Genomic DNA, 55,779 nt, shown 5'->3' with positions numbered 1-55,779 from the left:
CCCGGGGGTGAGGGGAGGGGTCGGTCGCCTCCTATCTGTCTTCATCCGGACGCGCAAGGCGCCGTCCCCTCTCGGATGGGTGCCTCGCGGACACATGTCGCCTCGCTCCGTGTAGCGCGCTTGACGCAGCGCATTGGTTTCCGCTGCTCTCGCCGGCCAACGCCGCTACACTTGTGCCGTGCGTTCTGAATCCGTCGCGCTCAGCCGTGTTGTCTCCGAAGCAGACGTGCCCCCGCCTCCGTCCCGCGCAGCACGTCTGCGGGCCCTGGCCACGGAGACTTTCGACGTCCTCATCATCGGGGGCGGTGTCACCGGCGCGGGCTCGGCGCGGGATGCCGCGCTCCGGGGGCTCAAGGTGGCGCTCGTCGAGCGTGACGACTTCGCCAGTGGCACTTCCAGCCGCTCGTCCCGGCTCATCCACGGCGGCCTTCGCTACCTGGAGCACGGCCACCTGGGCCTCGTCTTCGAATCCAGCATCGAGCGCCAACGCCTCCTGCGGCTCGCCCCGCACCTGGTGCGTCCGCTCGCCTTCATCTGGCCCGTGTACGCGGGCGCCCGCGTGCCTCGCTGGAAGCTCAACGCGGGCCTCATGCTCTACGACGCCCTCTCCCTCTTCCGGAACGTGAAGGGCTACCGGCGGCTCAACGCCCGGCAGGTCCACGCGGCCGAGCCCGGCCTGCGCACCGACCACCTCAAGGGCGGTGCCCGCTACTACGACGCGGCTACGGACGACGCGCGCCTCACCCTGGCCAATGCCGTGGGCGCGTCCGAGGCGGGAGCCGTCGTCCTCAACCACGCGTCCGTGAAGGCGCTCGTCCTCGAACAGGGACACGCGCACGGCGCGACGGTGGTGGACCACCTCACCGGCGAGGAGGTCACCGTGCGCGCACGGGTTCTCGTCAACGCCACGGGCCCGTGGAGTGATGAAATCCGCCGGCTGGATGCGCCGAATGGGACGAGCCCGGCCGTGCGCGGCAGCAAGGGTGTCCACCTCGCCGTACCGCGCGAGCGCATCAACCATCGCGACGCCTTCACGCTGCTGTCCCCCAAGGACGGCCGGGTGATGTTCGTGCTGCCCGCCGACAACTTCACCATCATCGGCACCACGGAGACCTCCACGCGTGCGCACCCCGCGGAGGTCCGCGCCAGCGAGTCCGATGTGGCCTACCTGCTGGAGTCCGCCAACGCCTTCTTCCCCGAGGCGCGCCTCACTCGCGCGGACGTGGTGAGCGCGTGGGCCGGCATCCGTCCGCTGGTGGCCAGCGGCTACCACGGCTCGCAGGACGACGCGGGCAGTGCCAGCCGCGAGCACGCCATCGACGTGAGCCCCTCCGGCGTGCTCGCCATCAGCGGTGGCAAGCTCACCACCTATCGCGTCATGGCGCGCGACGTGGTGGACGCCGTGGAGCGCCGCCTGGGCCAGCCGCGTCGCCGCTCGCCCACGGATGTGTTGCCCCTGCCGGGTGGAGACATCCGCGCGCTGGACGCCGAGTTCGCCGCGGCGCGCGCCGAGGTGGGAGACGACGCCACAGCCGTCCACCTGGTGCGCGCCTATGGCAGCCGCTGGCGCCGCGTGTGGGCCCTGACGCGAGAGGACGCCGCGTTGTCCCGGCCGCTCGCCGAGGGGCTTCCCTACCGGGCCGCCGAGGCCGCCTGGGGTGTCACCCACGAACTGGTGCACACCCTGTCGGACCTGCTCATCCGCCGCCTCAAGGTGGCGTTCGAGACGCGCGACCAGGGGCAGGCGGCCGCGCGTGTGGCGGCCGAGGTCATGGCGCCCCGGTTGGGCTGGGACGCCGCGGAGACACAGCGGCAGTTGGGCGTCTATGCCGCCGATGCGCTCCGCCTCTTCGGCGTGGATCCGGCCGAGGCGTGAGAGGGCGAACGCTCTCCTGTCGGCTGCTCGCCGGGCACGTCCTGCCACGGACAGGGGCGCGAGCGGCCGATTCGCGGGCGTGGTTAACTTGCGCTCCGGGAACGGAATCAGGTGTCCTCCCGTTCATGCGCGTCCCTGGAAATCCATCAGCCGCGCCGTGACGTACGACGCCTGCTGGACGGGCAATCGAGGAGCGTGAAATGAAGCGTTGCGTCTGGCTGGGTCTGGTCGGGGGGCTGATGGCATGTGGCTCGGAGCAGGAGCCCAAGGCGTGCCCCGGTACCGAGGGGGCATCCCAGCTGCCGGCGGTGGTGTCCGCGGCGCGAAGCGAGGCGGCCCTGACGGACGATGGCGGGGAGGACGTCATCATCGCCTTCCGGCAGCGCGTCTTCGCCTCCGCGCAGGCCAACACGGATGCTTTCGCCAACGAGGTGACGCGCGCTGGAGGCCAGGTGAAGCAGCGCGTTCCGTCGCTGAACATGCTGTCCGCCCGGGTGTCTCCCGAGGTGCGCGCGGCGCTCGCCCGGAATCCGGACGTGGTGTCGGTGTCGCCCAACCGTCCGGTGTACGCGCTCGGCATGTCGCGGCCACCGCTGCCCGCGCAGGCGTGGCTGGGCGCGGAGCCGCGGCCGCCTCCCAACACCGTGGGCTCCGTGGGGGAGTACACCGACGGCCTGAAGATGGTGCGGGCCAACAAGGTCTGGGATTTCAACGACGACGGTGTCCTCGATGAGGGCCGGCCTTCGGGCACGGGCATCAAGGTGTGCGTCATCGACAGCGGTTGGGACAACCGCCACCCGGAGCTGCAGGCCGCCTTCATCGGAGGCAAGGACTTCATCAGCGGGTCCGCCAACTCGCTGGCCCTGGACGCGCAGGTGGACTCGAAGGGCAACGTGCTGCTGTGGGGCGGCGGACACGGCACGCACACCGCGGCCACCATCGCCGCGCAGCTGGGCGGGGGCGGCCGGGTGCGGTTGGGCGAGGACCCCAACGGCACGGTGGGCGTGGCCCCCACCGCGTCGCTGCTGATCGCTCGGGTGCTGAACGAGCGTGGCACGGGCGACACCCTGAATGTCATCGCCGCGCTCCAGTGGTGCCAGGAGCAGGGGGCGAACATCGTGTCGCTGTCGCTGGGCGCCGTGTCGAAGAACGATGCCGAGGAGCTGGCCTTCAACCAGGCCAGGGCGAATGGCGTGCTGGCCATCGCGGCGACGGGCAACTCCGGCGCGGGCGAGGTGTCCTTCCCGGCCGGGTATGACTCCGTGGTGGGCGTGGGCGCGGTGACCTTCTCGGGGGAGTGGGCCAGCTTCTCCCAGTACGGCCAGGGCATCAACCTGGTGGCCCCCGGCGTGGGCGTGTTGAGCGCCACCATCATCGGCGGGGCGCCGTATGGCGAGGTGGCCGCGAGCGGCCAGCAGTTCGCGTCCAACCCCCTGGAGTTCTCGGCCGTGGGCGCCTATTCGGGGCGGATGGTGGACTGTGGCCTGGGCGGCAGCATCTCCGACTGTGGAGAGGCCGCCACCTGTGATGGCTTCGTCGCCTATGTCGACCGCGGCGGCGGCATCCTCTTCGAGGAGAAGGTGCGCAACGCCATCCGCGCCGGAGCGAAGGCCGTCATCATCGGCAACCACAACCCCGACGAGGGCACGGGCAACTTCACGCTCAACGGGCCGTCCAAGCTGTGGGTGCCCACCGTCTCCGTGTCCTTGGAGTCGGCCAACGTGCTCCGCGAGCTCATGGGGCAGGAGGTGACGTTGGACGTCGCCGGTCTGGACTACACGCTGCAGACGGGCACCTCCATGTCGACGCCGCACGTGGCCGGGGTGGCGGCCCTGGTGTGGAGCCTGAATCCCCAGCAGCTCGATGCGGAGAAGGTCCGCAGAGCCCTGCTCGAGACGGCCCGGGATTTGGGGCCGGCTGAGTGGGATCCGAACTACGGCAACGGCCTGGTGGATGCGGTGGAGGCCGTCCAGCACGCAGAGCGCCAGCTGACCCCGGTGCCGTAGGTCACCGCGGCCGGCGTCAGCGCAGGGTTATCAAGGGGGAGGCCACCAGGCACGCCCCCACGCGGGCTTCCAGCGCCGCCACGGCTTCCCGTGAAGGGTCGTCACACCAGTCGACGGCCCAGGTGGCGGTGGTGAGCGCGTCGTTCCGGGGCCAGGGCTCGTCGGCGCTTGGGAGGCGCGTTACCTGGAGCGTGGTGATGCCCACGAAGGCCACCGACGCCAGGGCCGCGGTCAGCATCTTCCCCCAGTGCATCCAGCTGACCTTCGGGGCGGCGGGCACCACGGGCTTTCGCAGCCGGGACTCCAACGCGGCGAAGTCCAGGGCGGGCCGCGCCGGTATGCGCCGCGCTCGCTGCGCCATCCACCCACGCTCCGCGCGCAGCCAGCTCAGCGCGTGCTGACAGGCGGGGCAGGCCTGGGTGTGAGCGCGGACCCGCGCGGCGTCCTCGGGGGAGAGTTCGTCGGCCAGCAGCGCGTCCAGTTCGGTTTCGCGACAAGCGCTCATGAGTGGCCTCCAACGTGTGCGGCCAGGTGCTCGCGCAGTTGGAGCCGTGCGCGGTGGATTTCGTTCTTCACCTTCTGGAGGGACCAGCCCATCACCGCTGAAATCTCCTCGTAGGGCAGGCCGTGGTCGATGCGCAGCAGCAACGCCGCGCGCCGGTCCTCGCGCAGCGTCCCCAGCGCGCCCGCCAGCAATCCTTCCAGTTCCCGGTCCAGGAGCAGGTCCTCTGGCGTGGGCGTGGGCAGCACCGCCTCCACCTGGCTGCCATGGACTTCATCGTCCATGTCCACGTGGACGCCCCGGTGCCGCAGCGACTCCAGGTACACGTGCCGGGCGATGCCCAGCAGCCACGCCCCCAGCCGGTCCTCGTCGCGAAGCGCGCCCAGCCGCGCATGGGCGCGGACGAAGGTCTCCTGCGTGGCTTCGTCCGCCGCGGCCTCGTCGCGCAGCAAGTCCTTCAAGAAGCGCCACACCCCCGCGGCGTGCCGTTCAAACAGCCAGCGGAAGGCCGCGGGGTCACCCGTGCGCGCCCGGCGCAGCAGCGTCCGCTCCCGGTCCGTGTCGGACGGGGGCGCACCTGCCAGCACCATTTTCATCGCGGAAAGGAGGGCCACGGCACCAAGGTGTCACGGGCGGCCCGGGAGTTTCACGCGCGCGTGCGTTTTTCCCGCGCCCGACTGCCTGGTGGCAGGACTGACACCCCGAACCGCAATCCCACGCACGCCGGGTGGTGGTCTTGTTGAATGACAGTCGTTGTTGGTAAGAGAACTTTCATGTCCTTGAACTCTGGCCGTGTGGATGCACCCACGGCGCACGCTCCGCGCCTGCAGGGTCACCTGCCCGTGCTGGACGGTGTGCGGGGCCTCGCCGTCCTGCTGGTGGTGTTCTTCCACACGACCCACCTGAGCGACCAGAGCGTGGCGGGACGCGTGACGTGGTGGCTGGCCGGCGCCGGATGGACGGGCGTGGACCTGTTCTTCGTCCTCTCCGGCTTCCTCATCACCGGCATCCTCTGGGAGGCGAAGGGACAGCCGTACTTCTTCCGCAACTTCTACATGCGCCGCTTCCTGCGCATCTTCCCGCTCTACTACCTGGCGTTGGCGGTGTCGTTCCTGGTGCTGCCATCACTGGCGGGCCGACTGGGCCTGGACGAGCGCATCACCACCGACGGCGCCGTCTGGTACCTGCTGTACTTCTCCAACTTCTACCAGCTGTGGGTGGACACCACGCACCCCATCCTCGGCGTGGTGTGGTCGCTGGCCATCGAAGAGCAGTTCTACATCGTCTGGCCCTTCCTCATCGCCGCGGTGTCGTACCGGGGCGCCATCCGGTTGTGCCTGGGCACCATCGCCCTGGCCATCCTGGTGCGCGTGGGGCTCACGCTGTACGGGGCCAGCATCGAAAGCACCTACGTGGTGACGTTCTGCCGCGTGGACTCGCTGGCGATGGGCGGCCTGCTCGCGATGGCGCTGCGCCACCCGGAAGGGCTGGGCCTGAAGGCGTTCCCGTGGATGCGCTGGGCGGTCTGGGCCTCGGTGCCGGTGGTGCTCGCGCTGGTGGTGCTGCCGGTGGGCCCCACCTTCGAGCTGGTGAAGCGCACGGGCGGCTACACCGCCATCGCCGTGCTCTACGCCGTGTGCGTGTACAAGGCGGTGGCCGTCTCCAAGGGCCATGTCCTGTACCGCTTCCTCACGACGCGGCTGCTGCTCACCTTTGGCAAGTACAGCTACGCCATCTACCTCATCCACTCGCCGCTGGACGCCATCCTGCGCCGCACGGTGCTGAAGACGCCGCTGAAGACGGTGGCGGGCTCGGACATGCCCATGCAGCTGGTGTTCTACGTGGTGGCCGCGGGGCTCTCGCTGGGGCTCGCGCTGGTGAGCTGGAACCTCTTCGAGAAGCACATGCTGAAGCTCAAGGACTACTTCCCCTACGGCCAGCGCCCCGCTCCGGTGCCGCTGCCGGTATCGCTGCCGGAGGACGCCCGGGCCGAACGGACCGAGGCTTCCGCCCGGGTGGCGTGACGTCCGCTGGGGTGCTCGGCGCCGTCGTCCAGCGCCGGGGCCCCCGGCGCGTCGTCAATCACGGCGCATGGAGAAGGCTTCCGCGACGCGCAGGGCCCACGTCTCCGCCGAGTCGAGCTCCGCGCGGGCGCTGGCATAACGGTCCAGTCCGGCCTCCGAGCCGTCCCGCGCGAAGATGGCGTCGTGCAGCTCCTTCTGTGCGCGACTGAGCCAATGGCTCGCCTTCTGGCGAAGCTGGGCTGCCTTCTGGGGCGTGGGGGCGGCGAGCGCCGGATCCAACAGCTCTTGCTCCTCGGGGTACGGGGACGTCACCTTCACGAAACCGGCCTGCGCAATCGTCGTAGTCATGCTCTGAGAATTCGCACCAAACGGCGAGCAGGCACCTGACCAGTGGGGCAGGACGGTGTGCAATGGCGTGCACTGTCCTGCCCTCCAGGGCCGGTGGGCGGGGCGCGACTTCGAGCCGGGGCAGTCGTTGCCTATCGGCTGTTGTCCCGCGAGGTGGGAGCCGGAGCTCCCGGGCGGCTACTTCCGCAGACTCGCGAGGTCGATGACGAACCGGTACTTCACGTCTCCCTTCAGCAGCCGCTCGTAGGCGTCATTCACCTGCTGGATGGAAATCAGCTCGATGTCGGAGACGATGTTGTGCTTGCCGCAGAAGTCTAGCATTTCCTGCGTTTCCTGGATACCCCCAATCATCGAGCCCGAGAAGCTCCGCCGCGTGGGGATGAGGGAGAAGGGTCGGACGTCGAGCGGCTTCTCCGGGGCGCCGACGAGGACCAGGTGGCCGTCCCGTCGCAGCAGCCGCAGGTACGCGTTGATGTCGTGCTGCGCGGAGACGGTGTCGAGGATGAAGTCGAACCTGCCCGTCTGCGCGGCCATCTCCTCCTTGTTCGAGGAGACCACGACGGCGTCGGCGCCCAGGCGCGCGGCGTCCTGCTTCTTGCGGTCGGTGTGGCTGAAGACGGTGACGTGGGCGCCCATGGCCTTGGCCAGCTTCACGCCCATGTGGCCCAGTCCGCCCAGGCCCACCACGCCCACGCGCTGACCCGGCTGCACCTTCCAGTGCCGCAGCGGCGAGTACGTGGTGATGCCGGCGCACAGCAGCGGCGCGGCGGCGGCCGGGTCCAGGTTCTCCGGAATCTTCAGCGTGAAGGCCTCGTCCACGACGATGGCCTCGCTGTAGCCGCCCTGGTTGAGCGTCTTCCCGTCCTTCGCCTTGGCGTTGTACGTCTGGACGTTGCCCTTCTCGCAGTACTGCTCCAGGCCTTCCTGGCAGCTGGGGCAGGTGCGGCAGGAGTCGACCATGCAGCCGACGCCGGCCATGTCACCGACCTTGACCTTCGTCACCTGGTCCCCGACGCGGACCACGCGGCCGATGATTTCGTGGCCTGGAACCATGGGGTACAGGGAGCCGCCCCATTCGTCGCGCGCCTGGTGCAGGTCGGAGTGGCAGACGCCGCAGTAGAGGATTTCAATCTGCACGTCGCTGGGGCCGGGCTCGCGGCGCTCGAACTGGAACGGGGCGAGGGGGGACTTGGCGTCCTGGGCGGCATAGCCGCGAACGGGAATCATGAGAGGTGCTCTCCTGGCCTTGGGGTGTTGTTGTCGCTGCTCGACGGAACGGAATATGCGTCTGCTCTCGCTCGCGCGTCACAGGTGAAATCGGGACGCGCTGATTAGAAAGTCTTCACAATGGCCTTGGCGCCGCTCAACGCCCTGAATGCCTTCCTGGGTGTGGCGCGCGAGGTGACGGCGGCACCTCGCCGAGCCGAGCAGGCTACGCGGAGGGGATGTTGCGCACGCGGCCTCGCACGAGCGCCGCTTCGTCGGCGTTGCCCGTCTCGTCCAGCAGCGCGGCGGCTCGGTGGTAGAGCAGGGCGGCCTCCAGGTGGCGCAGGGCGGCGGCCTCCGCGTTGGCGGCGGAGACGAGGAAGGGGGCCGCGCGGCGAGGCTCGTGGCCGTCCAGCCAGTGCTGGGCCACGACGACGGGCGCGGCGCCGCGCTGCTCCAGGGCCACGGCGAGCCGGCGGTGGAGCAGCGTGCCCAGCGCGCCGGGGACGCCCTGGCGCACCACCTCGAAGAGCAAGTCATTGGTGAAGCGCTCGCCCCTCAGAATCTGCGCGCCTTCCAGCTCCGCCACGTGCGTGACGAGCGCCAGCGGGTTCATCTCCAGCACCTCGCTGGCCAGCTCCAGCGTGAAGTCCGTCTTGGCCAGTGCCGCCAGCCGGGCCACCAGCAGCGCGGAGGGGGACAGCCGCTCCAGCCGCTGCTGGATGAGCTGCTGGCCCCGGCCGGAGGCGGGGACGTGTTCGGGCCAGCCGCGTTCCAGGCCGCCGGTCTCCAGCAGGTACTTCAGCGTCTCGGTGATGAAGAGCGGGTTGCCGCCGGTGTGCCGCGTCACGTCCTGCACCAGTTTCTCCGCGCCGGGAAGCTCCAGGCTCTGGAGCAGCGCGCCCACCGCCGAGGAGCCCAGTGGCTGCAACTCCACCAGGATGGCCAGCCCCGCGGTCACCAACTGCTGGACGAAGACGGTGGCCTGGGGCGACAGCTCATCCGTCCGGTAGGTGTCGATGAAGCGCGGGAACCGGCCGCCGGGCTCGGGCGCGTGGCGGCGCGACAGCATCAGCACCGCGAACTCCGCGGTGGCGCTGTCCATGAACTGGAGGTCGTCGGCCACCATGGCGTCCACGCTGGCCGCGAGCTGGTAGACGAGCTGGCACTGCGCTTCCAGGAAGCGGCTGCGGTCGGCCTCGTCCGCCATGGGCGGGGGCAGGCCTTCCTGCCCGGCCTGGTCCGGCAGCAGGCGCGCCAGCTCGCGCCGCACCCAGCGTGGCAGGTCCGGGTCGGGGACCCGGGCCAGCATCTGCCGCACCAGCCGCACGTGCGAGGCGTAGGGCACGCTCTGTTCGCCGGGCCGCGCCTCCAGCAGCAGGTAGTTACCCCGCGACGCCGCGAAGTCATGGGCCAGGCGCGTCTTGCCCACGCCCGGCTCGCCAGCGATGAAGATGGTCTGCCCCGCCTCCCAGGCAGCCTCCATCCGCGCCCACTCGCGCTCGCGGCCCACCAGGACCGGTGGCCGGAGCACGGAGAGGGGCAGCCGGCTCGTGGGTGGGGGCACCTGCCTGGGGGCGGGCGGGCCCCGCTCGATTTCGCGCGCCAGGGCCACCGTCTGCGGCAGCGGCGTGGTGTCCAACTCCTCGCGCAGCAGGCGGCGGCACCGCTCGAAGGCGTTGAGCGCGGCCATGCGGTCGCCCGCCACGTAGTGCAGCCGCATCAGCCGGCGCCACGCTTCTTCTGAATACGGGTCCATGGAGAGGAGCTGCTCCGCGAGCGCCAGTGCACCCGTCAGGTCCCCTCGCTTCTCCCGCGACTCCGACTCCGCCACGGCGGCCCGGCGGCGAAGCTTGTCCAACCGCTCACGCGCGCCTTCCAACCATGTTTGGAATTCTGAGCAATCTTCGTATTCCAGGACACCCAGGAGAACGCCTTCCAGCGCGAGGGCTTCCGCGTATCGCCCCTCGAGCACGTGGGCCTGGAGTTCGGCGGCGTCCGAGACAACCCCCTCACACAGCGAGAGGACATCGGTGCCCTGGACCAGCTCCGCGCCGCAGGCGAGCCGCAGCCGGCGCAGCAGCTGGCGCATGTTGTTGCGCGCGGTCGCCTCCCCGGACTCCGCCCACAGGAGTCCGGCCAGACGGTACTTCGGGTGAGGGCCTTCCAATGCCAACCATGCGAGCACCGCCGCGGTCCGCCGCTCCAGCGGGATGCGTGTGTCGCCGACCCGGAGCCGGGCTTCGCCCAAGAGTTCCAGGCGAAAGCGTTGTGTATTTACCAGGCCGTCGGCTGCCATGTCCTCCGGGATTCCTCGCATGGGCGGGGCTCTAAGGTAACACGTCCGCCGAAAACCTCCGTAACGGGTAGGGATTGCCCCAGCAGTGACAATTTTTGCGTGTGGTTTTTCCGTCACACGGCAGCTCGCCGCTCTGAGCGGATGCTGATCCAGGCTTCCGGACCCGTCACACCGTGGTCACACCTGATTCGTTATTAAAAATGCCAGACATTGCCCCGGGAGGCATCCATGGGTTGTGACAGTCAGCAGACGGACACGCAGGTGGACGTCATCATCAGCGGGTGTGGTCCGGTGGGCGCGTTGACGGGCAACCTGCTGGGTCTCATGGGTGTGCGCACCTTGCTGCTGGAGCGGGACGTGGCGCCGCACGGCGAGCCCCGGGCCTTCTCGTGCGACGACGAGGGCCTGCGCATCTACCAGTCCACCGGACTGTTGGATTTGTTGCAAAGCGACATGCGGGAAAGCCGTTTCGCGGAGTACGTGGGCGGCACGGGCAAGCGCTTCGCGGAGATTCACACCGGCGAGACGGACTTCGGCTTCGGCCACACGCCGCTGTGGTTCTTCCACCAGCCGCTGCTGGAGGGCGCGCTGCGCGACGGGCTCAACCGCTTCGAGCACGTGGAGCTGCGCAAGGGCGTGAGCGTGGAGGCCGTGGTGCAGGACTCCGACGGGGTGACGGTGCGCTACCACGACTCGTTCACGGGCGAGCAGCGCTCCGTCCGCGCGAAGTACCTGCTGGCGTGTGACGGCGCGCGCAGCACCGTGCGCAAGGCGCTGGGCATCTCGATGTCGGGGCGGGCCTATGGCGAGCCCTGGCTGGCGGTGTCCGGCACCGTGGTGGAAGGGGAGGTGCCGGAAATCTGCCGCTTCGTGTGCGACCCGAAGCGTCCGGCCTTCGTGGCCACCGGCGCGGTGAACCAGATTCGCTGGGAGTTCATGATGATGCCCGGCGAGACGCGCGAGCACCTGGAGAAGTCGGAGACCATCTCCGAGCTCATCGCGCCGTACGTGGACCCCAAGCGCGTGCGCATCGAGCGTGCCTCGGTCTACACGTTCCACTGCCTCAACGCGGCGCGTTGGCGCCAGGGCAACGTCTTCCTGCTGGGCGACGCGGCGCACACCATGCCGCCCTTCATGGGCCAGGGCCTGGTGTCGGGGATGCGGGATGCATCCAACCTGGCGTGGAAGCTGAAGCGCGTGCTGCACGGGCAGTCCTCCGCGTCGCTGCTGGACACCTATGAGCAGGAGCGCCGGCCGCATGTGGAGGCGGTGCAGAAGCTGTGTGTGCGGGTGGGGCACCTGTTCCTGGCGCGCAACCCCCTGGTGGCCTCCGCGCGTGACGCGCTGCTGCGCACCCTTCAGCGCATCCCCCGGGTGCGCAAGTTCATCGAGGGCTTCGAGTTCAAGGAGGCCCCGGCGCACGCGAGCGGCTACTACTTCGGCGACAAGGGCGAGTACTTCATCCAGCCGCGCGTGAAGCTGCCGTCGGGTGAGGAGGTCCTGCTGGACGACACCCTGGGCAATGAATTCACGGTGCTGTGCCGGGGCAACGCGCCGTCGGCGGAGTTGGAGGCAGCGCGCGCGCTGGCCGAGTCGCTGGGTGGCCGCATGATGACGTTCCATCCTCCGGCGGAGGCGGTGGACGAGGCCTCCGAGGAGGCACCCGCGGTGGTGGACGTCACCGGAAAGCTGGCGGACTGGTTCTCCAAGCACGCCGCGGACGTGGTGGTGCTGCGTCCGGACCGGTTCGTCTACGGCGCGGTGCGGTCGCGGCGCCTGCCGGAGCTGCGGGAGGCGCTCGGTGTGTAGGGACAGGAACTCCATCAGTGAGCAACTAAGTGGTTAGTTGATTTGGAACTAATCTCTTAGTAGTTTGCGCGTCACGGAGGTTCGCTCGTGACTCGCAAGCCTGAGCCCGAAGTGGCTCCACGGCCGTTGACGCCGGTGGAGCTGGAGTTGATGCACATCGTCTGGCGCCTCGGTGAGGTGAGTGTGGCGGACGTGCTCGCCGCGCTGCCGCCGGAGCGCGCGCTGGCGTACACGTCCGTCTCCACGGTGCTGCGCATCCTGGAGCAGAAGGGCGTGGTGCACAGCCGCAAGCAGGGCCGTGGCCACCTGTACTCGGCGGTGTTGCCGCGCGACGCCTATGAGGCGCAGAGCGTGCGCCACCTGGTGGAGACGGTGTTCGACGGCACGCCCTCCGCGCTGGTGGCGCGGCTGGTGGAGGCAGTGCCCCTGTCCGCCTCGGACGTGGACCAGCTCCGCAAGTTGCTCGACGCGAAGGGGCGCAAGCCGTGAGCGCCGCGCTGCGTGAACTCGCGTCGCTCTATCTGACGCAGGCGCTGCTGCTCGCCGTGGCGCCGCCGCTGGCCTGGCTGGCGCTGACGCTGCTGTCGCGGCTGGGCCGTCCCCTGTCGGCGCGGCAGTCCTTGAAGGTGGCGCGTGGCGTGTTGCTGCTCGCGCTGGTGCTGCCGTTGTTGGCCGCGGCCGTGCACGCGCTGGTGCCCACCGGGCCCCGCTTCACCTTCGAGCGTTCCGTGGCGCGCCACGCGGGGCGGCTGCCCGCGCCCTTGTGGGAGCCGCGTCCGGTGGCGGAGCCTGCGCGGGCTCGGGAGTCCGCGCCAGCGCTGCCGCCCGTGCTGCCCGCGGCGGCGCTGGCGCTCTTGGTGGGAGGAGGCGCCTTCATTACACGGGCGCTGGTGCGGCATGCGCGCCTGCTGCGTCAGTTGGAGTCGCTGCCCCGCGTGCGCGGCGTGGGGCGCGTCGCCGTGGTGCTGGGGGGGGCGGGCATGCCGGCCTTCTCCGCGTGGTTTCCTCGCGCCGGGCGTCAGCCTTCCGCGTGGGTGGTGGTGCCGCCCGCGCTGCTGGAGGACGCGGAGTCCTTCCGGCTGACGGTGCTTCACGAGCTTCAGCACCACCGTCAGCGCGACACGCACTGGGCCTTCGCGCGGCTCGTCCTCACGGGCGCCTTCTTCTGGCATCCGGGCGCATATGCCCTGTCCCGGTGGATGGCCTCGCTCCAGGAGCTGGCGTGTGACGAAGCGCTGGTGGCCACTGGTCGGGCCCAGGCGCAGGCCTACGCGCGGTGCCTGCTCCAGGCGGCCTTGTCTGTGCGGCCCGAGTCCCCCCTTCCCGCCGGTGTCACCGGCATGTCCCACCCCACCACCCGGAGAATCCAGATGCTCTTCCAGCCTCGTCCCGCCCGTGCCCAGGGTGTTTCCGTGCTCCTGGCCGCGTTGTGTCTCGTCCTGGTGCCGCTCGCGGCGCTGTCACAAGGCGTGGCGCAGGGCCGCGCGGTGACGCTCGCGGAGGCGCAGGCGCTCGCCCGGTCCAGCCAGCCGGAGGGAGATTTGCCGGTGGTGGTGGACGCGCATGTGTTGGCGCGGCTCAACGCGCTCACCGGTTCGGAGAAAGGGCGCGCGTTCATGAAGCGCGCGCTGGCGAACCTGGTGACGCAGCGGGAGGCGCTCTCCGCGCCGCTGCGTGACAAGGGGCTGCCCGAGGGACTGCTGGCCGTGGCCGTCGTCGAGTCCGCCGCGACGAACATGCCGGAGACGGATGGCCGGCCCTCGCTGGCGCCGGGCTTGCGCGGCGCGGGCGTGTGGATGTTCATCCCGGAGACGGCGCGGCGCTACGGGCTGGAGGTGAGTGAGGCGCGCGACGAGCGGCTGGACGTGGCGCGTGAGTCCCAGGCCGCCGCCGCGCTGCTGTCGGACCTGCACGCGCGCTATGGCGACTGGCGGCTGGCGCTCGCCGCGTACAACCAGGGCAGCGAGAAGGTGGATGCCGCGCTCACCGCGGGGGGCAGCCGTGACGTGACGGCGCTCATCGGCGCCGGGCACCTCAACGACTACGCCGCCACCGTGCAGGCGGGGTTGCTCATCCTGCGCAACCCGCACCTGCTGGACTGAGGTGGGCGCGGCCTAGAAGCGGAACTGCGCCCGCACGCCGCCGGACAGCCAGGCGTGGACCGTCTTGTTGTCGATGCTCTCCGACTCCGACTCGGAGACATCACCAATGATGGGCACGTTCTTCATCTCCATGCTGGAGGTCGACGACTGGTAGACGCCGGCCGCCAGCGACAGGTAGGGCCCGATGGAGAACGTGTCGTTGATGCGATAGTCGGCGCCGGCCTGGAGGGCGGCGAACTCGATGCCGCGGACGCCCGTGCCAATGGTGGCCTCCACGCCGGCCTCGCTCGAGGATACTTTCAGGTTGAGCATCTCGTAGCCGATGCCCAGGCCCATCCAGGGCCTGAGCTTCTCTCCCGCCCGGAAGTGGTAGGACGCGTTGATGCCGAAGCGCATCTGATCGGCGGAGCAACTGACGTCCGATTCGCAGTCCTCGGCGAGCAGCACGGGCGCGTACTGAAAGTAGGCCCCCAGGTAGACATTCGAGTTGAAGAAGTATCCCGCCTCCACCTGCAAGGGGATGGCGCTCTTGAACACCTCGCTCATCTTGGGGGTTTCGCCGAGCTCGGAGCCCGCGGCGTGCCCCAGTGGGACTCCGTAGCCCGCCCGCAGTCCCAGCGCGAAGCCCCGGTCCTCCTGGGCCTGTTCGACATCGTCGGCGCTAGCGAAGGCGGGAGCGGACAGGGTGAGGGAGAGCGCCGTGAGCTTCGAGAGCATGCGAGTGGTCATGTGAGGGTATCCAGCGTGAGGAAGGATCCGCCGTTGCGGTGGATGCGCCTGCTGACGCGAGCGTGTTGGGAAAATTCAAAGGGCAGCAACCGGCCGTGTCGCCGAGTCCTGTCGAGCGCGCGGGGCGTGCGGCCTCACGCGCCGGAGACACTTCCCAGCATCCGCAGCGCCAGCTCGGCGTGGGTCTTCGCCAGGGTCTCCACCGCGATGGGGCCGCCGGGTTCGAACCAGTGGGGGATGCGAGAGCCCATGCCCACAATCGCCGCGGCGGTGATGTGAGGATGGAGCGGGGAGAACTGTCCCTGGGCCATGCCGCGCTGGATGGCGTCCAGCAACATGGCGTTGGCCTTGTCCCGCAGCGCTTGCGCGGGCGCCGCCAGCTCCAGGCTCAGCGCGTAGAACTCCTCGTTCACCACCAACGCGAGCTGCGGATGCTCCGCGTGGACGCGCGTGTGCGCATGAACCAGCGCGCGCACCTGGTCCGCGGGCGTGGGCTTCGCGCCCTGGAACGCGGTCTCCAGCGCCTCGAAATGGGCCTCGTGGCCAATGCGCACCAGCTCCGCGAGGACGTGGTCCTTGGCCGCGAAGTGGGCGTACAGCGCGCTGGGCCGCAGCTCCAGGGCTGACGCCAGGTCCCGAATGGACGTGTCGTGATAGCCGCGGCTCGCGAAGAGCTGCAGGGCCGTCTCCAGGATGCGTCGGCGCGTGCCTTCGGGAGGGGCTGCCGCCGTGGGGGGGAGGCGGGCATCCGTGGCGCGCAGGCGAGAGCGGGGGGAGGTGCTCATGGGGTACTCTTGAAAAACGAACGTTCGTTCATGTAGCTTCGGACCTGCGGTTCGACACGCTTCCTACCTGAATCTGGGGTCCGAACATGCCGTTGCTCCAGTTGGAGGAGCTCTCCCTCTACTTCGAGGAATCGGGTGAGGGCACCCCCGTGCTGCTTCTTCACGGGCTTGGCTCCTCTGGCCGGGACTGGGAGTCCGTGGCACCCAGACTGACGGGCCGCCATCGCGTCATCGTTCCCGATGCGCGGGGGCATGGCCGCAGCGGAAAGCCGCCGGGCGCCTATGGCGTGCCGCGCTTCGCTCGGGACATCGCCGGGCTGTGTGACGCGCTGGGTCTCACCGGCGTCCACGTGGTGGGCCTGTCCATGGGCGGGATGATGGGGTTCCAGCTCGCGGTGGACCGGCCGGAGCTGGTGCGCAGCCTGGTCATCGTCAACAGCGGGCCGGAGCTGGTGGCGCACACGCTGCGCCGCAAGCTCGAGTTCGGCCTGCGGCTGACGCTGCTGAAGCTGCTGGGGCCCTCCGTGCTGGCGAAGGTCCTGGCGCCCAAGCTCTTCCCCAAGCCCGAGCAGGAAGCGCTTCGCCAGCGCGCGCTGGAGATATTCAGCGCCAACGACCCGGACGCGTACCTGCGCGCGACGAAGGGGTTGGTGGGGTGGAGCGTCATGCGGCACCTGGGCGGCATCACCTGCCCGGTGCTGGTGCTCGCGTCCGACAGGGACTACACGCCCGTGTCCACGAAGCGGGCCTATGTGGACCTGCTGCCGAACGCGCGGCTCCAGGTGTTGAGTGATTCCGGCCATGCGTCACCGCATGACCAGCCCGACAAGGTCGCCGACGCAGTGGAGGCCTTCCTGGCCGGAGTCGAGGACGCCGCGGCGGATGCGCGGCAGCCGGGCTGAGCGCGGTTCCCCCACCCCGAAGGAGTCAGCCAATGAAGCGGAACGCTGTCACGTGCTCGCGCACGGGGTTGTTGCTGCTCGCCGTCCTCACGCTCACCGCCGCGGCCCCCGCGCGCGCCGGCACCTGGGTCCACGGCATCGAAGGGACCCGGGGCTTCCAGCTCTGGGTGCCCACGGGTTACCAGGCGGACACGCCGCTGCCCCTGGTGGTGGCGCTGCACGGCTGCTTCCAGAACCCGAGCCAGTTCGCCGGCCTCTCGCGCCTCAACGAGAAGGCGGACGCGGAGAAGTTTCTGGTGCTGTACCCGAACCAGGCGACGTTCGCGAACCCCACGCAGTGCTGGAACTTCATGCTGGTGCTCAACCAGACGCGAGACCACGGTGAGCCCGCGCTCGTGGTGGGCATGGTGGAGCAGGTGAAGCGGCACTACGCGGTGGATGCGCGCCGCATCTACGTGGGCGGCGTGAGCTCCGGCGCGGTGCTCACAGGCACGCTGCTGGCCTGCTACTCGGACGTGTTCGCGGCGGGGATGATTGGCGCGGGCGCCATGTACAAGGCGGCTACCACGATTTCGGGCACGGGCTTCGCGATGCTCTTCGGCAGCATCTACCACCCGGATGACCGGGGCCGGGACGCGTGGGAGTGCTCGGGCCGTCCGCGTCACACGGCGCCGGTGCTCGTCGTGCATGGGACGAAGGACAGCGTCGTCAACATCGTCAACGGCCGGCAGGCGACGCGGCAGTTCCTCCAGACCAGCGACTACGGCGATGACAGCGTGGCCAACGACAGCATCCGTCCGGTGGCCACGCAGGTGACGCGGGCCAGTGTGCCCGGCGGGCGCGCGTATACGGTGGACGACTACGTCTACGGCGGCTCGCTGGTGGCGCGGCACATCGAAATCCAGGGGATGGACCACGCCTGGCCCGGTGGGGATTCGCGCTATCCCTTCGCAGACCCGTCCGGACCGGACGGCACCTCCATCATGTGGGACTTCTTCCGGCAGCACACCCGGAACTGAAGCCTCCGCGCGTCAGTGTTGGTGGCCCATACGCACCTCGACCTCGGGGTGTGCCTGGGCGAACGCGCGCAGCTTCTTGAAGCTCACCGTGGCCCGGTCCGCGTCGTTGTTGAACGAGCCGGGCTCCACGTCGTGCTCCCAGCCCCAGCGGGTGTGGCTGATGTCCCCCGCGAGCAGCACCGGGCCCTTCGTGGAGCGCACCAGGTACGCGGTGGTGCCGGGCGTGTGCCCGGGCAGCCAGAGCGCCCACACGGAGCCGTCCCCGAAGATGTCCACCGCGCCGTCGAACAGGCCGGAGTCCTCCCTCGCGTAGGTCCACTCCGACAGCGGCGGCTTGCCGGCCAGGGCCCGGTCGCTGTTGCCCTGGACGACGAGGTTCACGAAGGCGCGGTCGGAGGCTTCACCCGGTCCGGTGTAGACGGGTGTCCCGGCGGGCACGTCCGCCATGCCGGTGATGTGGTCCAGATGCAGGTGCGTGAGGAACACGCCCGCCAGCGGCTGTTGCTGCTTCGCCAGCCACTCCCCCAGCGGCGCGTGCACCGTCATCTTCTCCATGTTCATGGCGCTGGCGACGAGCCCGCGCATGGCGGCCTTCTCCGGCGCGTCCCGCAGCGCCGTCTCCACGCCGGTGTCGACGATGAAGAGCCCCTTCTCCGGGTGGCGGAGGGCGTGGAAGAAGACCTGGACCGGTTCATCCCCGTCCTCCAGGCCCGCGCGCTTCGCGGTGGGGTGGTCCAGGTTGATGAGGCCGCCGCGCTCCACGGCCCAGTCGCAGGAGACGACCGTCTCCAGCTCCACGGGGCCGGGTTGCGTCAGCATCGGTAGCAGCTCCGACGAAGGGCGCGCCTTGCCGAGCGCGGAGGGCTGCACGCCATGTGAGGTGACGGCGCAGCCCGTGAGGGCGGCGGTGGCGAGCACGGTGGCGAACGAGAGGGCAAGGGAACGGTTCCGCATGGTGGGGCTCCTGCACGTCGAGACAGGCGCAAGGTAGCGATGCAAGAATGGATGGAAAATGGCGATTCAGGCATGAGGTCATGCATTCATGGATATCTCCTGGGATGACGCGCGGCTGTTCCTCGCCATCGCGGAGACGGGCAGCTTCAGCGGGGCGGCGCGGCGGCTCCGCATCGGTCAGCCCACGGTGAGCCGGCGGCTGGCGGCGCTGGAGTACGCGGTGGGCGCCTCTCTGTTCCGCCGAGGCGTGGATGGGGCGGTGCTGACGGCGGCGGGCGAGCGACTGGTGCTACCGGCCAAGAAGATGGCGGAGTGGGCCGGAGAGCTGCACCGCGCGGCGGAGTCGTCGGACACGTCGCCTCGCGGCCTGGTGCGGGTGACGGCGGCGCCGTACCTGTGCTTCGACTTCCTCGCGCCTTTTTCGGGGGCGGTGGCGAAGAAGCACCCGGGGTTGCGGTTGGAGGTGCTCTCCGGGATTCAGTACCTGGACCTGGGGCGCGGCGAGGCAGACCTCGCGCTGCGGGCCCGGTGCCCGCCGAACGCGGACTTGAAGCGCGTGTATGGGGTGCAGATTCGCAACGCGGTCTTCGTGGCGAAGTCGCTCAAGGCGAGGCTGCCCAGGCGGCCCACGCTCCAGCAGATTCCGTGGGTGGCCTGGGCGCCGCCGTTCGATGCGACGCCGCCCAATCCCCAGTTGGAGTCCATCATCCCCGGCTTCTCGCCCGTGTTCACCGCCGACAACTACCTGGTGATGCTGGCCGCGGCCGAGGCGGGTGTCGGGGCCATGGTGCTGGGCGACCTGCGGCACCGCTTCGTGCGGGAGCGGAGCCTCGTGCCGCTCGACCTGGACCTGGGGCCCTATGCCACCAGCGAGCTGCACCTGGTCTGCGCGAAGTCCGCGCTCGACATACCGCGTGTGCGGAAGGTTTCGGAGCTGCTGGTCGAGGAGCTGGAGCAGGCGAAGAAGCGGTGACACGCCGCATCCGCCCCTCGGGTTGCGATGGCCTGCCGCGCGTGTTCACGGTAATCCAGGGGCACCGGGCATCGTCCCCAGGAGGACCTTCACCATGACTGAACGCAACGCCATTGCCGCCGGTTTCCTCACGCACGAAGTCACGAACCAGCCTCCGCCGCTCGAGTACGACGCGTGGACGACGGACACCGTGCTCCGCGAGGTGGTGGCCCGCGAGGGTGGCGGCTGGGCGGAGGCCGACCTGGCGAAGTACGGCCCCGTGGTGGGCGGGGAGATGCAGCAGCTGGCGTTCCTCGCCAACGAGAACAAGCCCAGGTTCCGGCCCTTCGACCGCTATGGCAACCGCCGAGACGAGGTGGAGTTCCATCCCGCGTACCACCGGCTGATGGAGCTGGGCATGGCCCACGGCGTGTCGGGGTTCGCCTGGCGCAACGAGGACAAGCCCGGCGCCCACGTGGCGCGCATGGCCCTCTTCTATCTGCACAACCAGGCGGACCAGGGGACGAGCTGTCCGCTCACGATGACGTATGCGTCGGTGCCCGCGCTGCGCCACCAGCCGGAGGTGGCGATGGAGTGGCTGCCGCGCGTGAGCTCGGCGTCCTACGACAGCCGCTTCATCCCCGCAGCGCAGAAGTCTGGCGCCACCATTGGCATGGGCATGACGGAGAAGCAGGGTGGCTCCGACGTGCGCACCAACACCACCAAGGCGCACCGCTTGGGTGAAGGCCGCGGGCCCGGTCAGCCCTACGCGCTGGTGGGCCACAAGTGGTTCTTCTCCGCGCCCATGAGCGACGCCTTCCTGGTGCTGGCGCACGCGGAGGGGGGCCTGTCGTGCTTCCTGATGCCGCGCTTCACGCCGGACGGCGCGCTCAATGCCATCCGCGTCCAGCGACTGAAGGACAAGCTGGGCGACTGGAGCAACGCCAGCTCGGAGGTGGAGCTGCACGGTGCCTACGCGGTGATGGTGGGCGCGGAGGGCCGCGGTGTCCCCACCATCCTGGAGATGGTCGCGCTGACGCGGCAGGACTGCATGATTGGTTCCAGCGGGCAGATGCGTCAGGCGCTGGTGCAGGCCATCCACCACACGCGCCACCGCGTGGCGTTCGGCAAGCGGCTCATCGACCAGCCGCTGATGCGCAACGTGCTGGCGGACCTGGCGCTGGAGCTGGAGGCCCATGTCGCGCTCACCGGGCGCGTCTCCCGCGCGGTGGACGCCACACCTCGGGACGAGAAGGAGGCCGCGTTCTGCCGCATCGCCACGGCGGTGGGGAAGTACTGGGTGTGCAAGCGCACGCCCTCCTTCGTCAACGAGGCGCAGGAGTGCCTGGGCGGCGCGGGCTACGTGGAGGAGACGAACCTGCCGCGCCTGTATCGGCAGGCCCCGCTCAACTCCATCTGGGAGGGCAGCGGCAACATCCAGTGCCTGGACGTGCTGCGCGCGGCGTCGCGCGAGCCGGCCAGCCGGGAAGCCCTCTTCGCCGAGCTTCTGGCCGCGCAGGGCGGGCACCCCGCCTACGACGAGGCCACCGCGCGGCTGGGCAAGGCGCTGGCGAACACGGACTCGCTGGAGGCGCGCTCGCGCACCATCGTGGAGGGGCTGGCGCTGGCGCTCCAGGCGTCGCTGCTGATTCGCGCGGGCAACACCGCCGTGTCGGATGCCTTCTGCGAGTCCCGCCTGGGCGGAGCGCATGGACAGACGTTTGGCACGCTACCGGCCCACGCTCCCATGCAGATGCTCATCGAGCGCGCCTTCTCCGAGGGCGCGAAGTGATGGAGCCCGTCGCCAAGGGGGCGCCTCGGAAGCCATCCGCCCGTTCGTGATAGGAGGACACCCCATGTCCAATCTCCAGGGAAAGACGCTGTTCATCACCGGTGCCAGCCGTGGCATCGGCAAGGCCATTGCCCTCCGCGCTGCCCGGGATGGCGCCAACATCATCATCGCCGCCAAGACGACGGAGCCGCACCCCAAGCTCCCCGGCACCATCTACACGGCGGCGGAGGAAATCGAGAAGGCGGGTGGCAAGGCGCTGCCCTGTGTCGTGGACATCCGCGACGAGCAGCAGATTGCCGCCGCCGTGGCCAAGGCGGTGGAGACCTTCGGCGGCATCGACATCCTGGTGAACAACGCCAGCGCCATCAGCCTCACGGGCACGCTCGAGACGCCGATGAAGCGCTTCGACCTGATGCACGGCATCAACACGCGCGGCACGTTTGCGTGTTCGCAGGCGTGTATTCCGTACCTGAAGAAGGCCAGCAACCCGCACATCCTCAACAACTCGCCGCCGCTCAACATGGAGGCGCGCTGGTTCGCGCCCCACGTCGCGTACACCATGGCGAAGTTCGGCATGAGCATGTGCGTGCTGGGCATGGCGGAGGAGCTGCGCTCGGACGGCATCGCGGTGAACGCCATCTGGCCGCGCACCGTCATCGCCACCGCGGCGGTGCAGAACCTGCTGGGCGGGGATGAGACCATCCGCGGCTGCCGGACGCCGGAAATCATGGCGGACGCGGCCTACGCCATCCTCACCAAGCCGAGCCGCGAGTTCACCGGCAACTTCTGCATCGACGAGGAGGTCCTTCGCGGCGTGGGCGTGACGGACTTCGACAAGTACCAGAGGGTGCCCGGGGCGGAGCTGCTCCCCGACTACTTCATCTGAGCGCGCAGAGGTGCGCCCCGGCCCTCGGGGCGCCTCGCCTCATGGTGCGCCTCGACAGGGCTGAGCGCTTGCGTCGCCGCCACCGGCCCCGCGCGAGCATCCCAGGGCCGCTGACGCCTGGCCGTTCGCTCATTCCGGCACGCGCCGTTCCCATTCGCGCACCGGGGCAGGTGCGATAGGTAGAGGAGCCACATGGACATGCGGCACCTCCGAATCCTCCTGCTGTCGGCGCTGGGGCTCCTCGCCTCGGCCTGTCCGAGCCCCTCCCGCGCTCCCGTCACCAGGCCCGAGGACGCGCTCGTCGGCCTGTCTCGCAAGATGGAGCCCCGGGACGACGGTGACGTCGCGTCCCTGCGGACCGCCGTCGCCGAGAGCCTCGTGTGGCTGCGGAGCCGCCCGGCCGACCACCGCTTCATCTACGGCGCGCGGCAGGTCTCCATCGCCGAGCTGCGGACCGCCCTGGAGCGCCTGCACGCGCGGCTACGCGAGGACCTCACGCCGGAGGCGCTGTGGGCCCTGGTCCTGGAGGACTTCGAGCCGCTGGAGGCCGCCGGAGGCGAGGACGGCCAGGTGCTCTTCACCGGCTACTACGAGCCGACCATCGAGGCGAGCCTGACGCGCACGGACGTGTACAACGTGCCCATCCACGGGCCTCCGTCCGACTTGATTGAGGTCCCACTGGAGCCCTTCGCGGAGCGCTTCAAGTCGGAGCGCGTCTTCGGCCGGCTCGACGGGCGGAAGGTGGTGCCGTACTGGTCGCGCGGGGACATCCGTGGGGGGCGGCTCAGCGGACGGAAGCTGGAGCTGGCATGGGCCAAGGACCCGGTGGCGCTCTTCTTCCTGGAGGTGCAGGGCAGCGGTTCGTTGCTCCTGCCGGATGGGAGCCGGCGCCGCATCGGCTACGCCGCGTCGAATGGGAAGCCGTACCGCAGCATCGGCTCGCTGCTCATCCAGGAGGGCGCCATCCCCAAGGAGGAGATGTCGATGCAGGCGCTGCGCGCGTGGCTGGCCGCGAATCCCCAGCAGTGCCACCGGGTGCTCGACCACAACGAGTCCTACGTGTTCTTCCGCTTCCTCAACACCGCGTCGGTGGGCTCGCTCGGGCGTCCGGTGACGGCGGGGCGCTCCATCGCGACGGACGCGCGGCTGTTCCCCAAGGGCGGCCTGGCCTTCATCCACACCGAGCGCCCGGTGCGCATGGCGGATGGCTCCGTGCAGTGGAAGCCGCTGTCGCGCTTCGTGCTCAACCAGGACACGGGCGGGGCCATCCGGGGCGCGGGCCGGGTGGACGTCTTCTGGGGCGCGGGCCCGCAGGCGGAGCTGGCGGCGGGGATGATGAAGCAGAAGGGGCGGCTGCTCTTCCTCGTCCCCCGGCCCGGCCGCGCCGCGCCCCTGGTGGCGCCGGTGCCTGTCACGCCTCCGAAGTAGCGGCCTTCAAGGTGAGGTGCACCGGCGTGGCGTTGGCGAGGTTGTCGCTCACCGGGCAGCGCGCCTCCACCTCGCGCTTGAGGAGGGCGAGTTGATCCGCGTTCGCGGGTGTGTGGACCTGGAGGGTGACCTCCAGGGCCTGGTAGCCCGCGCGGGCGCCGCCGCCCTTGCCGGCGAACGTCGACGGGTCCAGTGCGCCGCGCACGGTGATGTCCGTGCGCGTCACCGGGATGCCCAGCTCCCGGGCGATGTAGAAGGTCATGTAGTTCAGGCAGCCCGCGTGTGCGGCCAGGATGAAGTCGAGCGGACTGGGGGCGCCATTGCGGCCACCCAACTCCACGGGCTCGTCCATGAATATCTTGAAGGCGCCTGCGTCGGTGATGCTGCGCGCCATGCTCTCTCCGACGGTACGGACCTCTCCGGTATACAGCGGGCTTTCCATCGCGGGGTTCTCCTTGTGAGAGGAAATACGACTCCCCATGTGAATCCTGGTGGGTTCCGCGCGCGACTGCCCTGGGGGACGAGGGAGCGGGGCCTGGCACGAGAGCAGGGAGGGGAGCAGGGGTTTCCACCCTCCACCGAGAGACGCAGGTGGCACGCATGCGCCCAAACCGGGCAGTATGGCGCCCGTCTCCCTTGTCACGGGTGGCCTGTGCACACCCTGCCCGGCGCGGATGCCGGTGTGGCACCGTGGGGAGAAGACACGAGGCACCTGGGATGAGCAGCGACGTGGCGGAAACGAAAGACGGAGTGGTTCTTCTCGACTATGCGCAGCTCGTGGCGGGCGCGGACCTGAGCGCCGCCATCGAGCGCGCCTACGGGCATGACGGCATTGGCCTGCTCGTCGTTCGGGGCATCCCCGGGCTGTCCGAGCTGCGCGACAACCTGCTGCCCCTGGGCTTCCGCTTCGCCGCGCTGCCCACCGAGGTGAAGGACCGCTACGTCCACGCGCGCAGCAGCTACTCGTTCGGCTGGAGCCACGGGAAGGAGCTGCTGCGCCCCGGCCAGTTCGACGAGTTCAAGGGCTCGTACTACAACAACCCGCAGTACGACGTGCCGCACACCGACGCGGCGCTCATCGAGAAGCACCCGGAGAACTACCACCCCAACGTGTGGCCGGACGCGGACTTCCCGGAGCTGCGGCCCGCCTTCATGGCGCTGGGCCAGCGGATGGTGGACGTGGGCGTGCTGGTCGCCGAGCAGTGCGACAAGTACGTGCAGGCCAGGCTGGGCAGCCGCCTGGCACCGGGCGCGGCGCTGGCGAAGACGATTCGTGATTCGCGCGCGTGCAAGGCGCGGCTGCTCTACTACTTCGCCATCAACGAGGACGCGACGCCGCGCACGCGCGACTCGTGGTGCGGCTGGCACAGCGACCACGGCTCGCTCACGGCGCTCTGCCCGGCCATGTACTTCGAGGCCGAGCCGGGCGCGACGGAGCCGGCGCGCAAGGACATCCCGGTGCCGGACCCGGAGGCGGGCCTGTACGTGCGCACGCGGACCGGCGAGGAGCGCAAGGTCGTCATCCCGAAGGACAGCCTGGCCTTCCAGATTGGCGAAAGCTCCCAGATTGTCACCGGCGGGCTGCTGCGGTCCACGCCGCACGCGGTGCAGGCGCTGGCCCATCCGGCCAGCCGCAACATCTCCCGCGCCACCTTCGCGGTGTTCATGCAGCCGGACAATGACATGCACCTGCGTCCGCCGGAGGGCGTGGACCCCGCCGAGCAGAAGGTGGGCGCCTTCCAGCCTGGAATGACTTTCGGCGATTTCGCCAAGGCGACGTTCGCGAAGTTCTACAACCCCTACGCGTAGCGTGCTCCGCCCACACGGACATCCTGCGCCGTTGACCTGAATGGAGAGGAGACACCCCATGCGAGCTCTTGGATTGGCGGTCGTGCTTTCAATGGCCGGGGTGCCGGTGGCGGCGGAGGCGGCCTCGCTCCGCTGTGGCCAGGCGCTGGTGGCGGATGGAGCGCTCAAGACCGAGGTGCTCGCCAAGTGTGGGGAGCCGGCGGCGAAGAACTTCCGCACGGTGACGGACTCTGCGGGCTCGGTGACGCCGGACAGGAACACGGGGGGCGTCACGACGGAGCGGCGGTCCGTCACCCGGGAGTACGAGGAGTGGACCTACAACTTCGGGCCGCGCCGCTTCATGCAGGTGGTGACGTTCGAGAACGGCCGCCTCATCGACGTGCAGAGCGCGGGCTACGGCAGCGAGTAGCCGGGCCGGGATGTGCCACCCGGACGGAGAGTGGTAGCCTCCCGGTTCCACTGCTGGAACTGGGGGCCGTTCAATGATGCACGGGTTTCGCTGGGGCATGGGGCTGAGTGCCATGGCGGCGGTGCTCGGAGGACTGGGCATGTGGCGCGCGGAGCGGGCGGCGCAGCCGGTGCTCGTGGAGGTGCCCTTTCCCGCGTTCGCGCAGCTCCCCTCCCTGCCGCCGCTCCCCCCGCCGCCGCCGACGATGGATGGCGCGGCGGACTCGATTCAGGTCCGGGCCGTCTCCCAGGGCAGCGGTGCGCCGCTGGCGGGCGCTCGGGTATCGCTCCTCCGAGGGTTGTTCGCGTCCGGCCTGGGAGAGCAGTTGCCCGACGAGACAGCGCTGACGGACGCGTCGGGCGTGGCGACCTTCATGGCGCCTGGCGCGGGCGTGATGACCGTCTGCGCACGAGGGGCCGGTCACGCCGAGCGCTGTGAGCGGGACGTGGGCGTGGTCGCCGGGGGCTTGCTCGTCGTGGAGCTGAAGTTGCCGCCAGGGGCCTTCGTGGAGGGGCAGGTCCTCCTGCATGACGGGACGCCGGCGGAGGGTGTCCGGCTGGTCGCGTCGGGTGACCCGATGTTGCTGGAGATGACGCCCGTCTGGGCCACGACGGATGCACGGGGGCGCTACACGCTGGATGGCGTGACGCCGGGCTATCCCGTCAGCATGACGCCTTTCGCTCCCGAGGGAGAGGGGCTCAGCCGGTCCGTGGGCGCGGAGCTGACCGCCGGCGAGGTGCGGCGGTTCGACTTCCAGCTCGGGGCGTTCGTTCCCGTCACCGTCAAGCCGGTGATGGGGCGCCGGCGTGGGGCGGAGTCGGTGGAGTCCGTCCACGTGAATGTCCGGCTCCAGCCCCAGCAGGACGGCACCTTCACGGGCGTCACCGAGTCGGGGCGCCACTCCCTCTCCGTGTGGGGCCACCGGAACGGGCGGGCGGTGTCGGCACGGAAGGACGTGACGCTGGCGCCCGGTGCTCCGGCGGTCATCGCGCTCCCTTTCTCCGCGCTCGAGGAGGGCGGGAGGGTGTGGCAGCTGTACACCAGCGACCCTGGCGAGTACGAGGTCTCCGGTCGCGTCTTCCTCCCGGACGGCACGCCGGTGAAGGGGGCCTGGATTGGGTCGCAGAAGCCCGGTCCACGGGGGCGGAGGTGTGGCAACTCGGCCGAGGACCACGCGCAGGTCCGCTTCGATGGCCCCGAATTCGTGGTGACGCCCCGGGTGGGCGCGGGGCGAATCTTCGCGTGGCTGCCGGATGGCCGCGCGGGCAGCGCCGTCGTCCGAGGTGGGAAGGGGGAGCGCGTGTCCGTCGACATCCACCTGGAGGAGACGGGCGCTGTCGCCGGGATGATGGATTTCGGGGACGACCACCCCCGGGGCTACCGCGAGGAAGTCACCGTCAACCATGAGTGGGTCGGTGCGTCGCACTACACGCTGTTGGATGGCCGCATCTTCGTGCCGGGGTTGAAGCCGGGGAGACACGTGCTGCGCACCTCTCTTGGGACGGTGGAGTTCAACGTCAACGCCCGCGAGGTGACGAACGTGGGCGTGCTGAGACGGCCGCCGGAGCCGGAGGCCGCGGTCTCTGATTCAGAGGTCGCGGCCTCGGAGCCGTGAGTCGCTGCGCGACTACCGCGCCGCCTTCCGCAGCTCGTCGTCGATGATGGCGCGGAAGTGCTCCACCGGCCGGGCGCCCGTCACCGGACGGCCGTTGATGAAGAACGTGGGCGTGCCCGTGGCGCCCACGCGCATGGCCTGGGCGACGTCCGCGGACACGTGCGCGTCATGCTTGCGCGAGTCCAGCGCCGCGTTGAAGCGGCCCACGTCCAGGCCCACCTGCCGCGCGTATTCCTCCAGCGACGCCCGGTCCAGCTTGCGCTGGTTGGCGAAGAGGACGTCGTGGAACTCCCAGAACCTGCCCTGCGCGTGCGCCTCCATGGCCGCCTCCGCCGCCACCTGTGCGTTCGCGTGCTGCGCCAGGGGCTGGTGCTTGAAGGCCACCCGCAGCTTGCCGGGGTACGCGGCCTCCAGCGCCTTCATCGTCGGCACCACGCGGGCGCAGAACGGGCACTCGAAGTCCGAGAACGCCACCACCGTCACCGGCGCGTTGGCCGGGCCCCGGGTCGGCGCGGTGCCCACGTCCACCTGCTGGATGGCCGGCTCCTCGGGCATCATCTGCTCCGTGGGCGGGCTGTCCTTTCCGGCGGAGATGGTGCGCGCGTAGACCTCCGTCGGCCGCACGCCCGTCCGCACCAGGGCCTCCGCCTTGCTCAGCTCCTCGTCCACCACGCCCGTGAAGACCTCCAGCGGCTGGGCCCCGCTGATGAAGCGGCCATTCACGTAGAAGGCCGGCGTGCCGGTGGCGCCCAGCCGCATCGCCAGTGCTTCGTCCTGGCGGATGCGCTCCGCCAGCCGCGGGTCCGCGCGGTCCTGGTTCCAGCGCGAGATGTTCAAGCCCACCTTCATGGCGTAGCGCTCCAGGTCGGCCTCGCTCAGCGCTCGCGGGTTGGCGAAGAGCGCCTCATGCATCTCCCAGAACTTGCCCTGCTCACCCGCCGCCAGCGCCGCCAGCGCCGCCGGCCGCGCGCGAGGGTGGTTGGCCAGCGGGTGGTGCTTCATCACCACGCGCAGCTTGCGGCCATAGCGCTCCTGGAGTTGCTTCACCGTGCCGTTCGCACGTGAGCAGAACGGGCACTCGTAGTCGGAGAACTCCACCAACGTGACGAGCGCGTCCTCCGCTCCCGCCGTCGGTGAGTCATTGACCGGCACCTTGTAGACGGTGGGCGAAATCGGCGCACGCGGACGCGCGCCGGGGGCGGGGGCCTTCGCCGCGAGGTTGGCCGCATGGGCCGTTCCCGTGGCCAGCTCCGTGGGACGCGCAACGCGCCCCCCCACGAAACCCAACGCCAGACCGACACTCAGGCTCACCCAGACAGACGACTTGGACATGGTGTTCTCCAGGAAAAGACACACCCGTGGCGCCGCGGTCCGCCGCGTGACACCACCGGACCAGGCTTGCTCAGGCCCGGCGCCCCAGGAGTGACGCGAGGCAATTGGGAGTTTCAGCGTGGCCTCGAAGAATTTCCGCGCCGCGGGCGCTCCCCATGGGGGCAGGCGGTGGCCCGCCGGGTGGGTGGCTCTCCCCGCGCATCCCGGCCGGGCCGGTGGTTGTCCGTCACCCGGCAGGCCCCACCTTTGAAACGGAAAGGAGGTCAGGGCCTCATGCTGCGCAAAGCAAGCTTGTGGGTGTTGGGTATCGTGGGGCTGTCCATGTTGCTCTGTGGCGGCGTGGCGACGGCGCAAGGCGCGCAGCAGATGCCCGCGCGGACGGAGCAGGCGCCAACAGGACAGGCCCTGACTTCGACGGATGCCGCGGCGCTCCAGCGTGAAGTGGACCAGCTGCGCGCGGAGCTGTTGCAGCTTCGCCAGGAGGTGACGCAGCTCCGGGGGCAAGTCACGGGCACGGGCGGCGCGGGCATTCCCCCAGGCGCGAGGGTGGTGAGCCCTCGGCGGGAAACGGCTGACCAGCAGGACACGGGCACGGGCGGCACGGGGGGCGCGGGCGTCGTCGATGACGTGCCACCCGAGGGCTCGGACGTGCCGTCGCCTCCGGGGACGGCCGTGGTGGATGCCGTCTATACCGGCGTGGTGCGCTCCGTGGGCGACACGGAGGTGGCCATCGCCCTCGGGGAAGGTCCGCCGCTGACGCTGCGCGTGGACCCTCGGACGCGGGTGTTTCGGGACGGGCGCAATATCGCCTTGCGGAAGCTCGAGCCCGGCGACCACGTCCGAGCAGTGGTGAACCTGCTGGATGAAGAGCGGACGATGGAGATTTCCGTGCTCCCTTCCACTCCGGCTGGGAAGTGAGGTGCCAGGCCCATCCACGCTTCGTCAGTCGCACGCCCGATGCTCGTCCCCGAGGGGGAGGTTCCCATCATGTCTGCTTACGACCGTTACCGTGCACTCCTGAACAAGCTGCGGCTCGTCCGCGTCCGGCACCCTGAAGGCGACTCACCCGAGGAGGACGGTCTGCTCGACGACATGGATGAAGTCTGGATGGAGATGAGCGAGGGCGAACGCTCCGCCATCGCCACCGAAAAGGCCCGGGTGCTGGGGCTCCCCGAAGCCCAACCCGCGGACTCGGCGGCGCAGCCCTGACGCCGCGGCCCTACTTGCGCACGGGCGGCAGGGACGAGCCCGAGGAGGTCGCGCCGCCGGACTCCGGCTTCATCCGCCGCGGTCCGGCGTCCCGCTCCCGGGCCTTCAGCACCGCGTGGGAGTAGTCCACCACGGACGCGAAGGACAGGACGCCGATGAGCGCGACCAGGGGCACCACCGCGGGGGGAAACAGCAGCACGCACAGCAGCGTCACCAACTGCAAGGACGTGACGGCCTTGCCCAGCATCCGCGCCTTCAGTTCCACCGAGCGCAGCCTGGGCGCCAGTCGGGCGACGAAGAAGCCCACGGTGGTGCCGACGTCGCGCAGCACCAGCAGCAGCACCGCCACCCCGCTGATGAGCCCGTCGAGGTAGCAGACGAGGATGGCCGTCACCATGAAGGCGCGGTCGGCCACCGGGTCGATGAGCGCGCCCAGCCGCGTGGCGAGCCCCTTGTGCCGGGCAATCCACCCATCCAGGAAGTCCGTGAAGGCGGCCAACACCACGAGCCCCGCGCGAACCCAGGCATCCGGGACGAGGATGAAGGCCACCGCCAGGGGCAGCCGGGTCAGCGACAAGGTGTTGAGCAGCGCGAGGCTCGCCTGTCGGCGCATAAGACTCAAGGTAGTGCTCGGTCCCAGCCGCGCACGTTCCGGGGGCGGCGAGCGTTCAGCGGTAGACCCACCCCCGGGAACGCGGGGCAGTCAGGGAGCGATCGGACTCGAGCGAGCGTGAGGGAACTCCAGGCCCGTGAGAGACCTCCAACCCGCGGCGCCACCTGTCGTGCCGCCCTGACTCCTGGAGATGGCTGCTTCGTGTCCGCGTTCGACTGCTCGCCGTGCTCGTCCTCCCCGTCCTGGTCCGCCACCGAGGGCCGCTTTCGTCCGTGGGCCTGGACGCTCTTGTGGGCCTTGTGCCTGCTCCCTGTCTCCGGATGGGCCGTGGAGGAGGGGCAGCCTCGGCCCGCGACGCGAGAGGAGCTGGCGCGCTACGCATGGCTGCCGGCCCAGGCGGTGGTGCGCCCCTTGGAGGCCGCAGTGGCGCCGCCGGAGGGCTACACGCGGGTGTCGGTGGTGAAGGGCTCCTTCGGGGCCTGGCTGCGAGGCCTGCCGCTGCGGCCGGACGGCACGCCGGTGCTCAGCCACCAGGGCGGGCGGATTCTGGCGCCAGAGGACGTGCGGCTGGCGGCGGTGGCGGAGCTGGACGTGGGCACCGCCAACCTCCAGCAGTGCGCGGACTCCGTCATCCGCCTCCATGCGGAGTGGCTCTGGGCCAGCGGCAAGCGGGAGCGCCTGGCCTACCGCTTCACCAGCGGGCACCTGGCGGAGTGGCTCCGGTACGCGGAAGGGGACCGGGCGCGGGTATCGGGCTCGAAGGTGTCGTGGGTGCGCGGCGCGGCGCCGGATGCCTCACGCGCCAGCTTCCGCGCGTGGCTGGACCTGGTCTTCACCTACGCGGGCACGCACTCACTGGAATCCCTCAAGGGGCGGCCCTCGCGCGAGGCCGTGCGGCCCGGGGACTTCTTCGTGCTGGGTGGAAGTCCCGGGCACGCGGTGCTGGTGCTGGACGTGGCGGCCAACGCGGCGGGGAAGCGGGTGGCGCTGCTGGGGCAGGGTTTCATGCCCGCGCAGGACTTCCACGTGCTCTCCGCGGGAGGCGACACCGGACCCTGGTTTCCGCTGGAGGGCGAGGACGTGGTGACGCCCTTCTGGAAGCCCTTCCCCTGGTCCTCGCTGCGGCGCTTCTGACCGCGGGCCCAGACCTCGCCGGCCATCCTGGGTGGAGCCCCCCGGCTACACCTGGACGGCACGGGGCGAGGCCTGGCTCGCGGCGACCACTACGAGTGGAGCGGCTGGCTCAGGCGCGACGGCTGGGCCGCGGCGGCCGCGGCGGCGGAGGCCTCCGGCTCACGCGTGAGGTACTGGATGAGGCTGTTCTCCTTGCCCAGGTACGTGTCGAACTGGTTCACGCCGTTCTCCAGCAGGCCGGCCTTGTCGAGCTGCGCGTGCATGGCGGGCAGGTTGTAGAAGGGCACGGAGGGGAAGGCGTGGTGGGTGAGGTGCAGGTTCACGTTGAGCGGCGCGATGAAGAAGTTCTCCAGCGCGGTGCCCAGGATGTCGCGCGTCTCGCGCGTCTCGTCACCGGACGTCGTCTCCTCGATGGGATGCTCACCCAGGGCGCGCATCCGGAAGAAGGCCATCATCACCGTCGTCGTCGGCAGCACCCACAAGAGCAGCCAGTGCAGCCACGCGCCCGTCGTCACCAGCACCGTGACGAGCGTGGCCACGTACAGCCAGTAGCGCAGGTGCTCGCCCGCGGAGATGCGGGGCTGTGCGCGGCCCACCAGGCGACCCCAGTACGTCCAGGGCAGCACCACCTTCAGGTGGTTGGGGGCGTACAGGCCCAGCGCGTCCGCCAGGAAGACGGCCGTGGCGCGCATCGGCGTGCGGGGGAAGTGCCAGGAGGCGTCCACCAGCTGGCCCGCGAGGTACGGGTCCTTCGGCGTATTCACGTAGCGGTGGTGCAGCATGTGCTCGTGCCGGTAGCCCGCCGTCGTCATGTTCAGCGGGAAGGCGCAGAGCAGATCGCTGACCACGTCCGACACCTTGCGGTTGGACAGGAAGTGGTAGTGCGCCGCCTCGTGCATCAGCGCCAGCAGCGCGTGCTGCCGGGTGGCGATGAGCACCGCCGCCAGCGGCCAGGCCCACCAGCGGTCCACGAGTAGAACGAAGGCAAATGCCGCCGCGATGACCAGCCACTGAGCGGCCATGGCCCACAGCGCACGACCATTGTTCACCTTCGACAGCTCCCGGGTGATGGCCGCCAGCGCCTTGCGGTCCACTCGGTGCGCGTACTGAATGTCGGCCTCATCCACCACTTGAGCGTACATGTCGGGGGGCTCCTTCTGCTTTACTCGGAAGCAGGGTGTTCCTGGACTCTTTCGCGCGGAAATGGGTGGTGAGGCAAGAAAATTCTTTCTGTAATGCACGCCTTCCAGAGTGAGCGCGCCTGTTCGGGTCATCCTGTACCCCATGGGGGTCTGATTTGTCCCGCCCATTCACTCAAAGTGGGGTGGGTTTCTACCCTTCTTTGTGGGAAATCGTCCGCTTGGCGCTGGAAATCGTGGGTCTCCCGACATGACAAGGGCCTGGAGACCGGTGTCGGTCGCCAGGCCCTCGTTCACTCCCGGGTGGGTGGGCTCAGGTGGGGGTCCACTCCACTTTCAGGTGCTTCATCTGCCGCAGCACCAGGCTCTGCCAGGTGCCGAAGTCCTGGCCGGGGACGAGCTTCGGGTCCGGCAGCCGGTCCAGGAGGATGTTGGTCGTGATTTCGAACTGGAGCCGGGCCAGGGGCGCGCCCAGGCAGAAGTGGGTGCCGCGGCCGTAGGTGAGGTGCTGCGGCACCTTCTCCCGGTCCACGTCCAGCTTGCTGGAATGGGGGCAGAGGGATTCGTCCCGGCTGCCGGCGGCGAAGAGGAGCAGCAGGCGCGAGCCCTGGGGAATCTTCACCCCGCCCAGCTCCACGTCCTCCTTCGCGGTGCGAATCATGGCGTGGGAGACGGAGTCGTAGCGGCTGGACTCCTCGAGGAACTTCGGCACCAGGTCGCGGTTGTCGCGCAGCCGCTGCCACAGGCCATGCTGCAGGGCCAGCTTCCAGGCGTTGGCCATCAGCGCGGTGGTGGACTCATGGCCGGCGGACAGCATGGACGCGCCCACGGCCATGACCAGCTCGTGCATCGTCAGGGCCTCGCCGTCGCTCTCCACGGCCACCAGGTAGCTGGTGAGGTCCTCCTGCGGGTTCTTCTTCCGGTCCTCGATGAGGCGGATGCAGTACTGCTGGAACTCGATGACGCCCTTCGCCATCTCCACCTGGAGCTCGGGGGCCACGTACTCGAAGACGAGCTGCTGCCAGTCGGAGCTCCAGCGCTTGATCTTCCAGACGTCCTCTTGCGGTACGCCCATGACGCCGAGGATGACGTGGACGGGGAGCGGCCAGGCGAGCTGCTTCACCAGGTCCGCCTGGCCGTCCTGGGCGAAGCGGTCCACCAGGGTGGTGGCCATCTCCCGGATGAAGGGGCCCATGCCAGCGATGCGCTGCGCGGTGAAGCCCCGGTTCATCAGGCGGCGCAGGCGGGTGTGCTCGGGGGGGTCCATGCCCAGCAGCACGTGCGCGGTGGGGAAGCCCTGGTCCAGGATGGCCTTGGCCTCGTCCGTGAGGTGGGTGCCGCTCGCCAGCATGTCCCGGTTGGAGTACTGCGCCGGGCTCTTCAGCACCTGGGAGATGTCCTCGTAGCGGCTGACCAGCCACATGTTCAGCATGGGGCTGAAGCTGACGGGCTCGTCCTTGCGCAGCTTCTCGAAGAAGGCGTGCGGGTCCTCCGCGTGGGGGCCTGTGAACGGGTTGTACTGGGCACCCAGGTGGGGACAACGGCCCGCGGACGCGTGGGCTGGGACTCCGGTCTCTTCCTGCTTTTGCACGGACACAGGCATGGCGTGGCTCGCCAGACGAGCGCGGCCCCCCCGGCACGCGGTTCGTCTGCAACGGGTGAATGGCAATGGAGGGGCCAGGCCCCTACAGGCGGTGGGTCAGGGGTGTGGGGAGCCAGCGAGGAACGACCGGGCAGGGTGGGGCTCCCCTAATCCGCCTATACAACGAATTCTGGCTTTATTGCCAGCAAGGGCACACTTTTTCATCTTCACTGGTTTCCAGTGCTGACGTTTGATTCCAGTAAAAATGCGGCAAGGGCCCGGCAGTGTGCAGAAGTTCACTCAGTGCGCGTCATTTGGGCGGACTGAGGGCGCACCTGGAGCGTGCCCACCGGATGGCGGTGGTCAGGACTCCAGGGCATGAGGGGGGAAATCGGGCGGAGGCTCAGCCCAGCTTCTTCTTGTTCTTCTGGCGGTGCTGCGCCACCCAGGCGCGAGCCTCTTCGTGGTCCTTCACGAAGGTCGTCTCGAAGCGCGCCTTGCCGGTGAAGAGCATGCCCAGCGCGATGACCTTGCCGAAGGTCTGCTGCACCACGTCCGCGCCGACGTACACGGTGCCCTTGAACCAGTCCGCCTTGCCGTTCTCCGACAGGTAGCGCCGGGGCTCCGCGCCCAGCTGGGAGCGGCCGATGTCGGCGATCAGGTAGTAGGGCCCGTATTGCTGGGCAATCTCCCCGTACACGTCGACCGCGCGCTTGATTTCATCCAGGTCGATGGGGCCGACGAAGGTCGCCTGCACGACGTCGGGCGCCTCGTAGCGCACCGAGTGGGAACCGAATGTCCATTCCAGTTGCTGCATGTCACTCCCTCCAGAAACCCTGGTGAGCATAACGCCCACCAGGGAATAGCGCGAGATGCATGCCTGTCAATTTGGGCGTGGATTTCCTGACCTGCTAGCCTGCTTTGCTCTTGAGCCGGAGCCGGTGCTGGGCCACCCAGGCGCGTGCTTCGTCCTGCGTCTTCACGAACACCGTCTCGAAGGTCGACTTGCCGGTGAAGAGCAGCGCCAGGGCAATGGCCTTGACGAAGGTCTGCATGACGATGTCGGCGCCGACGTAGAGGATGGCGTGGTACCAGTCGGAGCTGGCCTTCTCCGACATGTACCTGCGGCCGGCTGCTTCGAGCTGCGAGCGGCCGATGTCCGCGATGAGGTAGTACTGGCCATGGTCGGTGGCCGTCTGCTGGTAGAGCGTCACCACCTCCTTCACCTCTTCCAGGGTGATGAGGCCGTTGAACTCCGCGACCAGGGTGTCCGGCTCCTCGAAGTGGGCCCGGTGGGCTCCGCACTGCCAATCCCGAGGCTGCTGTTTCATCGCTTCCCCCTCCCAGTTGTTCCTGCCTGGATGAGAATACCGCTGAGACAGCGTCCAAGCGAATCGTGGCTCTCCCTTGGTTCATGATGACTCATCGGGCGTGATTGTTTTTGCGGGACGCGCATGGATGCCTGGAAGGTTTGTTTTCATTCAGTGTGCAAGACTTCCGGGATGTTGACGCGCGGACCGACCCTGGATTCCCGGGCTTGACGGGGGTGGGGGTGGCTGGAGTCATGCCTGCGCATGAGACGCGTCTCCTCCATCGTGCTCGCGCTGGGCCTCGTCGTGGGCCTGGGCGTCTGGGGCTGCCGGCGGCAGGACGCGGCGGGCGAGGCGGGGGGCCGCACGCGGCTGGTCTTCAAGTATCAGCCGCTGTGGGGGCCGCCGGAGCCGTTCCGCGAGCTGCTGGCGCGCTTCGAGCGGGAGCACCCGGGGGTGGAGCTCGTCACGGAGGCGCTGCCCAACGCGTCCGACCTGGCGCACCAGTTCTTCCTCACGGCGCTGGAGGGCGGGGCGCGGGACTTCGACGTGCTGGTGGTGGACGTCGTCTGGGTGCCCGAGTTCGCGCGCGCTGGGTGGATTGCCGACCTGTCCGCGGAGTTCCCGCCCGAGCAGCTGCGCGAGGACTTCTTCCCCGGCCCCGTGGAGGCCGTGGTGGTGGAGGGGCGCACGTACGCGGTGCCCTGGTACCTGGACGTGGGGCTGCTCTACTACCGCACGGACCTGGTGCCGCGCGCGCCGCGCACCTACGTGGAGCTGGAGCGCTTCGCGCGCGAGGCGATGGCGAAGACGCCCGGCCTCCAGGGCTATGTGTGGCAGGGGCGGCAGTACGAAGGCCTGTCCTGCAATGTGTACGAGGCGCTGTGGGGGCACGGCGGCCGGGCGCTGTCGGAGGATGGGCGGGTGCTGCTGGATGACGCGCCCGCGCGCGAGGCGCTCGCGTATCTGCGAGGGCTGGTGGAGCGCGGGGTGTCGCCCGCGACGGTGACGGGCTTCTCGGAGGAGGAGTCGCGGCGGGTGTTCCAGGAGGGGCGCGCGGTGTTCATGCGCAACTGGCCGTATGCGTGGAGCGAGGCGCAGAAGCCGGACTCGCCCATTCGCGGCAAGGTGGGCATCGCTCCGTTGCCGACGGTGAGCGGTGAGCCGGGGGCGGGGGCGCTGGGCGGGTGGCAGCTGGCTGTGAATGCCCATGTGTCGCCGGAGCGGCGGAAGCTGGCGGCGCGGCTGATTGCGCACCTCACGTCCCCGGAGGCCAACCGGGTGCTGGCGCTGAACTACGCGCGCAACCCGCCGCGGCCCGCCGTGTACCAGGATGCGCGGCTGCGCGAGGAGGCGCCCTTCATCGCCGGGTTGCTGCCCATGGTGGAGCGCGCGAAGCCTCGGCCGGTGACGCCGTACTACAACCTGATTTCGGATGTGCTCCAGAGCGAGTTTTCCGCCGCCGTGGCCGGGCTGCGCACGCCAGAGGCCGCGCTGAAGCGCGCGCAGCGGCAGGTGGACCATCTGACAGGGGAGGGGCCGTGAGCGCGCACCGTTTCAGCGAAGGTGGGCCGCGGCGCGCTGGCGCGATGGCGGCGGGTGGTGGCGCCCTGGATGCGTGCGGCGCGTTGGTGGTGGCGGCCCCTCCGGGGGAGGCGCGGCGATGAATCCAAGGGGCTCGCTGGCGCGGGAGCGGAGGCAGGCGTACCTGCTGGTGGCGCCGGCGGTGTTGGTGCTGGGGGGCGTGGCGCTGTACCCCATCCTGGCCGCGGTGTGGCTGAGCCTGCACCGCTTCATCCTCGTCTTTGGCGAGCGGCGCTTCACGGGGCTGGAGAACTACGCGTACCTGCTGGGGGACTCGCGCTTCTGGGCGGCGCTGGGGAACACGGCGTACTTCACGGCGGTGGCGGTGACGGTGGAGCTGTTGCTCGCGGTGCCGCTAGCGTTGCTGCTTCAGAAGGCGTTCCCTGGAAGGGGGCTGCTGCGCGCGTCGGTGCTGGTGCCGTGGGCGATTCCCACCGTGGTGAGCGCTCGGCTGTGGGCGTGGATGTTCAACCCCGAGTACGGCGTCATCAACCGGCTGCTCCCCGGTCAGGACATCAACTGGTTGGGGGCACCGGGGTATGCGTTGCACGCGGCCATCCTGGTGGACGTGTGGAAGACGACGCCCTTCGTGGCGCTGTTGGTGCTCGCGGGCCTGCAGGGCATCTCCGAGGACCTGTACAAAGCAGCGCGGGTGGACGGGGCCTCGCCGTGGCGGACCTTTGTGTCGATAACGCTGCCGTTGCTCAAGCCGGCGCTGCTGCTGGCGTTGCTGTTCCGTTCGTTGGATGCGTTCCGGGTGTTCGACGCCATCTACGTGCTGACGGAGGGCGGGCCGGCGAACACGACGGAGACGCTGAGCATCTACGCGTACAAGACGCTGATGCGTTCAGGGGACTTCGGGTACGGGAGCACGCTGTCGGTGGCGACCTTCCTGTGCGTGGTGTTGCTGGCGGCGGTGTGGCTGCGGCTCTTGGGGCGTGAGGAGGCGGCGCGATGAAGCGGCCAGGGCTGGGCACCGCGCTGGCGGTGGTGGCGTTCCTGACCTTCTTCCTGGGGCCCTTCTGCTGGCAGGTGCTGACGAGCCTGTGGCCGGATGGCGAGCTGACCCGGCCGTGGCCCTCGCACCTGACGCTGGAGAACTACGCGAGCGTCCTGTGGGGCCGGCCCTTCCTGCGCGTGGTGTTGAACTCGCTGGTGGTGGCGGCGCTGACCACGGGCTTCTGTCTCACGGTGGGGGCGGCGGCGGCGTTCGCCCTGGCGAAGCTGGAGTTTCGTGGCAAGGGGTTGCTGCTGAGCGCGGCGCTGGCGGTGAGCATGTTCCCGCCGATTGCCACGGTGAGCCCGCTGTATCTGATTCTGCGCACGGTGGGGCTGCGAGACAGCCTGGTGGGACTGGCCTTGCCGTATGCGACGTTCGCGTTGCCGCTGACGCTGTGGGTGCTGACGTCGTTCTTCCGCGCGCTGCCCGACGAGCTCTACCGCGCGGCGCGCGTGGATGGCTGCACGCCGTTCCAGGCCTTCCGGCAGGTGTTGCTGCCTTTGGCCGCGCCGGGGCTCGCGACGACGGCGATTCTCGTCTTCATCTTCGCGTGGAATGAGTTCCTGTATGCGCTGACGTTCCTCTCCACGCCGGAGAAGCGCACCGTGCCCGTGGCCATCAGCCTGTTCGCCAGCGAGTACCGCGAGCCCTGGGGGGAGATTGCTGCGGCCTCCGTGGTGGCCACGCTGCCCCTGGTGGCGCTGACGGTGTTGTTCCAGCGGCGGATTGTGTCCGGGCTTACGGCGGGCGCGGTGAAGGAGTAGCGGGGCTCAGTGTCCGTGGGGCGTCAGGATGGCACGCAGCTCGGTGGCCGCGGTGTCTGGGGTGGCGAGGGCCTTGTTGACGAGGGCTTTCAGGGCCGTGGCGCCGAGATGGGAGAGGCGTTCCTCGGCATCGGGCGGCTGGGGAATCCCGCGTACGTTGGCGAAGGTCAACAGCGTCTCGACGCGCTCGTGCACCTCGACTCGTTTTCTCTCCAGTGCGCGTTGCTCTTCCCAGAAAGGTGAATCAATCATGATGTTCCTCAAGTGCTGACTGAGCCTGTCCTGCCCGAACCGGCGGGACGCCAGCGTGCCGAGTACCACGAGCAAGTCTAAGCGTTCCTCCGTCGAAAGGCTTGGTGCCTGACGGATGCGGAGCTCGGCCCACGCGATTCGCTCGGGCCCCGCGCGCGATTCCAGGACAGACAGGGGGAGCAGGGCGGCAGCCGTTTGCAGGGCGGGCTGGAGGTAGTCCACTTCCCAAAGGCGGACCACCTGGAAGTCGAAGGTGAGGACGCGGATTCCGGGGCACTCGAAACCATACGGAGGCGGCGAACCCTCCGCTTCAGGCGTGAGGTAGATGGCGACCGGAAGCACGGGCAGTTTTTCCCGGCGGTGGATGCGGACTGTGTAGTCGAGCAGTCGCGCCGCGAAGTGTGGGTCCGCCTGAGCCTGGATTTCAACGTCCACCGCGAAGCGCGCTCCATGGGCTTCCACGACCATGACCGTGTCCGCGCGCCGCTCGGACTGTGGAAGGCTGGAATCCGCCATCCTGATAAGGGCCGGGTGTTGGTCGCCGAAGAGGAGCAGCAGCAGTTGCTCGGGATGGCCTTGCACCAGCCTGCGCAGGATGAGGTCGAAGACGGTGGTCATGAAGTGTGGCGACCCTAGAGGTAGGGGCTGACATGGGCTCCTTCGTCAGTGCAGGCGGGGCGCGGAAGCCCCTGGTTTGGTTTCCGAATTGAGCGTGAATCCAGAGGTGTCAAGGGCTGGACTGGAAATGCCCATGCGGCGCAGGCTCTCGTTGTCTTGACTCAGTCCACTCCAACCCAGATTGGGCCCTATCGCTTGCGGCACCTGCTCGGCAGTGGTGGCATGGGGCAGGTCTTCGCGGCTGACCATGAGCGCATGGGCGGTCAGGTGGCCTTGAAGGTGCTGTCCTCTTCCGCGGCGAAGGAGCCACAGCGCGTCGCGCGTTTTCTTCAAGAGGCACGAGCGCTGGCTCTGCTCAAGCACGCGGGGGTCGTTCGCATCCTCGATTGCGACCAGGTCGACGACACAGCCTATCTGGCCATGGAGTATCTGGAGGGCCAGTCGCTCCGGCAATGGATGCAAACCCAGGCGCGCATTCCCTTGTCATCCGCCCTGGCCATCTGCGCGCAGATCGCCGCCACCATGGTGGACGTTCATGCCCAGGGCATCGTCCACCGGGACTTGAAGCCAGAAAATATCTTCCTGTGTCCGGACCCCTCGCTGGCCGCTGACCATCGTGTGAAGCTCCTTGACTTCGGCATCGCCAAGGTCCCGGAAGGACAGGCGGACCTGCTGGCCACGCAGGTCCACACGCACGAGGCCACGCTCATCGGGACGTTTCGTTACATGGCCCCGGAGCAACTCCTGAGCGCCGCGAAGGTAGATGGGGCCGCGGATGTCTATGCACTGGGAGTGGTCCTTTTCGAGCTGCTCGCGGGCCGTCCTCCCTTTGACGCGAAGGAGCCGGTGCTGGTCATTTCCGCGCATCAGCGTGAGCCGCCGCCGCCCTTGAAGCAGTTCGCGCCGGCCGTGCCCTCCGCGCTTGCTTCGTTCATCTCGGACATGCTGGAGAAACAACCCGTGGCGCGCCCCGACATGACGCGTTGCCGCGCCGTGTTCGAGCGCGCTTGGGCGCTGGACGCGGACGAGTGCCCGGTCCCTGGCCTCGCGCCCTTCACGGAGGCGCATGCGGAGCTCTTCTTCGGCCGGCAGGTGGAGGCGCGCGGGCTGCTGGAACGCCTGGAGGAGGCGCGTCTGGGCACCCGGCGCTGGGTGCAACTGGAGGGGCCGAGCGGGGTCGGCAAGTCCTCGCTCATCCAGGCCGCGCTGCTGCCGGGGGTGAAGGCGTTGTCCTCCGAGGAGGGGCCGCGGTGGCTCATCGCCACCATGCGGCCTTCTGACACGCCGCTGCGTCACCTCGCGGAGGCGCTCGTCGCCGCGTATGCGGCCGTTGGTGTCACCGAACGTCGCGACGACCTCGAGGCCTCCCTTCGGAGCGGGCCGGTCGCGCTCCACGATTTCGTCACGAAGCACACACCCAGCGGGTTCCGTCTCCTCCTGGTCTTGGAGCCGATGGAGGAGTTGTTCACGTTGGGCAGCGCCGAACTGGCGGCGGTGGATGCCTTGCTCTCGGCCGCGCTGGCTGCGCCCGAGACGCCGCTGCGGCTCTTCACGAGCCTGCGCAGCGACTTCATCCACCGGCTCGAGCAGATGCCTTCGCTCCCGCACCACCTCCACGCCGCGGCGCGCTTTCCGTTGCTGCCCATGGGGGACGAGGCCCTCTCGCAGGTCGTCCAGGGGATGGCGGGCCGCGCGAGGCTGCGGCTCAGCGAGGGGCTCGCCGAGCGGATGGTGCAGGATGTCCGGAGCGAGGGCGGGCGACTCCCGCTGCTGGGACATACCTTGCAACGCATGTGGATGCTCAGCGGTGGCGCGCCGCTGACGCACGAGCACTACGAGCGGCTGGGGGGCGTCGGTGGGGCGTTGGCCCTCGACGCGGAGGCGCTGCTGGAGCGGCTGGGGGAGGCGGGCAAGCAGCGCGCGAAGTGGCTCCTCCTGGAGCTGGTGCAGGTGGGGCGTGGCACGCCGGATACCCGGCGGCCCCGTTCCCGGAAGGACGTCCTCGCGGCGGCGGGCGACGACGCCTTGGCTGAGCAGGTGCTGCACCGGTTGTCCGGAATCCCCTTGGGACAGTCCCCAGCGGAGCCGTCCGGGCTCCGGCTCGTCGTGCTCTCCGGAGAGCGCGACCCGTCCCTCCAGCGCGTGGAGTTGGTGCATGAGACCTTGTTGCACCGGGTGCCGTCGCTCGTGTCCTGGCTGGAGCGGGAGCGCGTCCTGTTGGAGCGGCAGTCGGACCTGGAGGGCGTCGCGAATGCGTGGGAGCAGGCGCACAGGCCGCTGGAGGGGCTCCCCACCGGGACGTTGCTGGAGCACTACCGGCGCGGGTTTGACTCGCGGGGCCGTTGGGACGCCCCCGCCCTCAGTCCTCGCGCGAAGGACTTCCTCCGGGCGGCGGAGCGGCTCTCACGCCGCCGCATCCGTGCCCGGTGGCTCCTCATGGGGCTGGCGGCGCTCGCGAGCCTGGCCATCCTCTTCTACGCGGTCAGGGCCGAGCAGGAGCGGCGACACGCGCAGGAGAACCTCCAGCACCTCGTCAAGGTGGCCGACCGCATCTCCGCGGATGCGGATTGGGACCTGAGCCGGCTCGCGCACACGCTGAACATCCGTCGGGCCATGCTCACGAAGTTGGACGAGTCCTTGACGGCGTTGTCGATGGACGAGCGGGCCCAGCGTCCAGTCCGGCTTGCGAGCGTCCGCGTCGCGCACCGGATGGGGGACGCCGCCTACTACTCCGGCTCTCTCGCCGCTGCGGAGCGGCGGTTCTCCGAGGCTCGCCGCATGATGGTGGAGGGGCTCGCCGATGACGACCTGCAATGGCAGCTCGCGCTCAATGACTCCAAGCTGGGCAAGGTCGCCATGGCGCGTGGGCAGTGGGCGCGGGCGGATGCGCACCTGCTGGCCTCGTTGCGACACATGGAGGCTCAGCCCCAGGTCGGGGATGAGGCCATCGATATCCGGCGCAGCCTCGCGGTGAGCCTGTCCGAGCTCGCGGAGCTCCGCTGGGCGGAGGGGCGCGTCCGCGAGGCCGCGGCGCTCCTGGACCGCGCCATTTCGCTGCACGCCCAGAACAGCGACCCCTATAACGAGGCGTTGCTCTCGGTGGTCCTGTCGCAGCGCGGTGAGCTGGCCGTCAAGGAAGGCGCGCTGGGGGAGGCCGAGGCGGTGGTGGCTCGCGCGTCACGGCTTTCGCGGAACGCGCGCGCGGCCCGGGGCGGTGAGGCGTTCTTCCTCTGGCCGGTGGGGAGGGCCCTGGTCGCGGAGGGGCACCTCCTCGCGGCGGCGGGGCGCCTCCGGGAGGCCGAGGCTCGCTACGTGGAGGCGCAGCGGCTGGGACAGGCGTTGCTGGATGGAGAGCCCCCCAACAAGCGCTATGCCCTCATGGCCGCCAGCGCGCTTCAGGGGCGCGAGGACGTGTCCGCCGCCCTGGGCCTGGACGCCCCGCGTGCGGAATCCCGTGAGGGGCGGTGTACCCTGGTGAGGCGATTCCTGGCGCAGGACCCGGAGGACGTGCGCTTCCAGGCCCTCACCTGTGAAGGTACGAATCCGTAGCGAGGGGGACGTGATGATTCCGCTTTCCACTGATGATGAGGCGTCGTTCGAGGACCTGCTCCAGCGGGCGCGGGCCGGTGAGCACGCGGCGATGGATGCGTTGTTTCGCCAGAGCTGGAAGGCGTTGGAACGACATGCATCCAAGAGTCCCGCCCTGGGGCTCCAGGGGGCCACGCGCCCGTCAGACATCTTCCAGCAATCCGCGCTGCGCGCCTTCGAGAAGCTGGCGTCCTTCCGTGGCCAGACGGAGGGGGAGTGGGTCACCTGGCTCAAGCAGGTTGTCTTCACGCAGTCCATGGACGTCATCCGCGCGGAGGCGAGGGAGACGAAGTACGTCCCTGGGGGGATGATACCCGCTGGAGAGGAGTCCGAGGCCGTCCCCTCCCAGGAGCGGACGCCGAGCCAGGTCACCGCCCATCACGAGGACTGGCGCAGGCTGCTGACGAAGTTCGCGCTCCTGACGCCGGACCAGCGTGAGGCCTTCTCGCTCTTCTGGTTGGAGGAACTCACCGTGGAAGAGGCCGCGCGGCGGATGGAGAAGTCACATGCCGCCGTGTCGTCGCTGTTGCAACGGGGCATGAGCACGCTGCGGCAGCAGATGCGGGGCGAGGCGAGTCCCATCCAGGACGACACCGGCGTGAGCGCCGCGTTGGCGGTGTACTTCGGCCGGAGGGAGGCGGGACTGGACATGGAGGCCTTCATCGCGGAGTTCCCGTCATGCGCTAGCGAGCTGCGGGAGGCCTTGGACTGGGTGGCGCGGCTTCGTGCGCTCAAGCCCCCTCCCCGTACTTGATGGGGCGTGTCTGGCATGTTGCCGCAAGGAACCCTGGCGGGGGCATATCGCATCGGGCGCCGGGTCGCGGTGGGGGCGACGAGCGACGTCTACGAGGGCCGCGACGCCAGCGGAGGGTCTGTCGCCATCAAGGTGCTCGCGGCCCGGTGGGGCGTTCACGCGGAGATGGTGGCGCGCTTCCTTCAGGAGGCGCAGTCGCTGCTGGCCTTGCGGCACGCGCACCTGGTGCGAGGGCTGGCGTTCGGCCTCATCGAGGAGCGGCATCCCTACCTGGTCCTGGAGTGGCTGCCGCGCGATTTGGAGCAGGGGCTCGCGGCGGTGGGGGGGCGCTTCGCGGCAGCTGATTGCGCGCGCGTCGTCCACCAGCTCGCGGAGGTGCTGTCCCTGCTCCACGCGAGCGGCTGGGTCCACCGGGACTTGAAGCCCGCGAACGTGCTGCTCGCGTGTGACACCCCGGGAGCGATGGACGTCCGGCTGTCGGACCTCGGGCTCGCCAAGCGGATGGCTGAGCCAGCGGAGACAGACTCCCGCTTGCCGCTGTCGACCGCGGAAGAAGCCTTGTTGGGGAGTCGGCACTACATGGCGCCGGAGCAGTGGGCGAGCGCCAAGTGGGTGGGGCCCGGGGTGGATGTCTATGCCCTGGGCGTCCTCTGGTTCCAGATGCTCGCCGGGCGGCTGCCGTTCCCCGGCGAGGCCGAGCGCGAGCTGATGTACCAGCATGTGGTGGATCGCCCGCCGATGCAGTGGCTCGAAGGTGTGGCGCCCGGGGCCACCGTTGCGATGGTGGCGCGGATGCTCGACAAGGTGGCGGGACGGCGTCCCCCGCTCTCCGACGTGCTCGCGCTGACCTCCAGCCTGGGCTGAGCCGCGCTGCCTTCAGGAAAGCACGCCGGCCGCGATGCCTTTTCCGCGCCGGGAGCGTCCTCAGGGGAAGACAGCGCGGGAGGCGCCATCATGTGGAGTGTCGGCGAGGCACTGGAGCGGTTCATCAGCTCACTGGAGCTGACCGAGGGACAACGGGACGAGGTCAGCAGGCAGCAAACCCTGGTTCGCGAGGCACTGAGCCGGAGACTCGGGGGGTGTGAGACGTCATTCCTGTCGGGCTCCTACAGCCGGAGCACCGCCATCCGGCCGCTGCATGACATTGACATCTTCACGGTGGTGGGGCGGGCATCGTCCACGCCTCCGGAGCCGCCGGACGCGGCGCTCAAGCGGGTGCGTCAGGCGCTTCACGAGACATGGCCAAACAAGGAGCTGCCCATCCTCCAGCAGCACTCGGTGCATCTGGAGTTCACGACGTCCGGCATCGAGTTCGATGTCGTCCCCGCCTACCAGCACCCCACGCAGGAGCTATTCCTCATCCCCGAGGGAAACACGGGGCGGTGGATTCGCACCAACCCGCGGATTCACATGGACCTGAGCACCGCGGCAAACGAGCGGGCGGGCAAGAAGCTCAAGCCGCTCATCAAGGCCGTGAAGCACTGGAACCGCCAGCATGGCTCCAGCCCCCTGCGCTCGTTTCATCTGGAGGTGATGGGCTACGAGGCGTTCTCCCGGGCACCCGTCGGCTACCTGGAGGGGCTCGAAGCGCTCTTCGCCTTCATGGCGGGCCGCGTGGACCGGTCAACCGGTGACCCCGCTGGGCTGGGGGGAGACGTGGACGCGCGGATGACCAGCGGGCAGCGGACGGCCGCGCGCAACGCGCTCCAGGGCGCGGCCAGGACCGTGCAGCTCGCGCTGAGCGAGCGCGACGCGCGTCCGGAGCAGGCGCATCAGCGGCTCCGCGCGCTCTTCGGGGAGATGTACTGGTATCGCTGAGTCCTGGGCGCGGCGGGGCCCCGAAAAATGAACGGCGCCGCGATGGGGCCCGGGCCTTTTTCGCGTCCTCTCGGGTGGAGCCTTTTCCAGGAGCGGACATGCGGAGCGAGGACATCCCCATCAACCCGAGGACGCGCGCGCTCATCGTGCGTTACGAGCAGGACCGGGCTGTCGCTGATGACGCGGCCCGGAACACGCTGATTCAGCACGGCCTGGAGGGTGACCGCGATGTGGCCTCCGTGGTGCTGCATCCGCATGACCGGGTGCGGTCGGCGCGGAATCTTCCCGCGAATGAGTGGACAGATGCATTCAGTGAGCATGCGCGCTTCGTGGAGGCGCTGCGAAAGCGGGAGATGGAGTTGGGGCTCGACCCGCTGCCGGTTCACCTCTTCGGCTGCGCGCCGCTGACGCTCATGCTGGACCTGGGTGCGTTGCTGCCGCGTCGGCCGCTCCGCGTCTATCAGCAGGCGCAGGATGGCTCCTGGTCGCTGGGGTACGACCGCGCGGCTGAGCCCAATAGCGAACCGTTCTTTCAGGTGGAGGGGCTCCCCGCGCGCCGTCAGGGAGGCAAGGGCCCCGTGGTGCTCATCGTCGAGGTGACACGCGCGATTCGGGACAATGTCTTGTCGAAGATTTCGGCGTGGCTGCCCGAGTCCTCCATCCTGGCGACGGTGTGCCTTCGTCCCCTGGAAGGGCCTTCCGCGTCGGCGTTGCAGGGGCCGGGGCAGGCCGCGCGGGCCGCGGCGCAGTTTCGCGAGGTGTTGAACTCCCTCCATCAAAACTTGGAGGGGGCGGAGTCCGTGTTCCTGGCGATGGACGCCCCCGGGAGCCTGGCCACGGCGCTGGGCTCAGCCGTCAACCCGACCACGCAGCACCCGCTGGTGCTCCTGCAGCTCAGTGCAGACCACCGGCGCTATGACGAGGTTCATGTCATTTGCGCGCGGCGAGCCGTTCCTCGGCGAGCTCCCTCCGCTGATGACCTGCTCAAGGCCACGCGAACTCTCCTGGAAGTGCGGCGGGTTCATGGTGAGTTGGTCTCTTGGCTTCGGGCGCCGGCGCAGGGGGCTTTGGTCCAGCACTTGGGGAGCCGGAGCTATCTGCGGAGCGAAATCGATGACGAGCCTGCAGTCACCGACACGCCGCTATTCCGGCACCACGGAGGGAAGTGGAAGTTCGGCTGGGACTTGCTGCTGGGGCTGGGGGCGCTTCAGGAGCGCCTCGACACCCGCGAGGACTGGAACGAGTGCCTGCGCTTGTTTCTCATCCATGAGGCCTTCCACGTCCGCCAGGGCGGGCTGACGTCCTACAACTACCGGGGCATTGGCTGGGTTGGGTTGGTCCTCGAGGCCGCGGATTACGACGCGGACGCGGTGGGGCTGGAGGTGGCGCTGGCGTGGCGCAAGGCGATGCACGGCGGCGCCGTGGCGGGCGTGGGGGAGCTGAAGACGCTCGAGGCCATCATCTGGAACTCACTGGAGATGCTGCGCGTCTTTGAGCCCGAGCGGCCGGTGAGAGACCTCGCGGAGCGCAGGTTGCGGCGCTACCTCATCTGGTTGTTCCATGTCTGTCGGCTCTCCGTGCTCGCGGCGTCCGCGCCGGAGCGGGCTGCGCGGGGCGAGTTGGACCGTGTGACGGTGGAGCTCGTGGGGCTGCCATCCTTCCGGGACCCCCACGAGGCCTACGCCCAGCGGCGCGTCGAACTCAGGCTGGGAGACGTGCGCGAGCCGGTGATGTTGGCGCTCTACTTCCGCCACCGGTTGGTGCGCCTGGACAATGACAGGGCCTGGGTCGAGGACTTGCTCACGACGCTTCGCGAATGGGAGCTCCCGCCGCGCAAGGACCTGCGAGAGCGCGTGCGACTGCTGTTCGAGCGGCTCTTCGACAAGTGCCCGGACCTGCTCGTCGACGCGTCAAACGTCACCGCTCGGTAGCCGGAATTGCCTGTGCCCTCTCCTCGCCAAGGGGTCGTCATGCCCTCGCTGGACCTGCCTGAACCTCCTTCAATCGAAGCCAGCCACTTGCGACGGCGCTCCGCCTCGGCGCCGAGGTTGGAGTCCTTCTCACTGGCGCTGAAGACCTTCACGCCCATCCTGGGCGGCGGGCCAGTGGCGCGGAGCCCTGAGCTTCCTTCCGTGGACATCATCCGCGTCCCCACCATGCGCGGACATCTGCGCTTTTGGTGGCGCGCGCTGTATGGCCATGCCTACGTCATGCGGGGCGCCTCGGGCGCGGAGGAGCTGGCGCTTCGGGAGCGCCAGCTCTGGGGCGGTATGGGGCGGGCGTCCAAGGTCAAGGGCCCCACCGGCGCACCTGAAGGAGCCGTGCGCTCCTTGGTTGAACTCCGGGTGACGGAGGTCCAGCCCGCTGGCGCGGACACAGGGAAGATCGACCTCGGTGCCCCGCCCGCCTATGCGCTGTGGCCGGCTCGCAACGGGAAGGAGGAGGCGGATGTTCCTCGCTGGAAGCCGGGCCTCCGCTTCAACCTGGAGGTGACCGCGCCCGAAGGTGACGCCATGGCGCAGGTTCGCAACGCGGTCCGCGCCTGGATTCTGTTCGGGGGGTATGGTTCGCGAGGCCGGCGCGGCTGTGGCTCCGTATGTCTGGAGCCCTCGGCCCCCGACATCGCGCAATGGTTGCCCGCTTCGGCGGACCGGGCTTCGTTGCGGCGCCTCTTCGGAGACGTGCCGCTCTTTGCTCCCGAGCTGGCAGAGCATCCCTGTGACATGCCCTTGCTCAGGGGCGCGCACCTCCTCCGGGGAGACGCGAACACGAGGCAGCGTGACGGCGAAAAGGCCTGGTTGGCCGCGCTGGGTTGGCTGCGTGACTTTCGTCAGGGCACGCAGCCTGTGTTCTCCGGAAGCGCCGACCTGTTGGGCGTGGCGCGGAGCCCTGGCGAGGGGAAGCGCGCGGGCCGCTCCAACTGGCCCGAGGCCGACAAGATTCGCCGTTTCGCGCGGCCGTCCCGGCAATCCAGACGCGCGGGCAATGCCTATCCAGACGTCCACGCTCCGCGCCCACAGCACTCGGCGACGCCGGCCTGGCCGCGCGCTGGCTTCGGGCTGCCCATTGTCTTTCATTTCCAGCAGAAGCGGCGAGAGGGAGGCGACTACCAGCCCAAGGAGCCAGACGACGTCCAGCTCCAGTGGGCGCGGCAAGTGGGGACTCGGTGGGAGCAGATGGACCGGCTCGCATCGCCGCTCATCGTCAAGGCCTTGCCGCTCGCGGATGGCCGCTTCGAGCCCATCGCGCTGTGGCTGGAGCGTGGGACACCCAGCGGAGGCCATGTCGTCATGACGCAGTTCAAGGAGTCCGACCCGCGCACCCGCGTGCCCTTCGCGCGCGCGTTTCGCGCCCAGGACGACCAGCCCCTCTTCAAGTCACTCCAGCGCGCGGACAACCTGCGCGACGCCTTCTTCCTGTGGCTGAAGGAAACCCGCAAGGCGCAGGAAGCGTGAGCCCATGAAACACGTCCTCGTTCTCAAGGTGGGCCCGGTGCAGGGCTACATCGCGCAGGCCCGCCGCACGCGGGACCTCTGGTACGGCAGCCAGGTCTTGTCGAACCTGGCCCGGGCCATGGCGGTCTCCCTGCTGGAGTCCAGAGCCACGCTCGTCTTCCCTCACCCGGACCAGGCTCGGGACGCGCGCGCCGGGGTGGCCAACAAGGTCGTCGCCCTGGTGGAGGACGCGCCGGAGCAGGTGGCCCGGCGCGCCCGGGAGGCGGCGAAGTCCCGGCTGCGGGCCGAGTGGGTGCGCGTCTTCAACAAGTGTCAGTCCATGCTCATCCCGGGCGCGGAGGCGCTGGCCGCGGAGCAACTCGACACCTTCCTGGAGGTCCACGCCGCTTGGGCTCTCGTGGAGGACGCGCCCACGGGCTACGCCGACGCGCTGGCGGAGGCCGAGCGTGCCCTGGAGTCCCGGCGGGGCCTGCGCGAGTTCGCGCCGTGGAAGCAGCGGCCACCGGAGGGAACGCACAAGTCGAGCCTCGACGGCGCTCGTCCGTCACTGCTGCGCCGCGAGCGTCAGACGGGCCACCTCTGGCGACACTTCCGCATTGGCCTGCGCGAAGAGCTGGATGCGCTCGGGGTGCTCAAGCGCGCGGGAGGCCAGCCAGGACAGTTCGTGCCCGTGCCTTCCATCGGGTTGGCGGCCTGGCTCCAAGTGGCGGGGACGCGGCACCCGGAGCTGCTCGCTCGGCTCAGCGCCGCGTGCGAGGCGCGGGGCTTCCAGTCCGTGAGCGTGAGGCAGCGCCCCTGGGTGGAGTCCTTCCCCTTCGACGGCCAGTTGCTGCTCCCCGAGCGCTGGCAGCCGTACTTCGAGGAGTACGCCATCCCCGAACCCCGCCAGGCCGCCGCCAGCTTCGGCAGTGAGTTCGTGGCGCCGCTGCGGGACGCCATGGGCGCGGACGCGGGGCCCTTCCCCTACGTGGCGTGCCTGGTGGCGGACGGGGACCGGATGGGGCTCGCGCTGGAGTCGCTCGCCAAGCGGTCCGACGGGCACCTGGCGCACCAGCGCGTCTCCCAGGCGCTCGCGGACTTCACTCGGAAGGCGCGGGCCATCGTCGAGGTGGAGCACCGGGGTGTGCTCGTCTACGCGGGTGGGGACGACGTGCTCGCCTTCGTCACGCCCATGGACGCGCCCGCGTGCGCCCGGGCGCTGGCGGTTGCCTTCCGTGCGTCATTGGAAGGAGCGCTCGCGGGCACGGGCGCCGAGGTGCCCACGCTCTCGGTGGGGTTGGGCATCGGCCATGTCCTGGAGAGCCTGGGCGAGCTGCTGGCCCTGGGGCGCCGCGCGGAGACCGCCGCGAAGAGGGCGGGCCGCGACGCACTGGCCATCCTCGTGGCGAAGCACGCCGGTCGTGAGCGGCTGTGGACGGCGCCTTGGGGCACCGACCCCGTGGCGCGCTTGGAGTCGGACATGGCGTTGCTCACGCGGGACACCCTGCCGCTCCCGTTGGGCAAGGTCCACGAGGTGGCGGCCCTCGCGCGCCGCTTCCCCGCTGGCGTCGCCTCGACACCCGAGCTGGCCGAGGTGTTGCGGGACGAGGCCGGGCGCATCCTCGCCCGGGCTGAGGCGGGGCGCGCGCCCAAGCCGCTCACCCCGGCGGACGTGGGGCTCGAGCTGTCCTCGGCCACGGCGCCGCAGGACGCACTGGAGCAATGGGCGGCACGGCTGCTGGTCGCCGACACCTTCGCTCGCGCGGGCCGCGGGCTTGCTTCAGCACAGGACAAGGAAGGTGCGAGATGAGTGACGCGTGCTTCGCGCTGCTGCCGCGCGACGGGCTGTCGGCCAAGGACGGGCGGGGCTGGTACACCTCGGAGGTGGGGCGTGGGTACTCGCTGCCGTGGCCCCTGCCCACCACCGTGAGAGGCGCTCTGCGCGCCGCCTGGGGCCATGAGCTCATGGCGGACCAGGGCATTACGCTGTCCCCGGAGACGTGGGAGCACGACTCCGCGCGGGTGGAGCTCCGGCGCTTCATCGCGCTGCGCCGTGCGCTGGGTGAGCCGGCCTTCACGCGAGCCCATCGGATGTGGCCCGTCCCCGCCGACGCGGTGCGTGTCCTCGACGAGGCGGGCACGGAGCGGCTGGTGCGCCTGGAGCCCCACCCCGGCGGCGCCGCGACGCTGGGGCCGGACGAGGACGACGCCCGCGAGGCGCTGTGGCACCCTCGCCGGAGCGCGCGCGGCAAGCCCCTGGCGCAGCCCCTGTTCTGGCCGGAGGCCACGATGGTGGCGTGGCTGAGCGGCGCGCCGGACTCGCTTGTGCCGGAGCGGGAGACGCCGCCGCCGCGCACGGACATCCACCTGGCCATCGACGTGGAGACGCAGGCGTCGCAGGACTCGATGCTCCACTCCCGCGAGGTCGTGGAGTGGCTGCGCGTCCAGTCGCGGGACGCGGGGCGCCTCACGCTGGAGGAGTGGGCGCTCGGCGTGTCCTGCGCGTGGCCGGACTCGGCGAAGGGGTTGCCTCACGGCCCGTTGGGGCTGGGTGGACGGCGCCGCCTGTCGGACGTGGAGCGGTTGGACTCAAACCTCTTCGTCGCGCCGGATGGGCTGACCCGGGCGACGCGCGGCCTGCGCCTGGTGCTGGCCACGCCCGCGGAGTTCCAGCGCGGGTGGTTGCCGGACGACTTCGAGCGCGTGGCCGGGGCGCCGCCGCGCTATGTGGGCCGGTTGCCGTGCATCGACGCGCCCGTGGTGCTGCGCGCCGCGCTGGTGCCCCGGCCGCTGGAGGTGTCGGGCTGGGACATGGTGCGGCGCCAGCCCCGCGCCACGCGGCGGTGGGTGCCCGCGGGCGCCGTCTACTTCTTCGAGAAGCTCGGCGGCGAGGACTTCACCGCCGATGAGCTGTGCGAGCTGTGGCTGGCCTCCTGGGGCGGCGGCCACGCGGAGGCGCTGGGGCAGGTGCTGCCCGGCGTGTGGCAACCGCCCCGTCACGGACAAGGAGCCTGAGCATGGAGAGCCGACCCTATCTTCTTCACGCGCTGTCACCGCTGCACGTCGGCACCGGACAGAGCGTGGGTGTCATCGACCTGCCCCTGGCGCGGCTGAAGGCCACGGGCATCCCCTTCGTCCCCGGCTCGTCCCTCAAGGGCGTGTTGCGCGAGCTGAGGCGGCCTCGTGACAAGTCGAGCGACGTGTGTGGCCTGCACGACGCCGTCTTCGGGCCTCGGCGGGCGAAGGCGGGCCCGGAGGGCGACGAGCCCGGGGACTACGCGGGCGCGCTGGTGGTGGGCGACGCGCGGCTGCTCGCCCTGCCGGTGCGCAGCTTCGTGGGCACCTTCGCGTTGGTGACCTCGCCCATGCTGCTCGCGCTCGCTCGGCGGGACCTGGGCGGGGAGGAGGGGGTCTGGCCGAAGGTGGAGCCCTTGACCCAGCGCCGCGCCCGCGTGGCCTCCGTGTGGACCAGCGCCGTCGTGTGCGGCGTCGGCACGGCGGAGCCTCGCGTGTACCTGGAGGACCTGGACCTGCCGGTGTCGCTGGAGGACGACGCGGCCCTGGACGCCTGGGCCCAAGGGCTTGCCGGGATGCTGCCGGAGGCAGAGCGCGCGCTGCTGGCGAAGCGGTTGGTGCTGGTGGATGACGAGACGATGTCCTTCCTGTGGGAGACGGCCACGCAGGTGGACACGCGCGTGAGCATCGACCCGGATACGGGCACCGCGGCCAAGGGGCAGCTCTGGACGGAGGAGAGCTTGCCCGCGGAGACGCTGCTCGTGGGGGTGATGGGGGCCACGGGCACCTTCAACCCGGCGCCGCGCAAGCTGGCGGCGGACGCGGTGCTGGATGCGGCGTTCGGCGGTGAGGGCACGGTGCTTCAGCTGGGAGGCAAGGCCACCGTGGGACGCGGGCGGTGCCGGCTGCTGGCGTGGCGCGCTCCAGATGCGCGAGGTGGCCGATGACCGGACAGACACGGGAGCAACAGCGTGCGCTCGATGCCTATGCGCGGGTGCGGAAGGTCGAGGGCCAGGCGCTGCGCGCGGACTACAAGCCCCGGGTGAATGGGCTGGGCGCGGCGGTGCTGCGCGACGGGCTGGCGGCGGCGCTCGCCTTCCTGGAGCGGGAGGTCGGAAACACGGCCGCCGATCGCTTGCTGAAGGACCTGGAGTGGTGCCTGGAGCGGGCGAGGCTCCCGGGCCTGTCCGCGGAGGCGCTGAAGAAGGGCTTGCCGGGCGCGGTGCGCGCGCTGGAGTTGGACGCGTACATGCTGGCCACGCGCGAGTCGCTCCGGCTGCTGGTGTGGTTCCGCCGCGCGGTGCAGGCCACCTTCCCTTCGGAGGAGCAGGGCCATGCGTGAGGCCCTTCGCCGGGTGGTGGGCGCCGTTGGGAAGAGCGCGCACGCGGGGCTCGTGTATGAGCGCTATGCCCCGGAGAAGGACCACGACGCGGGCCTTTGGGACGGCTGGCTGAGCCGCCTGGCGCAGCACCCCGAGCCAGACGACTACGCGGAGGCTTTCAAGCGCTGGGAGGACGCGCTCCGGCAGTCCTATACGGCGACCTTCACGGCGCGCGCGGAGAGCTGCCTGCTGGTGGGGCATGGCAACGCTTCACCCACCGGGGTGGGGCTGACGCTGCACCATACGTGGGGCGTGCCCGTGGTGCCGGGCTCGTCGCTGAAGGGCGTGCTCGCGGGCTACCTGCGCGCGGTGTACGGCGATGGCGCGGCGGAGGAGCGCCGCAGGCTCTTCGGCGTGGCAGGGGAGGGCGGCGCGCCGGAGCAGGCGCACGCGGGCGAAGTCATCTTCCATGACGCGCAGTGGGTGCCGTGCTCGCGCGTCACGGGGCTGGACCGCGCGCAGTCGTTCCTGGCTCGGGACGTGCTCACGGTCCATCACTCCGGCTGGTATGGCGGCAAGGCCGAGTGGCCGAGCGATTACGAGCCGCCCAACCCCGTGGCCTTCTTGTCGGTGCGCCCCGGAGGCCGCTTCCTCGTAGCGCTGAGCCTGGCGCCGGGCACGGAGGCGGACGCGCAGGCGGAGGCCTTCCTGGCGTGGACCGCGCGGCGCCTGGACGAGGCGCTGCGCCACTGGGGCGTGGGCGGGAAGACGGCGGCGGGGTACGGCAGGCTCGTGCGGGAAGGGCCCTATGCCATCCAGCCGCCGAGGCCTCCCGTTCGCGCCACGCCGGCGCTGACGGAGTTCCTGGCGTGGGTGGAGGCCCGGCGCGCGGACAAACTGGAGCAGAAGCAGGTGTTGACTGTTTTCGAGACGGAGTGGCTGTCGCGGCTGGTCTCCCTGTCCCCCGAAGCGCGTGACACTGGGGCCAGGGCGCTGCGGTCGCTCGTCAAGAGCCCCAAACTCGAGGCGCGAAGGGACGCGCTGCTCGCTCGGATGGGGACGGACGTGGAGAGACGCTGAGGGAGCTGCTCCACCGCGCGCGGGGGGCGTTGTATGATGAATGACATTCAAGCACCTCGCCGTGGCGGAGGCCCGCGCCCTCGAAATGGACGATTTCCCCTGTTGTTTCGTGGGGTTGAGGCTCTTTGACAGGTGAATAGGTGCATGAACGATGAAAAGCTGAGTGATTCCATGGGGTTCGGATTTCTGGGTAGGGTCCGGGAGGCACAACCCTGGCGAAAGAAGGGGAGGTGCTTGAAAAGGGAGGTGGTAAGTTGGCGGAACTGCTGGGAGATTCAGGCGGGCTGTCCCGCTCGCCGTGATGCCGGAAGGCGTTGAGCACCTTCAGCGAGCGGTCCCAAGCCTTCACGATGGCTCCGTCCCGCTCGCCGTGATGCCGGAAGGCGTTGAGCACGCATCCACGAGTAGCTGCGCCTGGGTGCTGTTGCGTCCCGCTCGCCGTGATGCCGGAAGGCGTTGAGCACAAGACCTTGCGGATACCCGTCACGGGCACCACCAGTCCCGCTCGCCGTGATGCCGGAAGGCGTTGAGCACTGAATCGGGAAGCCTTCGATGCGCTCGACCTCGTACTGTCCCGCTCGCCGTGATGCCGGAAGGCGTTGAGCACTACCAACCCTCCATCATCTCGGCCATCTCAGCGTGGTCGTCCCGCTCGCCGTGATGCCGGAAGGCGTTGAGCACCCCAGGTCGTTGTTCCCCTTGAAGGTGAGGCGACGTCCCGCTCGCCGTGATGCCGGAAG

At 69.7% G+C, this 55,779-nt stretch carries 48 protein-coding genes and 1 CRISPR repeat array; of the genes, 32 read left to right on the top strand and 16 right to left on the bottom strand.

The window, feature by feature from the left end:
• Nucleotides 1-178: 178 nt before the first annotated feature.
• On the top strand, nt 179-1,876 hold the full coding sequence (gene glpD / locus BLU09_RS35840; RefSeq protein WP_090495646.1) for a glycerol-3-phosphate dehydrogenase: 1,698 nt from the start codon (nt 179-181) through the stop codon (nt 1,874-1,876).
• A gap of 200 nt (nt 1,877-2,076) precedes the next feature.
• Nucleotides 2,077-3,882: a S8 family serine peptidase gene (locus BLU09_RS35835; RefSeq protein WP_090495645.1), complete on the top strand. Its 1,806-nt coding sequence runs from the start codon at nt 2,077-2,079 to the stop codon at nt 3,880-3,882.
• A 16-nt stretch (nt 3,883-3,898) separates the two neighbouring features.
• Here BLU09_RS35835 and BLU09_RS35830 read toward each other — a convergent pair whose 3' ends face one another.
• A complete protein-coding gene (locus BLU09_RS35830) occupies nt 3,899-4,387 on the bottom strand; it encodes an anti-sigma factor family protein (protein ID WP_090495644.1) in 489 nt (162 codons plus the stop codon).
• The gene (locus BLU09_RS35825) at nt 4,384-4,998 is read right to left on the bottom strand and encodes an RNA polymerase sigma factor (RefSeq protein WP_090495643.1); all 615 of its coding nucleotides are present in this window, start codon (nt 4,996-4,998) and stop codon (nt 4,384-4,386) included. The genes BLU09_RS35830 and BLU09_RS35825 overlap by 4 nt, the downstream gene beginning before the upstream one ends.
• 159 nt (nt 4,999-5,157) lie before the next feature.
• Here BLU09_RS35825 and BLU09_RS35820 point away from each other — a divergent pair, with 159 nt between their 5' ends.
• Nucleotides 5,158-6,408 (top strand): acyltransferase family protein, encoded by a 1,251-nt coding sequence (locus tag BLU09_RS35820; protein WP_090495642.1) that lies wholly within the window; start codon nt 5,158-5,160, stop codon nt 6,406-6,408.
• A 54-nt stretch (nt 6,409-6,462) separates the two neighbouring features.
• Here BLU09_RS35820 and BLU09_RS35815 read toward each other — a convergent pair whose 3' ends face one another.
• The 3 genes from BLU09_RS35815 to BLU09_RS35805 all read right to left on the bottom strand — a co-directional run bounded on the left by BLU09_RS35815 (nt 6,463) and on the right by BLU09_RS35805 (nt 10,261).
• Nucleotides 6,463-6,756, bottom strand: a complete 294-nt coding sequence (locus tag BLU09_RS35815; RefSeq protein ID WP_090495641.1) for a FruA-associating protein, FapA — start codon at nt 6,754-6,756, stop codon at nt 6,463-6,465.
• A gap of 177 nt (nt 6,757-6,933) precedes the next feature.
• The gene (locus BLU09_RS35810) at nt 6,934-7,983 is read right to left on the bottom strand and encodes an NAD(P)-dependent alcohol dehydrogenase (RefSeq protein ID WP_090495640.1); all 1,050 of its coding nucleotides are present in this window, start codon (nt 7,981-7,983) and stop codon (nt 6,934-6,936) included.
• A gap of 205 nt (nt 7,984-8,188) precedes the next feature.
• Complete coding sequence (locus BLU09_RS35805) at nt 8,189-10,261, bottom strand: ATP-binding protein (RefSeq protein WP_090495658.1); 2,073 nt, start codon at nt 10,259-10,261, stop codon at nt 8,189-8,191.
• Between the two features lie 228 nt (nt 10,262-10,489).
• On the opposite strand from BLU09_RS35805, the gene mhpA reads away from it, so the two are divergent.
• The 3 genes from mhpA (at nt 10,490) to BLU09_RS35790 (ending at nt 14,172) form a co-directional block, all read left to right on the top strand.
• The gene (gene mhpA / locus BLU09_RS35800; RefSeq protein ID WP_090495639.1) at nt 10,490-12,070 is read left to right on the top strand and encodes a bifunctional 3-(3-hydroxy-phenyl)propionate/3-hydroxycinnamic acid hydroxylase MhpA; all 1,581 of its coding nucleotides are present in this window, start codon (nt 10,490-10,492) and stop codon (nt 12,068-12,070) included.
• A gap of 87 nt (nt 12,071-12,157) precedes the next feature.
• Nucleotides 12,158-12,559 (top strand): BlaI/MecI/CopY family transcriptional regulator, encoded by a 402-nt coding sequence (locus BLU09_RS35795; RefSeq protein WP_090495638.1) that lies wholly within the window; start codon nt 12,158-12,160, stop codon nt 12,557-12,559.
• On the top strand, nt 12,556-14,172 hold the full coding sequence (locus tag BLU09_RS35790; protein ID WP_090495637.1) for a transglycosylase SLT domain-containing protein: 1,617 nt from the start codon (nt 12,556-12,558) through the stop codon (nt 14,170-14,172). The genes BLU09_RS35795 and BLU09_RS35790 overlap by 4 nt, the downstream gene beginning before the upstream one ends.
• Before the next feature lie 12 nt (nt 14,173-14,184).
• Here the strand turns inward: BLU09_RS35790 and BLU09_RS35785 are convergent, their stop codons facing one another.
• Nucleotides 14,185-14,901, bottom strand: coding sequence for an outer membrane beta-barrel protein (locus BLU09_RS35785; RefSeq protein WP_090495636.1), 717 nt, complete (start codon nt 14,899-14,901; stop codon nt 14,185-14,187).
• A gap of 134 nt (nt 14,902-15,035) precedes the next feature.
• The gene (locus BLU09_RS35780) at nt 15,036-15,686 is read right to left on the bottom strand and encodes a TetR/AcrR family transcriptional regulator (protein ID WP_090495635.1); all 651 of its coding nucleotides are present in this window, start codon (nt 15,684-15,686) and stop codon (nt 15,036-15,038) included.
• A gap of 86 nt (nt 15,687-15,772) precedes the next feature.
• Here BLU09_RS35780 and BLU09_RS35775 point away from each other — a divergent pair, with 86 nt between their 5' ends.
• Both BLU09_RS35775 and BLU09_RS35770 read left to right on the top strand, forming a co-directional pair.
• On the top strand, nt 15,773-16,588 hold the full coding sequence (locus tag BLU09_RS35775) for an alpha/beta fold hydrolase (RefSeq protein ID WP_090495634.1): 816 nt from the start codon (nt 15,773-15,775) through the stop codon (nt 16,586-16,588).
• Nucleotides 16,589-16,620: 32 nt separating this feature from the next.
• Nucleotides 16,621-17,607 (top strand): extracellular catalytic domain type 1 short-chain-length polyhydroxyalkanoate depolymerase, encoded by a 987-nt coding sequence (locus tag BLU09_RS35770; RefSeq protein WP_090495633.1) that lies wholly within the window; start codon nt 16,621-16,623, stop codon nt 17,605-17,607.
• 12 nt (nt 17,608-17,619) lie between these two features.
• Here the strand turns inward: BLU09_RS35770 and BLU09_RS35765 are convergent, their stop codons facing one another.
• Nucleotides 17,620-18,561, bottom strand: a complete 942-nt coding sequence (locus BLU09_RS35765; protein WP_090495632.1) for an MBL fold metallo-hydrolase — start codon at nt 18,559-18,561, stop codon at nt 17,620-17,622.
• 88 nt (nt 18,562-18,649) lie between these two features.
• On the opposite strand from BLU09_RS35765, the gene BLU09_RS35760 reads away from it, so the two are divergent.
• The 4 genes from BLU09_RS35760 (at nt 18,650) to mltA (ending at nt 23,619) form a co-directional block, all read left to right on the top strand.
• Complete coding sequence (locus BLU09_RS35760; protein ID WP_090495631.1) at nt 18,650-19,534, top strand: LysR family transcriptional regulator; 885 nt, start codon at nt 18,650-18,652, stop codon at nt 19,532-19,534.
• Between the two features lie 94 nt (nt 19,535-19,628).
• The gene (locus BLU09_RS35755; protein WP_090495630.1) at nt 19,629-21,305 is read left to right on the top strand and encodes an isovaleryl-CoA dehydrogenase; all 1,677 of its coding nucleotides are present in this window, start codon (nt 19,629-19,631) and stop codon (nt 21,303-21,305) included.
• Between the two features lie 64 nt (nt 21,306-21,369).
• Entirely contained in the window at nt 21,370-22,191 is an 822-nt protein-coding gene (locus tag BLU09_RS35750) for an SDR family oxidoreductase (RefSeq protein WP_090495629.1), read from the top strand.
• Nucleotides 22,192-22,383: 192 nt separating this feature from the next.
• Nucleotides 22,384-23,619, top strand: a complete 1,236-nt coding sequence (gene mltA, locus BLU09_RS35745; protein ID WP_090495628.1) for a murein transglycosylase A — start codon at nt 22,384-22,386, stop codon at nt 23,617-23,619.
• Here mltA and BLU09_RS35740 read toward each other — a convergent pair.
• A complete protein-coding gene (locus BLU09_RS35740) occupies nt 23,603-24,061 on the bottom strand; it encodes an OsmC family protein (protein ID WP_090495627.1) in 459 nt (152 codons plus the stop codon). The genes mltA and BLU09_RS35740 overlap by 17 nt on opposite strands.
• 275 nt (nt 24,062-24,336) lie before the next feature.
• On the opposite strand from BLU09_RS35740, the gene BLU09_RS35735 reads away from it, so the two are divergent.
• The 3 genes from BLU09_RS35735 to BLU09_RS35725 all read left to right on the top strand — a co-directional run bounded on the left by BLU09_RS35735 (nt 24,337) and on the right by BLU09_RS35725 (nt 27,491).
• Entirely contained in the window at nt 24,337-25,428 is a 1,092-nt protein-coding gene (locus BLU09_RS35735) for a 2-oxoglutarate and iron-dependent oxygenase domain-containing protein (protein ID WP_090495626.1), read from the top strand.
• A gap of 40 nt (nt 25,429-25,468) precedes the next feature.
• On the top strand, nt 25,469-25,837 hold the full coding sequence (locus BLU09_RS35730; protein ID WP_011557225.1) for a DUF2845 domain-containing protein: 369 nt from the start codon (nt 25,469-25,471) through the stop codon (nt 25,835-25,837).
• Nucleotides 25,838-25,910: 73 nt separating this feature from the next.
• Nucleotides 25,911-27,491 (top strand): carboxypeptidase-like regulatory domain-containing protein, encoded by a 1,581-nt coding sequence (locus tag BLU09_RS35725; protein WP_090495625.1) that lies wholly within the window; start codon nt 25,911-25,913, stop codon nt 27,489-27,491.
• Between the two features lie 12 nt (nt 27,492-27,503).
• Here the strand turns inward: BLU09_RS35725 and BLU09_RS35720 are convergent, their stop codons facing one another.
• Nucleotides 27,504-28,823 carry a DsbA family protein gene (locus BLU09_RS35720; RefSeq protein WP_090495624.1) on the bottom strand — a complete coding sequence of 440 codons (1,320 nt, stop codon included), beginning with the start codon at nt 28,821-28,823 and terminating at the stop codon, nt 27,504-27,506.
• A gap of 273 nt (nt 28,824-29,096) precedes the next feature.
• Here BLU09_RS35720 and BLU09_RS35715 point away from each other — a divergent pair, with 273 nt between their 5' ends.
• The gene (locus tag BLU09_RS35715; protein WP_167371226.1) at nt 29,097-29,741 is read left to right on the top strand and encodes a hypothetical protein; all 645 of its coding nucleotides are present in this window, start codon (nt 29,097-29,099) and stop codon (nt 29,739-29,741) included.
• Nucleotides 29,742-29,810: 69 nt separating this feature from the next.
• A complete protein-coding gene (locus tag BLU09_RS35710) occupies nt 29,811-30,032 on the top strand; it encodes a hypothetical protein (protein WP_244172318.1) in 222 nt (73 codons plus the stop codon).
• Between the two features lie 10 nt (nt 30,033-30,042).
• Here the strand turns inward: BLU09_RS35710 and BLU09_RS35705 are convergent, their stop codons facing one another.
• On the bottom strand, nt 30,043-30,645 hold the full coding sequence (locus BLU09_RS35705) for a CDP-alcohol phosphatidyltransferase family protein (RefSeq protein ID WP_090495622.1): 603 nt from the start codon (nt 30,643-30,645) through the stop codon (nt 30,043-30,045).
• Between the two features lie 117 nt (nt 30,646-30,762).
• On the opposite strand from BLU09_RS35705, the gene BLU09_RS35700 reads away from it, so the two are divergent.
• Entirely contained in the window at nt 30,763-31,779 is a 1,017-nt protein-coding gene (locus BLU09_RS35700) for a DUF4846 domain-containing protein (protein ID WP_090495621.1), read from the top strand.
• Between the two features lie 89 nt (nt 31,780-31,868).
• Here BLU09_RS35700 and BLU09_RS35695 read toward each other — a convergent pair whose 3' ends face one another.
• The 4 genes from BLU09_RS35695 to BLU09_RS35680 form a co-directional block, all read right to left on the bottom strand.
• Nucleotides 31,869-32,921, bottom strand: a complete 1,053-nt coding sequence (locus tag BLU09_RS35695) for a fatty acid desaturase family protein (protein WP_090495620.1) — start codon at nt 32,919-32,921, stop codon at nt 31,869-31,871.
• 310 nt (nt 32,922-33,231) lie between these two features.
• Nucleotides 33,232-34,521, bottom strand: a complete 1,290-nt coding sequence (locus tag BLU09_RS35690; protein ID WP_090495619.1) for a cytochrome P450 — start codon at nt 34,519-34,521, stop codon at nt 33,232-33,234.
• Nucleotides 34,522-34,903: 382 nt separating this feature from the next.
• Nucleotides 34,904-35,317, bottom strand: a complete 414-nt coding sequence (locus BLU09_RS35685; protein ID WP_174257193.1) for an STAS/SEC14 domain-containing protein — start codon at nt 35,315-35,317, stop codon at nt 34,904-34,906.
• Between the two features lie 94 nt (nt 35,318-35,411).
• Nucleotides 35,412-35,831, bottom strand: a complete 420-nt coding sequence (locus BLU09_RS35680) for a SpoIIAA family protein (RefSeq protein ID WP_011557215.1) — start codon at nt 35,829-35,831, stop codon at nt 35,412-35,414.
• A 243-nt stretch (nt 35,832-36,074) separates the two neighbouring features.
• On the opposite strand from BLU09_RS35680, the gene BLU09_RS35675 reads away from it, so the two are divergent.
• From BLU09_RS35675 to BLU09_RS35665, 3 genes are all read left to right on the top strand, one after another.
• The gene (locus BLU09_RS35675; protein ID WP_090495617.1) at nt 36,075-37,355 is read left to right on the top strand and encodes an ABC transporter substrate-binding protein; all 1,281 of its coding nucleotides are present in this window, start codon (nt 36,075-36,077) and stop codon (nt 37,353-37,355) included.
• A gap of 118 nt (nt 37,356-37,473) precedes the next feature.
• Nucleotides 37,474-38,352 (top strand): carbohydrate ABC transporter permease, encoded by an 879-nt coding sequence (locus BLU09_RS35670; protein ID WP_090495616.1) that lies wholly within the window; start codon nt 37,474-37,476, stop codon nt 38,350-38,352.
• Nucleotides 38,349-39,158 carry a carbohydrate ABC transporter permease gene (locus BLU09_RS35665; RefSeq protein WP_090495615.1) on the top strand — a complete coding sequence of 270 codons (810 nt, stop codon included), beginning with the start codon at nt 38,349-38,351 and terminating at the stop codon, nt 39,156-39,158. The genes BLU09_RS35670 and BLU09_RS35665 overlap by 4 nt, the downstream gene beginning before the upstream one ends.
• 6 nt (nt 39,159-39,164) lie before the next feature.
• On the opposite strand, the gene BLU09_RS35660 is transcribed toward BLU09_RS35665, so the two are convergent.
• Nucleotides 39,165-40,028: an RpnC/YadD family protein gene (locus BLU09_RS35660; protein ID WP_090495614.1), complete on the bottom strand. Its 864-nt coding sequence runs from the start codon at nt 40,026-40,028 to the stop codon at nt 39,165-39,167.
• A gap of 195 nt (nt 40,029-40,223) precedes the next feature.
• Between BLU09_RS35660 and BLU09_RS35655 the strand changes: the two genes are divergently transcribed.
• From BLU09_RS35655 to cmr6, 11 genes are all read left to right on the top strand, one after another.
• Complete coding sequence (locus BLU09_RS35655; RefSeq protein ID WP_090495613.1) at nt 40,224-43,577, top strand: serine/threonine-protein kinase; 3,354 nt, start codon at nt 40,224-40,226, stop codon at nt 43,575-43,577.
• 13 nt (nt 43,578-43,590) lie between these two features.
• Nucleotides 43,591-44,370, top strand: coding sequence for an RNA polymerase sigma factor (locus BLU09_RS35650; protein ID WP_090495612.1), 780 nt, complete (start codon nt 43,591-43,593; stop codon nt 44,368-44,370).
• A 15-nt stretch (nt 44,371-44,385) separates the two neighbouring features.
• Nucleotides 44,386-45,234, top strand: coding sequence for a serine/threonine-protein kinase (locus BLU09_RS35645; protein WP_090495611.1), 849 nt, complete (start codon nt 44,386-44,388; stop codon nt 45,232-45,234).
• A 90-nt stretch (nt 45,235-45,324) separates the two neighbouring features.
• The gene (locus BLU09_RS35640; protein WP_090495610.1) at nt 45,325-46,188 is read left to right on the top strand and encodes a nucleotidyltransferase domain-containing protein; all 864 of its coding nucleotides are present in this window, start codon (nt 45,325-45,327) and stop codon (nt 46,186-46,188) included.
• Nucleotides 46,189-46,286: 98 nt separating this feature from the next.
• Nucleotides 46,287-48,119: an SAVED domain-containing protein gene (locus tag BLU09_RS35635; RefSeq protein WP_090495609.1), complete on the top strand. Its 1,833-nt coding sequence runs from the start codon at nt 46,287-46,289 to the stop codon at nt 48,117-48,119.
• 39 nt (nt 48,120-48,158) lie between these two features.
• Nucleotides 48,159-49,643, top strand: coding sequence for an RAMP superfamily CRISPR-associated protein (locus tag BLU09_RS35630; protein ID WP_090495608.1), 1,485 nt, complete (start codon nt 48,159-48,161; stop codon nt 49,641-49,643).
• A 4-nt stretch (nt 49,644-49,647) separates the two neighbouring features.
• Entirely contained in the window at nt 49,648-51,432 is a 1,785-nt protein-coding gene (cas10, locus tag BLU09_RS35625; RefSeq protein ID WP_090495607.1) for a type III-B CRISPR-associated protein Cas10/Cmr2, read from the top strand.
• A complete protein-coding gene (locus tag BLU09_RS35620) occupies nt 51,429-52,637 on the top strand; it encodes a type III-B CRISPR module-associated Cmr3 family protein (protein ID WP_090495606.1) in 1,209 nt (402 codons plus the stop codon). Before cas10 ends, BLU09_RS35620 begins: the two co-directional genes overlap by 4 nt.
• A gap of 2 nt (nt 52,638-52,639) precedes the next feature.
• The gene (gene cmr4 / locus BLU09_RS35615) at nt 52,640-53,584 is read left to right on the top strand and encodes a type III-B CRISPR module RAMP protein Cmr4 (protein WP_090495605.1); all 945 of its coding nucleotides are present in this window, start codon (nt 52,640-52,642) and stop codon (nt 53,582-53,584) included.
• Nucleotides 53,581-53,979 (top strand): type III-B CRISPR module-associated protein Cmr5, encoded by a 399-nt coding sequence (locus BLU09_RS35610; protein WP_090495604.1) that lies wholly within the window; start codon nt 53,581-53,583, stop codon nt 53,977-53,979. The genes cmr4 and BLU09_RS35610 overlap by 4 nt, the downstream gene beginning before the upstream one ends.
• Entirely contained in the window at nt 53,972-55,039 is a 1,068-nt protein-coding gene (cmr6, locus tag BLU09_RS35605) for a type III-B CRISPR module RAMP protein Cmr6 (RefSeq protein WP_090495603.1), read from the top strand. The genes BLU09_RS35610 and cmr6 overlap by 8 nt, the downstream gene beginning before the upstream one ends.
• Before the next feature lie 286 nt (nt 55,040-55,325).
• Nucleotides 55,326-55,720: direct repeats of the CRISPR family, unit length 36 nt; unit sequence GTCCCGCTCGCCGTGATGCCGGAAGGCGTTGAGCAC.
• Nucleotides 55,721-55,779: the final 59 nt, after the last annotated feature.

Source organism: Myxococcus virescens, assembly GCF_900101905.1.
Lineage (GTDB): Bacteria > Myxococcota > Myxococcia > Myxococcales > Myxococcaceae > Myxococcus > Myxococcus virescens.
This window is presented reverse-complemented; position numbering and strand designations above follow the sequence as displayed.

What these genes read in the sequence shown, in the direction of transcription:
- BLU09_RS35695 (WP_090495620.1), bottom strand. Translation starts at nt 32,921, where the DNA reads ATGTACGCTCAAGTGGTGGATGAGGCCGACATTCAGTACGCGCACCGA.
- mltA (WP_090495628.1), top strand. Translation starts at nt 22,384, where the DNA reads ATGGACATGCGGCACCTCCGAATCCTCCTGCTGTCGGCGCTGGGGCTC.
- BLU09_RS35760 (WP_090495631.1), top strand. Translation starts at nt 18,650, where the DNA reads ATGGATATCTCCTGGGATGACGCGCGGCTGTTCCTCGCCATCGCGGAG.
- cmr6 (WP_090495603.1), top strand. Translation starts at nt 53,972, where the DNA reads ATGCGTGAGGCCCTTCGCCGGGTGGTGGGCGCCGTTGGGAAGAGCGCG.
- BLU09_RS35680 (WP_011557215.1), bottom strand. Translation starts at nt 35,831, where the DNA reads ATGAAACAGCAGCCTCGGGATTGGCAGTGCGGAGCCCACCGGGCCCAC.
- BLU09_RS35755 (WP_090495630.1), top strand. Translation starts at nt 19,629, where the DNA reads ATGACTGAACGCAACGCCATTGCCGCCGGTTTCCTCACGCACGAAGTC.
- BLU09_RS35675 (WP_090495617.1), top strand. Translation starts at nt 36,075, where the DNA reads ATGAGACGCGTCTCCTCCATCGTGCTCGCGCTGGGCCTCGTCGTGGGC.
- BLU09_RS35815 (WP_090495641.1), bottom strand. Translation starts at nt 6,756, where the DNA reads ATGACTACGACGATTGCGCAGGCCGGTTTCGTGAAGGTGACGTCCCCG.
- BLU09_RS35665 (WP_090495615.1), top strand. Translation starts at nt 38,349, where the DNA reads ATGAAGCGGCCAGGGCTGGGCACCGCGCTGGCGGTGGTGGCGTTCCTG.
- BLU09_RS35650 (WP_090495612.1), top strand. Translation starts at nt 43,591, where the DNA reads ATGATTCCGCTTTCCACTGATGATGAGGCGTCGTTCGAGGACCTGCTC.
- BLU09_RS35710 (WP_244172318.1), top strand. Translation starts at nt 29,811, where the DNA reads ATGTCTGCTTACGACCGTTACCGTGCACTCCTGAACAAGCTGCGGCTC.
- BLU09_RS35730 (WP_011557225.1), top strand. Translation starts at nt 25,469, where the DNA reads ATGGAGAGGAGACACCCCATGCGAGCTCTTGGATTGGCGGTCGTGCTT.
- BLU09_RS35660 (WP_090495614.1), bottom strand. Translation starts at nt 40,028, where the DNA reads ATGACCACCGTCTTCGACCTCATCCTGCGCAGGCTGGTGCAAGGCCAT.
- BLU09_RS35770 (WP_090495633.1), top strand. Translation starts at nt 16,621, where the DNA reads ATGAAGCGGAACGCTGTCACGTGCTCGCGCACGGGGTTGTTGCTGCTC.
- BLU09_RS35670 (WP_090495616.1), top strand. Translation starts at nt 37,474, where the DNA reads ATGAATCCAAGGGGCTCGCTGGCGCGGGAGCGGAGGCAGGCGTACCTG.
- BLU09_RS35715 (WP_167371226.1), top strand. Translation starts at nt 29,097, where the DNA reads ATGCTGCGCAAAGCAAGCTTGTGGGTGTTGGGTATCGTGGGGCTGTCC.
- cas10 (WP_090495607.1), top strand. Translation starts at nt 49,648, where the DNA reads ATGAAACACGTCCTCGTTCTCAAGGTGGGCCCGGTGCAGGGCTACATC.
- BLU09_RS35785 (WP_090495636.1), bottom strand. Translation starts at nt 14,901, where the DNA reads ATGACCACTCGCATGCTCTCGAAGCTCACGGCGCTCTCCCTCACCCTG.
- BLU09_RS35735 (WP_090495626.1), top strand. Translation starts at nt 24,337, where the DNA reads ATGAGCAGCGACGTGGCGGAAACGAAAGACGGAGTGGTTCTTCTCGAC.
- BLU09_RS35640 (WP_090495610.1), top strand. Translation starts at nt 45,325, where the DNA reads ATGTGGAGTGTCGGCGAGGCACTGGAGCGGTTCATCAGCTCACTGGAG.
- BLU09_RS35830 (WP_090495644.1), bottom strand. Translation starts at nt 4,387, where the DNA reads ATGAGCGCTTGTCGCGAAACCGAACTGGACGCGCTGCTGGCCGACGAA.
- BLU09_RS35775 (WP_090495634.1), top strand. Translation starts at nt 15,773, where the DNA reads ATGCCGTTGCTCCAGTTGGAGGAGCTCTCCCTCTACTTCGAGGAATCG.
- BLU09_RS35690 (WP_090495619.1), bottom strand. Translation starts at nt 34,521, where the DNA reads ATGCCTGTGTCCGTGCAAAAGCAGGAAGAGACCGGAGTCCCAGCCCAC.
- BLU09_RS35610 (WP_090495604.1), top strand. Translation starts at nt 53,581, where the DNA reads ATGACCGGACAGACACGGGAGCAACAGCGTGCGCTCGATGCCTATGCG.
- BLU09_RS35645 (WP_090495611.1), top strand. Translation starts at nt 44,386, where the DNA reads ATGTTGCCGCAAGGAACCCTGGCGGGGGCATATCGCATCGGGCGCCGG.
- BLU09_RS35630 (WP_090495608.1), top strand. Translation starts at nt 48,159, where the DNA reads ATGCCCTCGCTGGACCTGCCTGAACCTCCTTCAATCGAAGCCAGCCAC.
- BLU09_RS35620 (WP_090495606.1), top strand. Translation starts at nt 51,429, where the DNA reads ATGAGTGACGCGTGCTTCGCGCTGCTGCCGCGCGACGGGCTGTCGGCC.
- BLU09_RS35780 (WP_090495635.1), bottom strand. Translation starts at nt 15,686, where the DNA reads ATGAGCACCTCCCCCCGCTCTCGCCTGCGCGCCACGGATGCCCGCCTC.
- BLU09_RS35820 (WP_090495642.1), top strand. Translation starts at nt 5,158, where the DNA reads ATGTCCTTGAACTCTGGCCGTGTGGATGCACCCACGGCGCACGCTCCG.
- BLU09_RS35740 (WP_090495627.1), bottom strand. Translation starts at nt 24,061, where the DNA reads ATGGAAAGCCCGCTGTATACCGGAGAGGTCCGTACCGTCGGAGAGAGC.
- BLU09_RS35635 (WP_090495609.1), top strand. Translation starts at nt 46,287, where the DNA reads ATGCGGAGCGAGGACATCCCCATCAACCCGAGGACGCGCGCGCTCATC.
- BLU09_RS35725 (WP_090495625.1), top strand. Translation starts at nt 25,911, where the DNA reads ATGATGCACGGGTTTCGCTGGGGCATGGGGCTGAGTGCCATGGCGGCG.
- BLU09_RS35720 (WP_090495624.1), bottom strand. Translation starts at nt 28,823, where the DNA reads ATGTCCAAGTCGTCTGTCTGGGTGAGCCTGAGTGTCGGTCTGGCGTTG.
- BLU09_RS35750 (WP_090495629.1), top strand. Translation starts at nt 21,370, where the DNA reads ATGTCCAATCTCCAGGGAAAGACGCTGTTCATCACCGGTGCCAGCCGT.
- BLU09_RS35765 (WP_090495632.1), bottom strand. Translation starts at nt 18,561, where the DNA reads ATGCGGAACCGTTCCCTTGCCCTCTCGTTCGCCACCGTGCTCGCCACC.
- BLU09_RS35805 (WP_090495658.1), bottom strand. Translation starts at nt 10,261, where the DNA reads ATGGCAGCCGACGGCCTGGTAAATACACAACGCTTTCGCCTGGAACTC.
- BLU09_RS35810 (WP_090495640.1), bottom strand. Translation starts at nt 7,983, where the DNA reads ATGATTCCCGTTCGCGGCTATGCCGCCCAGGACGCCAAGTCCCCCCTC.
- cmr4 (WP_090495605.1), top strand. Translation starts at nt 52,640, where the DNA reads ATGGAGAGCCGACCCTATCTTCTTCACGCGCTGTCACCGCTGCACGTC.
- BLU09_RS35835 (WP_090495645.1), top strand. Translation starts at nt 2,077, where the DNA reads ATGAAGCGTTGCGTCTGGCTGGGTCTGGTCGGGGGGCTGATGGCATGT.
- mhpA (WP_090495639.1), top strand. Translation starts at nt 10,490, where the DNA reads ATGGGTTGTGACAGTCAGCAGACGGACACGCAGGTGGACGTCATCATC.
- BLU09_RS35705 (WP_090495622.1), bottom strand. Translation starts at nt 30,645, where the DNA reads ATGCGCCGACAGGCGAGCCTCGCGCTGCTCAACACCTTGTCGCTGACC.
- BLU09_RS35685 (WP_174257193.1), bottom strand. Translation starts at nt 35,317, where the DNA reads ATGCAGCAACTGGAATGGACATTCGGTTCCCACTCGGTGCGCTACGAG.